The 54,145-nt window shown below is 71.6% G+C and carries 58 protein-coding genes, 1 tRNA gene and 1 pseudogene (2 of these 60 running past the window's edge); 25 read left to right on the plus strand and 35 right to left on the minus strand.

Going from position 1 to position 54,145, the window contains the following annotated elements:
* Window positions 1-680: the 3' portion of an aldo/keto reductase gene (locus FHX82_RS17480; protein ID WP_145932954.1), read on the plus strand. It extends 403 nt beyond the left edge of the window; the window shows 680 of its 1,083 coding nt (coding positions 404-1,083); its start codon lies beyond the left edge, outside the window; its stop codon occupies window positions 678-680.
* Window positions 681-748: 68 nt separating this feature from the next.
* The gene (locus FHX82_RS17485; protein ID WP_145932953.1) at window positions 749-1,561 is read left to right on the plus strand and encodes an alpha/beta hydrolase family protein; all 813 of its coding nucleotides are present in this window, start codon (window positions 749-751) and stop codon (window positions 1,559-1,561) included.
* 32 nt (window positions 1,562-1,593) lie between these two features.
* Here the strand turns inward: FHX82_RS17485 and FHX82_RS17490 are convergent, their stop codons facing one another.
* The 4 genes from FHX82_RS17490 to FHX82_RS17505 form a co-directional block, all read right to left on the minus strand.
* Complete coding sequence (locus FHX82_RS17490) at window positions 1,594-3,534, minus strand: NPCBM/NEW2 domain-containing protein (RefSeq protein WP_145932952.1); 1,941 nt, start codon at window positions 3,532-3,534, stop codon at window positions 1,594-1,596.
* Between the two features lie 9 nt (window positions 3,535-3,543).
* On the minus strand, window positions 3,544-3,909 hold the full coding sequence (locus FHX82_RS17495; protein WP_145933037.1) for a GntR family transcriptional regulator: 366 nt from the start codon (window positions 3,907-3,909) through the stop codon (window positions 3,544-3,546).
* A gap of 5 nt (window positions 3,910-3,914) precedes the next feature.
* Window positions 3,915-4,625: a hypothetical protein gene (locus FHX82_RS17500; protein ID WP_145932951.1), complete on the minus strand. Its 711-nt coding sequence runs from the start codon at window positions 4,623-4,625 to the stop codon at window positions 3,915-3,917.
* A gap of 68 nt (window positions 4,626-4,693) precedes the next feature.
* Window positions 4,694-5,710 carry an alpha/beta hydrolase family protein gene (locus FHX82_RS17505; RefSeq protein ID WP_221216138.1) on the minus strand — a complete coding sequence of 339 codons (1,017 nt, stop codon included), beginning with the start codon at window positions 5,708-5,710 and terminating at the stop codon, window positions 4,694-4,696.
* 136 nt (window positions 5,711-5,846) lie between these two features.
* Here FHX82_RS17505 and FHX82_RS17510 point away from each other — a divergent pair, with 136 nt between their 5' ends.
* A complete protein-coding gene (locus tag FHX82_RS17510) occupies window positions 5,847-6,701 on the plus strand; it encodes an LLM class flavin-dependent oxidoreductase (protein ID WP_145932949.1) in 855 nt (284 codons plus the stop codon).
* Window positions 6,702-6,737: 36 nt separating this feature from the next.
* Here FHX82_RS17510 and FHX82_RS17515 read toward each other — a convergent pair whose 3' ends face one another.
* Window positions 6,738-7,934: a trans-sulfuration enzyme family protein gene (locus FHX82_RS17515; protein ID WP_145932948.1), complete on the minus strand. Its 1,197-nt coding sequence runs from the start codon at window positions 7,932-7,934 to the stop codon at window positions 6,738-6,740.
* A complete protein-coding gene (locus FHX82_RS17520; protein WP_145932947.1) occupies window positions 7,931-8,536 on the minus strand; it encodes a TetR/AcrR family transcriptional regulator in 606 nt (201 codons plus the stop codon). Before FHX82_RS17520 ends, FHX82_RS17515 begins: the two co-directional genes overlap by 4 nt.
* 97 nt (window positions 8,537-8,633) lie before the next feature.
* Between FHX82_RS17520 and FHX82_RS17525 the strand changes: the two genes are divergently transcribed.
* Entirely contained in the window at window positions 8,634-10,157 is a 1,524-nt protein-coding gene (locus FHX82_RS17525; RefSeq protein WP_145932946.1) for an MFS transporter, read from the plus strand.
* A 2-nt stretch (window positions 10,158-10,159) separates the two neighbouring features.
* Here FHX82_RS17525 and FHX82_RS17530 read toward each other — a convergent pair whose 3' ends face one another.
* Window positions 10,160-10,777 carry a TetR/AcrR family transcriptional regulator gene (locus FHX82_RS17530; RefSeq protein ID WP_145932945.1) on the minus strand — a complete coding sequence of 206 codons (618 nt, stop codon included), beginning with the start codon at window positions 10,775-10,777 and terminating at the stop codon, window positions 10,160-10,162.
* 76 nt (window positions 10,778-10,853) lie between these two features.
* Here FHX82_RS17530 and FHX82_RS17535 point away from each other — a divergent pair, with 76 nt between their 5' ends.
* Window positions 10,854-11,747: an MBL fold metallo-hydrolase gene (locus tag FHX82_RS17535; protein ID WP_229881083.1), complete on the plus strand. Its 894-nt coding sequence runs from the start codon at window positions 10,854-10,856 to the stop codon at window positions 11,745-11,747.
* A 12-nt stretch (window positions 11,748-11,759) separates the two neighbouring features.
* Complete coding sequence (locus FHX82_RS17540) at window positions 11,760-12,125, plus strand: Hsp15 family ribosome-associated heat shock protein (RefSeq protein WP_145932944.1); 366 nt, start codon at window positions 11,760-11,762, stop codon at window positions 12,123-12,125.
* 2 nt (window positions 12,126-12,127) lie between these two features.
* Here FHX82_RS17540 and FHX82_RS17545 read toward each other — a convergent pair whose 3' ends face one another.
* The 3 genes from FHX82_RS17545 to FHX82_RS17555 form a co-directional block, all read right to left on the minus strand.
* Window positions 12,128-13,024 carry a LysR family transcriptional regulator gene (locus FHX82_RS17545; RefSeq protein WP_145932943.1) on the minus strand — a complete coding sequence of 299 codons (897 nt, stop codon included), beginning with the start codon at window positions 13,022-13,024 and terminating at the stop codon, window positions 12,128-12,130.
* A 56-nt stretch (window positions 13,025-13,080) separates the two neighbouring features.
* Window positions 13,081-13,746, minus strand: a complete 666-nt coding sequence (locus FHX82_RS17550) for a response regulator (RefSeq protein WP_145932942.1) — start codon at window positions 13,744-13,746, stop codon at window positions 13,081-13,083.
* 153 nt (window positions 13,747-13,899) lie between these two features.
* On the minus strand, window positions 13,900-15,153 hold the full coding sequence (locus FHX82_RS17555; RefSeq protein WP_145932941.1) for an MFS transporter: 1,254 nt from the start codon (window positions 15,151-15,153) through the stop codon (window positions 13,900-13,902).
* Between the two features lie 91 nt (window positions 15,154-15,244).
* On the opposite strand from FHX82_RS17555, the gene FHX82_RS17560 reads away from it, so the two are divergent.
* Both FHX82_RS17560 and FHX82_RS17565 read left to right on the plus strand, forming a co-directional pair.
* Window positions 15,245-16,171 carry a LysR family transcriptional regulator gene (locus FHX82_RS17560; protein WP_145932940.1) on the plus strand — a complete coding sequence of 309 codons (927 nt, stop codon included), beginning with the start codon at window positions 15,245-15,247 and terminating at the stop codon, window positions 16,169-16,171.
* A gap of 68 nt (window positions 16,172-16,239) precedes the next feature.
* Window positions 16,240-17,076 carry an SDR family oxidoreductase gene (locus FHX82_RS17565; protein WP_145932939.1) on the plus strand — a complete coding sequence of 279 codons (837 nt, stop codon included), beginning with the start codon at window positions 16,240-16,242 and terminating at the stop codon, window positions 17,074-17,076.
* Window positions 17,077-17,180: 104 nt separating this feature from the next.
* Here the strand turns inward: FHX82_RS17565 and FHX82_RS17570 are convergent, their stop codons facing one another.
* Complete coding sequence (locus FHX82_RS17570) at window positions 17,181-17,519, minus strand: hypothetical protein (RefSeq protein WP_221216140.1); 339 nt, start codon at window positions 17,517-17,519, stop codon at window positions 17,181-17,183.
* Window positions 17,520-17,824: 305 nt separating this feature from the next.
* Window positions 17,825-18,055 (minus strand): annotated as a pseudogene (locus FHX82_RS17575) (IMP dehydrogenase); the annotation flags it as partial.
* 179 nt (window positions 18,056-18,234) lie between these two features.
* Between FHX82_RS17575 and FHX82_RS17580 the strand changes: the two are divergent.
* A complete protein-coding gene (locus FHX82_RS17580) occupies window positions 18,235-18,759 on the plus strand; it encodes a hypothetical protein (RefSeq protein ID WP_145932938.1) in 525 nt (174 codons plus the stop codon).
* Here the strand turns inward: FHX82_RS17580 and FHX82_RS17585 are convergent.
* Window positions 18,744-20,510 (minus strand): pectate lyase, encoded by a 1,767-nt coding sequence (locus FHX82_RS17585; protein WP_145932937.1) that lies wholly within the window; start codon window positions 20,508-20,510, stop codon window positions 18,744-18,746. The genes FHX82_RS17580 and FHX82_RS17585 overlap by 16 nt on opposite strands.
* A gap of 117 nt (window positions 20,511-20,627) precedes the next feature.
* On the opposite strand from FHX82_RS17585, the gene FHX82_RS17590 reads away from it, so the two are divergent.
* From FHX82_RS17590 to FHX82_RS17600, 3 genes are read left to right on the plus strand one after another with little or no spacing between them, the layout of a single operon-like run.
* Complete coding sequence (locus tag FHX82_RS17590) at window positions 20,628-21,431, plus strand: acyl-CoA dehydrogenase family protein (protein ID WP_145932936.1); 804 nt, start codon at window positions 20,628-20,630, stop codon at window positions 21,429-21,431.
* 3 nt (window positions 21,432-21,434) lie between these two features.
* Complete coding sequence (locus tag FHX82_RS17595) at window positions 21,435-22,250, plus strand: phosphate/phosphite/phosphonate ABC transporter substrate-binding protein (protein WP_145932935.1); 816 nt, start codon at window positions 21,435-21,437, stop codon at window positions 22,248-22,250.
* A complete protein-coding gene (locus FHX82_RS17600) occupies window positions 22,228-23,394 on the plus strand; it encodes a ferritin-like domain-containing protein (RefSeq protein WP_145932934.1) in 1,167 nt (388 codons plus the stop codon). The genes FHX82_RS17595 and FHX82_RS17600 overlap by 23 nt, the downstream gene beginning before the upstream one ends.
* Window positions 23,395-23,401: 7 nt before the next feature.
* Here FHX82_RS17600 and FHX82_RS17605 read toward each other — a convergent pair.
* The 5 genes from FHX82_RS17605 to FHX82_RS17625 form a co-directional block, all read right to left on the minus strand.
* Window positions 23,402-23,496, minus strand: a tRNA-Sec gene (locus FHX82_RS17605).
* Between the two features lie 46 nt (window positions 23,497-23,542).
* Window positions 23,543-24,349, minus strand: a complete 807-nt coding sequence (locus FHX82_RS17610; protein WP_145932933.1) for an ABC transporter permease — start codon at window positions 24,347-24,349, stop codon at window positions 23,543-23,545.
* Window positions 24,346-25,287 carry an ATP-binding cassette domain-containing protein gene (locus FHX82_RS17615; RefSeq protein WP_145932932.1) on the minus strand — a complete coding sequence of 314 codons (942 nt, stop codon included), beginning with the start codon at window positions 25,285-25,287 and terminating at the stop codon, window positions 24,346-24,348. Before FHX82_RS17615 ends, FHX82_RS17610 begins: the two co-directional genes overlap by 4 nt.
* Window positions 25,288-25,306: 19 nt before the next feature.
* Window positions 25,307-26,152 carry a DUF4097 family beta strand repeat-containing protein gene (locus FHX82_RS17620; RefSeq protein ID WP_145932931.1) on the minus strand — a complete coding sequence of 282 codons (846 nt, stop codon included), beginning with the start codon at window positions 26,150-26,152 and terminating at the stop codon, window positions 25,307-25,309.
* A gap of 61 nt (window positions 26,153-26,213) precedes the next feature.
* Window positions 26,214-26,720 carry a YlcI/YnfO family protein gene (locus FHX82_RS17625; protein WP_145932930.1) on the minus strand — a complete coding sequence of 169 codons (507 nt, stop codon included), beginning with the start codon at window positions 26,718-26,720 and terminating at the stop codon, window positions 26,214-26,216.
* 154 nt (window positions 26,721-26,874) lie between these two features.
* Here FHX82_RS17625 and FHX82_RS17630 point away from each other — a divergent pair, with 154 nt between their 5' ends.
* The 8 genes from FHX82_RS17630 (at window position 26,875) to FHX82_RS17665 (ending at window position 32,923) form a co-directional block, all read left to right on the plus strand.
* Window positions 26,875-27,243, plus strand: a complete 369-nt coding sequence (locus tag FHX82_RS17630; RefSeq protein ID WP_145932929.1) for a hypothetical protein — start codon at window positions 26,875-26,877, stop codon at window positions 27,241-27,243.
* Between the two features lie 79 nt (window positions 27,244-27,322).
* Window positions 27,323-28,222, plus strand: coding sequence for a DMT family transporter (locus FHX82_RS17635; RefSeq protein WP_229881081.1), 900 nt, complete (start codon window positions 27,323-27,325; stop codon window positions 28,220-28,222).
* 198 nt (window positions 28,223-28,420) lie between these two features.
* Entirely contained in the window at window positions 28,421-28,777 is a 357-nt protein-coding gene (locus tag FHX82_RS17640) for a twin-arginine translocase TatA/TatE family subunit (protein WP_506265855.1), read from the plus strand.
* 135 nt (window positions 28,778-28,912) lie between these two features.
* Window positions 28,913-30,190, plus strand: coding sequence for a phosphodiester glycosidase family protein (locus FHX82_RS17645; protein WP_145932928.1), 1,278 nt, complete (start codon window positions 28,913-28,915; stop codon window positions 30,188-30,190).
* A gap of 39 nt (window positions 30,191-30,229) precedes the next feature.
* Window positions 30,230-30,799: a dihydrofolate reductase family protein gene (locus FHX82_RS17650; RefSeq protein WP_145933032.1), complete on the plus strand. Its 570-nt coding sequence runs from the start codon at window positions 30,230-30,232 to the stop codon at window positions 30,797-30,799.
* Complete coding sequence (locus tag FHX82_RS17655; RefSeq protein ID WP_221216143.1) at window positions 30,796-31,749, plus strand: serine hydrolase domain-containing protein; 954 nt, start codon at window positions 30,796-30,798, stop codon at window positions 31,747-31,749. The genes FHX82_RS17650 and FHX82_RS17655 overlap by 4 nt, the downstream gene beginning before the upstream one ends.
* Before the next feature lie 89 nt (window positions 31,750-31,838).
* Window positions 31,839-32,054 (plus strand): pyridoxamine 5'-phosphate oxidase family protein, encoded by a 216-nt coding sequence (locus FHX82_RS17660; RefSeq protein ID WP_145932927.1) that lies wholly within the window; start codon window positions 31,839-31,841, stop codon window positions 32,052-32,054.
* Between the two features lie 38 nt (window positions 32,055-32,092).
* Window positions 32,093-32,923 carry an LLM class flavin-dependent oxidoreductase gene (locus FHX82_RS17665; protein ID WP_145932926.1) on the plus strand — a complete coding sequence of 277 codons (831 nt, stop codon included), beginning with the start codon at window positions 32,093-32,095 and terminating at the stop codon, window positions 32,921-32,923.
* A gap of 104 nt (window positions 32,924-33,027) precedes the next feature.
* Here FHX82_RS17665 and FHX82_RS17670 read toward each other — a convergent pair whose 3' ends face one another.
* The 8 genes from FHX82_RS17670 to FHX82_RS17705 all read right to left on the minus strand — a co-directional run bounded on the left by FHX82_RS17670 (window position 33,028) and on the right by FHX82_RS17705 (window position 40,708).
* A complete protein-coding gene (locus FHX82_RS17670; RefSeq protein ID WP_145932925.1) occupies window positions 33,028-34,092 on the minus strand; it encodes a maleylacetate reductase in 1,065 nt (354 codons plus the stop codon).
* Window positions 34,089-34,994 (minus strand): dioxygenase family protein, encoded by a 906-nt coding sequence (locus FHX82_RS17675; protein ID WP_145932924.1) that lies wholly within the window; start codon window positions 34,992-34,994, stop codon window positions 34,089-34,091. Before FHX82_RS17675 ends, FHX82_RS17670 begins: the two co-directional genes overlap by 4 nt.
* The gene (locus FHX82_RS17680) at window positions 34,991-35,821 is read right to left on the minus strand and encodes a sugar phosphate isomerase/epimerase family protein (protein WP_183176685.1); all 831 of its coding nucleotides are present in this window, start codon (window positions 35,819-35,821) and stop codon (window positions 34,991-34,993) included. The genes FHX82_RS17675 and FHX82_RS17680 overlap by 4 nt, the downstream gene beginning before the upstream one ends.
* Window positions 35,822-35,829: 8 nt before the next feature.
* Window positions 35,830-36,462, minus strand: a complete 633-nt coding sequence (locus FHX82_RS17685) for a nuclear transport factor 2 family protein (protein ID WP_145932922.1) — start codon at window positions 36,460-36,462, stop codon at window positions 35,830-35,832.
* On the minus strand, window positions 36,462-37,316 hold the full coding sequence (locus FHX82_RS17690; RefSeq protein WP_145932921.1) for an alpha/beta fold hydrolase: 855 nt from the start codon (window positions 37,314-37,316) through the stop codon (window positions 36,462-36,464). The genes FHX82_RS17685 and FHX82_RS17690 overlap by 1 nt, the downstream gene beginning before the upstream one ends.
* Window positions 37,317-37,320: 4 nt before the next feature.
* A complete protein-coding gene (locus FHX82_RS17695) occupies window positions 37,321-38,691 on the minus strand; it encodes an MFS transporter (RefSeq protein ID WP_145932920.1) in 1,371 nt (456 codons plus the stop codon).
* Window positions 38,692-38,844: 153 nt separating this feature from the next.
* The gene (locus FHX82_RS17700; protein ID WP_145932919.1) at window positions 38,845-39,597 is read right to left on the minus strand and encodes an IclR family transcriptional regulator; all 753 of its coding nucleotides are present in this window, start codon (window positions 39,595-39,597) and stop codon (window positions 38,845-38,847) included.
* 70 nt (window positions 39,598-39,667) lie between these two features.
* Complete coding sequence (locus FHX82_RS17705; RefSeq protein WP_145932918.1) at window positions 39,668-40,708, minus strand: Gfo/Idh/MocA family protein; 1,041 nt, start codon at window positions 40,706-40,708, stop codon at window positions 39,668-39,670.
* Between the two features lie 171 nt (window positions 40,709-40,879).
* Here FHX82_RS17705 and FHX82_RS17710 point away from each other — a divergent pair, with 171 nt between their 5' ends.
* Both FHX82_RS17710 and FHX82_RS17715 read left to right on the plus strand, forming a co-directional pair.
* Window positions 40,880-41,758, plus strand: coding sequence for a helix-turn-helix transcriptional regulator (locus FHX82_RS17710; RefSeq protein WP_145932917.1), 879 nt, complete (start codon window positions 40,880-40,882; stop codon window positions 41,756-41,758).
* Between the two features lie 135 nt (window positions 41,759-41,893).
* Window positions 41,894-42,727 (plus strand): SDR family NAD(P)-dependent oxidoreductase, encoded by an 834-nt coding sequence (locus tag FHX82_RS17715; protein ID WP_145932916.1) that lies wholly within the window; start codon window positions 41,894-41,896, stop codon window positions 42,725-42,727.
* Between the two features lie 66 nt (window positions 42,728-42,793).
* On the opposite strand, the gene FHX82_RS17720 is transcribed toward FHX82_RS17715, so the two are convergent.
* Window positions 42,794-43,114, minus strand: a complete 321-nt coding sequence (locus tag FHX82_RS17720) for an NIPSNAP family protein (protein ID WP_145932915.1) — start codon at window positions 43,112-43,114, stop codon at window positions 42,794-42,796.
* 30 nt (window positions 43,115-43,144) lie between these two features.
* Window positions 43,145-44,098, minus strand: a complete 954-nt coding sequence (locus tag FHX82_RS17725; RefSeq protein ID WP_145933031.1) for an NADP-dependent oxidoreductase — start codon at window positions 44,096-44,098, stop codon at window positions 43,145-43,147.
* 134 nt (window positions 44,099-44,232) lie between these two features.
* Between FHX82_RS17725 and FHX82_RS17730 the strand changes: the two genes are divergently transcribed.
* Window positions 44,233-44,631: a winged helix-turn-helix transcriptional regulator gene (locus FHX82_RS17730; protein ID WP_145932914.1), complete on the plus strand. Its 399-nt coding sequence runs from the start codon at window positions 44,233-44,235 to the stop codon at window positions 44,629-44,631.
* Between the two features lie 105 nt (window positions 44,632-44,736).
* Here the strand turns inward: FHX82_RS17730 and FHX82_RS17735 are convergent, their stop codons facing one another.
* Window positions 44,737-45,768 carry a ketopantoate reductase family protein gene (locus FHX82_RS17735; RefSeq protein ID WP_145932913.1) on the minus strand — a complete coding sequence of 344 codons (1,032 nt, stop codon included), beginning with the start codon at window positions 45,766-45,768 and terminating at the stop codon, window positions 44,737-44,739.
* Between the two features lie 143 nt (window positions 45,769-45,911).
* On the opposite strand from FHX82_RS17735, the gene FHX82_RS17740 reads away from it, so the two are divergent.
* Window positions 45,912-46,520 (plus strand): TetR/AcrR family transcriptional regulator, encoded by a 609-nt coding sequence (locus tag FHX82_RS17740; RefSeq protein ID WP_145932912.1) that lies wholly within the window; start codon window positions 45,912-45,914, stop codon window positions 46,518-46,520.
* 150 nt (window positions 46,521-46,670) lie between these two features.
* Here the strand turns inward: FHX82_RS17740 and FHX82_RS17745 are convergent, their stop codons facing one another.
* The 6 genes from FHX82_RS17745 to FHX82_RS17770 form a co-directional block, all read right to left on the minus strand.
* A complete protein-coding gene (locus tag FHX82_RS17745; RefSeq protein ID WP_145932911.1) occupies window positions 46,671-47,414 on the minus strand; it encodes an SDR family NAD(P)-dependent oxidoreductase in 744 nt (247 codons plus the stop codon).
* A complete protein-coding gene (locus FHX82_RS17750; protein WP_145932910.1) occupies window positions 47,408-48,187 on the minus strand; it encodes an alpha/beta fold hydrolase in 780 nt (259 codons plus the stop codon). Before FHX82_RS17750 ends, FHX82_RS17745 begins: the two co-directional genes overlap by 7 nt.
* Window positions 48,174-49,589 carry an MFS transporter gene (locus FHX82_RS17755; protein WP_145932909.1) on the minus strand — a complete coding sequence of 472 codons (1,416 nt, stop codon included), beginning with the start codon at window positions 49,587-49,589 and terminating at the stop codon, window positions 48,174-48,176. The genes FHX82_RS17750 and FHX82_RS17755 overlap by 14 nt, the downstream gene beginning before the upstream one ends.
* A 62-nt stretch (window positions 49,590-49,651) precedes the next feature.
* Window positions 49,652-50,947 (minus strand): MFS transporter, encoded by a 1,296-nt coding sequence (locus tag FHX82_RS17760; RefSeq protein WP_145932908.1) that lies wholly within the window; start codon window positions 50,945-50,947, stop codon window positions 49,652-49,654.
* Window positions 50,948-51,007: 60 nt separating this feature from the next.
* A complete protein-coding gene (locus tag FHX82_RS17765; RefSeq protein WP_145932907.1) occupies window positions 51,008-52,123 on the minus strand; it encodes an NDMA-dependent alcohol dehydrogenase in 1,116 nt (371 codons plus the stop codon).
* Between the two features lie 28 nt (window positions 52,124-52,151).
* On the minus strand, window positions 52,152-53,648 hold the full coding sequence (locus FHX82_RS17770; RefSeq protein WP_145932906.1) for an aldehyde dehydrogenase family protein: 1,497 nt from the start codon (window positions 53,646-53,648) through the stop codon (window positions 52,152-52,154).
* Between the two features lie 195 nt (window positions 53,649-53,843).
* Here FHX82_RS17770 and FHX82_RS17775 point away from each other — a divergent pair, with 195 nt between their 5' ends.
* Window positions 53,844-54,145 carry the 5' portion of a Zn-ribbon domain-containing OB-fold protein gene (locus FHX82_RS17775; protein WP_145932905.1) on the plus strand. Its footprint extends 115 nt past the window's final position, so 302 of the gene's 417 nt are visible here — the first part of the coding sequence; its start codon is at window positions 53,844-53,846; its stop codon lies off the right edge, out of view.

Below are 54,145 nucleotides of genomic sequence, written 5' to 3' on the forward strand. Positions count from 1 at the left end.
GGCACACCCCGATCGAGGAAACCCTGCGCACCCTCGACGACCTGGTGCGCGCCGGCAAGATCCGGTACCTCGGCTTCTCCAACACCCCGGCGTGGGTGACCGCGCAGGCCCAGACCCTGACGCTGCTGCGGGGCTGGACGCCGCTGATCGCGTTGCAGGTCGAGTACTCGCTGCTCGCCCGCACGGTCGAGGGCGAGCTGGCGCCGCTCGCGCGGGACCAGGGGATGGCGCTGGTGCCGTGGAGCCCGCTCAAAAACGGCTTCCTGTCGGGGAAGTACCGCCGTGGCGGGGAAGTCACCGACTCCGCGCGCGCGGCGTTCGTCGGCGGGCCGAGCGAGAAGGAGTTCGACGTCATCGAGGCGGTCGCGGCGATCGCAGGGGAACTCGGCACGACTCCGGCGGCCGTGTCGATGGCGTGGTTGCGCGCCCGCGAGGGCACGGTGGTACCGATCGTCGGCGCGCGGCGCCTGGAACACCTGGAAGGCAACCTCGCGGGCCTGGACGTGCAGCTCACCGCCGAGCACCTGCGGACGCTGGACGAGATTTCCGCGCCGGAGCTGAACTACCCCGCGAACATGCACGGCGCGCTGGCCGCGATGCTCCAGTTCGCAGGCGCCACTGTGGACGGTTATGAGTCCACTGTGTACCCGCCGCTTACGCAGAGTACTGTGCGGTACTGAGTTACGCCCTCGGCGAAAGCGTTTCCGCGGCACCGGCAGGCCGTCTACGGTGAGGCTGAGGAGGGGCCATGGAAACGATCACCGGCACCGCGGCCGGAGTGCCGTTCACGGCGCTGCCCCCGGCCGGAGGCGGCCGGGCGCCGCTCGTCGTGACGTGGCACATGCTCGACGCGCCACGCACGGACGCGGCTTTCGCGGCGGCGTTGCCCATGGCCGGGGTGCCCGCGTGGCGGGTCCACCTGGGCATGCCGATGTGCGGCGCGCGGATGGTCGACGGTCGCCTCGACGCCGCCGTCGAGCTCGCCAGAAAGGACGCCTTGAGGGCGTTCCTCGCGCCGTTCGTCCACCAGGCCGCCGAGGAGTTCCCCGCCGCGCTCGCGTCGGTGCGCGAGCAGCTGCCGGTCGACGACGAGCCGATCGGCATCCTCGGTGCGTCCCTCGGCGGCGCCGTCGCGCTGCAAGTCCTCACGGCACAACGGATTCCGGTACGCGCGGTCGCGCTGGTCAACCCGGCCGTGCGGATCCGGCCCGTCGTCGGGCTCGTCGAGGGCCTCGCCGGGCACCCGTACCGGTGGACTCCCGAGGCCGACGAGGTCGCCGCGGACCTGGACTTCGTTGCCCGGGCCGGAAACCTCACCGCACCACCGCCGCTGCTGCTCGTCATCGGGGAGAAGGACCACCCGGAACTCCGCGCGGACGCGGTCACCCTGGTCGAGGCGCTGCGGGAGAACTCCCCACGCCCCAGCGAAATCGAGCTGGTCGCCGTACCGGAGCTGGCCCATCCGCTGGCCGCGGAACCGGGCCTGGAACCGGCTCCGCAGCTGCCGACGACCAAAGCGGTTGACGAAATCCTGACGGAATGGTTCTCCCGCAGGCTCTAGAACCGTAGGTGAGCCAACCGGCGCCGCGAGCCTCAGCACCTCGCCTGCATCCCGGCCCAGTCGGCGTGGTCCGCGAAGTTGCCGTCGCCTCCGCTGGTGGTCACCAGCTTCAGCTCCCGCGCCCCGCGCACGTTCAGCACCGCCCGCGGCGGGTGGTCGCCCGCGTGCAGCAGGCCGCTGTCGAACAGGAGGTGGCCGTCGGCGTAGACCTGGAAGCGCGCGGTGCCCTTGATGTTGTGCGGGCCGGGCCACGTCATGCCCAGCACCTCGTCGTCGACGCCCGCCGTGAACCCGAAAGTGCGGCAGCGGCCCCCGAGGTAGTACGCGACCTGCGCCGACGCGTAGGTGCCCAGCCCGGTCCCGAACCGCTGTCCGGCGAGGGTCAGGGTGCCGCCCGTGCAGTCGCCGCAGAAGTCGTCCGGGCCGAACGAGTGGTCCACCTTCATCGGCAGGTACCACCCGTTGTCCGTCTGCAACCGCGGATGGTCCGACAGCGCGACGACGCCACTCGGCGGCGCGGGCGGCACCACGACCTGCGCGGTCGAACGGTAGGTCACCCCGCCCACCGTCGCGCTCAGCCCCAGCGTCGCGTTCGCGGGACCGGTCACCTCGAACCGCGCGGTCACCGGCTTCCCGGCGAGCGACACCACGCCGTCCTGCCGCAGCAACCGCACCCGCCAGCCCGGCGGAGCATCCACCGTGACACGATCAACCCGAAGCGGCACGACGCTTTCGTTGCGCACCGACACCGTCACCGGCTGCCCGGCCACGAACCCGGTGTCCGTCGACAAAGTGACCTGCGGTGGAGTCCACTGTGGACGTGAAGAAACCCGGTACAACACCACCCCGTGCGGCGGAACCTCCGCCGAAATCCCGCCGAGCGTCGACGTCTCCGTGTGCTGCCACAGATCCCGCAGCACGTAGCCGGACGAAAACGGCAGTCCTGCGGAGCGCGCGTCGGTGCGGATCTCCGTGCTCGTCGCGCCCCGGTTGAACAGGGCCACGGCCACGTCCCCGTTCGCGAGCCGCCTGGTCCAGACCTCCCGGTCGCCGTCGCTGCTCAGCCGGTCTCCCGGCGCCCCCAGCGGATCCTGGTCGACCGCGATCACCTCCCGGTTGCCGAGCAGGTCCAGCGTCGACTGGTCCGCCGTGCGCACGTCGTCGCCCAGCAGCAGTGGCGCGGCCAGGACGGACCACAGACTCAGGTGCGCGCGGTACTCCTCCGTGCTCATCCCGCCGTTGCCGACCTGCAGCATGTCGGGATCGTTCCAGCCCGCGCCGGGCCCCGCCCGCGACGACAGTCCGGCCTCCTCCTCGGCGTTGCGCAGCATCGAGGACCACTGGTCGTCGATGTCGGCGGAGGTGCGCCACAGGTCGGCCGGGTGCGAGGGCCACGTCCACGGGTTGCCGTGCCGGGACACGCCCAGCACCACGCTGCGCCCCGTCGCGTCGAGGGCCGCGCGGAACTGCGAGGTCAGCTGGTACGGGTCGCCCTGCGCGCCGCACCAGTCGAGCTTGACGTAGTCGGCGCCCCAGGCCGCGAAGTCGCGCGCGTCCTGCTCGTAGTGCCCGCCGCTGGCGGGACGGCCCTCGCAGGTCTTGTCACCGGCCGCGGTGTAGATGCCGAACAGCAGGCCGCGCGCGTGCACGTAGTCCGCCAGCGCCGCCATGCCGGACGGAAACGCGACGGGATCGGCCTGCAGGTGACCGCCGGTGTCACGGCCGGCGGCCCAGCAGTCGTCGACGTTGACGTACCGGTAGCCCGCGTCCCGCAGCCCGGTCCGGACCAGCGCGTCGGCGGTCTCCCGCACGATCGTTTCCGTTATCCCGCAACGGAAACTGTTCCAGTCGTTCCAGCCCATCGGCGGGGTGGCGAGCCGCACGGGCGTCGCCGAAACCGGGGCGGCGGGCACCAGCACGAGCGTGACCCCGCTCAGGACGACCATGCTCCAGCGCACGAGACGAGCGAACATGGCTCGACTCTATTGCTCCTGGTAGGCCGCGCGCACCGCTTCGGCCGCGGCGTCGGCGTCAGCGCCGAGTTCACGGGCGAAAGCGGCGTAGCGCGAGGCGGCTTCCCGCAGCAGCGCGGTCTGGTCGGGCGGGCTCGCGGGCTCGGCGATCACCGTGCCCCGGGCACCGCCGGTGCTCACCCAGCCCTCGGTCTCCAGTTCGCGGTACGCGCGCGCCACCGTGCCCGCCGCGAGGCCGAGGTCCCGCGCGAGCTGCCGGATCGGCGGCAGGCGCGTGCCGGGCCGCAGGGTCCCGGCCTGGGCGAGCCGGACGATCTGGTCGCGTACCTGCCGCCAGGGGGCCACCCCGCTCGCGGTGTCGACGACGACGCGCAGTCCGCTCACCGCGCCGTCTCGGCCACCCGGGGTGAGGGGCTCGCGATGGCTATCGCCGCGACCAGGCTCGCCACGAGGACGAGTGCGAGACCGGCGCTCATCCCCATGTCCCGCGAGGGAAGGGTGGCGGGCGCGATGATGGCCAGCCCGGTGGCCACCCGCGCGCTGCGGACCCGCAGCACGAGGTCCACCTTGACGTCCCCGACGGCCGGACGGCGCAGTGCCAGCGCGATGATCACCCCGGCGGCCAGCGCGGCGGCGATCGTCACGCCGAGCACGAGCCAGTCCAGGGTCACGACGGCGTGCACCGTCTGGCCGGCGGTCGAGATCGCCAGCAGCACGAGCGCCCACGCAGGCACGAGGTCGACCACGCGCCGGGTGACCAGGCTCGCCTCGCGCCGCCGTTCCCGCGACGGCCGCAACGCCAGCAGCTCACCGAGGAGACCGCCGGGCAGCAGGGTCCACGCGATCACCCACAGCGACCCGCCGCCGCGGCCGATCGCCAGCGGCAGCACGAAGAACAGCAACGGGTACCAGAACCGGCGGCGCCGCAGGTACCGCACCGTCTCGGCCACGTCGCGTTCGCCGGGGTCCTCGACGCCCCACTTCTTCAGCAGCCGCCGGCCCTGGCGCTCACCCGGCCACAGCACGATGAGCAGCACCAGACCGAACAGGCCCAGCACCACCGCGGTCACGAGCACGTTGTCCCAGGGCATCGGCGCGCCTCCTCTTGTATCAAGTTAATGATACAAGATGGGCGGCCAGTCCGTCGAGGTGCGGGCTGCTACAGCGACGCGGTCACCACTTCCGCGTGCGGCGGTGTGTCCAAACAGGACTGTGGTTCGCCCCGCAGGTGCTGGTCGAAGAAGGCCCGGACGTAGCAGCGGGTGAGTTCCGAGACGCGGGCGGCGGGCAGGGTGGCGGGCCCGAGACCCAGACCGGCCTGTTCGGCGAGCAGTGCGAGGTCGGTGAAGGAGGCGTGGGCGGCGCCGGCGACCGTGAACCAGCGTTTCCAGCCGGTCAGCTGGTGCCACGCGTCCTCCCACGTGGCCGCGGCGGGTCCACTGCCCGGGGTGTACTGGGATTCGCGGCCCAGGAACAGGAACGGCCGGGACAGGCCGGGCGGCACGCTGTGTACGGTGCCGTCGATGCCGATCGCGGCCTGGAGCCGGAGTTCGACGGCGAGGGCGGTGAGCGCGCTCGCCCCACCGGCGGAGTGGCCCGCCATGCCGATGCCGGACGGGGCGAGCGTGCGGGTCAGCTCGTCGAGGACGAAAGAGACGTCGGCGGCGCGGCCGGTCGCCAGCTTGTCCCAGAACGCCTCGTCCCGCCGGAAGTTCCGGGCCTGGCAGGTTGCCACGCGGCCATCCGGGAAGGTGGTCGCGACGCTCTCGTGGGTGTGCTCGATCGCGGCGACGACGTACCCGTGGCTCGCGAGGTCCTCGGCCAGACCGGTGAGGGTGGCGCGGGGTTTCGTGAAGCCGGGGGAGAGCAGGACGAGGGGCCGCTCGCGGTCGGCGAGCGGTGGCGCGTCGGCGAAGGCGTGGGTGCGCGTCGTGCTCAGGATGTCGCGGGGCACGTCCGGGATGCCGGTCAGCAGGTGCTCCGACTCCACCGGGGTGAGGTACGCGGTCCGCCGTTCTCCGGCCGCGGGCGCCGGGTACCAGAGGGTGACCATGAGCTCCCGTGGGCGTTCCGGCACCCACGGATCGGGGCGCGCGGAGTCCACCAGGTGCAGCGGCGTGGCCCCGACCGGATGGGGGCCGGTCGGCTCGGGCAGGCGGAGCGCTGTGGGGTGCATGGTCGTCGAGTGTGGGCGCGCTGCGCCGGGCCTGCATCGGGGAAGAACCCTGAGTTCTGCGGTGATACGCGAAGCGCATCGCTCCTTGCGGAACATTCATTGGACTCCGCGTGGTGCCCGGCCCGAGGGTGGTGTCATGAGCACACTAGGAACGACCGGGGTTTTCCTGCCGGTCCCGTTCACCGGCGCGGTACCCCTCGCGCGGCAGCGGGAGGCCGCCGTCCGGCTGGAACGGGCGGGGTACGGCACGATCTGGACCAACGAGACCGTCGGCGGCAAGGACGCGCTGGTGCAGCTGGCGGTGCTGCTGGCCGCGACCGAGCGGGTGGCGTTCGCGACCGGTATCGCCAACATCTGGGCCCGCGAACCCGAGATCGCGCACGGCGGCGCGGCACTGCTCGCCGACGCCTTCCCGGGCAGGTTCGCGCTCGGGCTGGGCGTCGGCTACGCGCAGCAGGCGGAGGCCACCGGGCGTGAGTACGGCAGTCCGGTCGAGACGATGCGAAACTATTTGTCGCGAATGGACGGTCCGATGATGCCGCCCGCCGCGGACGCCCAGTACCCGAGAATTCTCGGCGCGAACGGCCCCAAGATGCTGGCGCTGGCGGCGGAGCGGGCCGACGGCGTGCTGCCCGCCGGGCTGCCGCCGGAGTTCACCGCGGAGGTGCGGAAGCTGCTCGGCCCGGACAAGCTCGTGGTCGTCGCCCTCACCGCGGTGCCGGGCGACCGGGAACACGCCAAGGCGGCGGTGTCGATGCGGCTCGGCATGCCCTGGTTCACGAAAGCGATGGCACGACTGGGATATTCGACCGACGACGTCGACGGGGTGGTCGACGCGACCGTCGCGTACGGCGGACCGGAGTCGATCGGCGCCAAGGTGCGAGAGCACCTCGCGGCGGGCGCCGACCACGTCACCCTGATGCCGGTGCTGGAGGGCGAGTTCCTCGACGCGGTCACCCAGCTGGAACACCTCGCCCCGGCGCTGCCCTGACCCCCTCGTCCGCCTGTACCGGACGGTTCTTCGGCGTCAGCCGAACGTCTCGTCCAGTGCCGTGGCCAGGTCCGTGAGCAGGTCGTCCGTGTCCTCCAGCCCGACGGAGAACCGCAGGTGCCCGAAGCGGCGGAACTGCTCGGGATAGCGCGCCACGCGCGGGCCTTCGGTGCCGACGTGCACGATCAGCGACTCGTCGTGGCCCAGCGACACCGCGGACGTGATCACCCGCAGGTTCGCGACGAACCGGTTCTGCACGTCCGGGCCGCCGTCGACCGCGAACGCCAGCATCGCGCCGTAGCCGGTGAACTGGCGCGTGGCCAGCTCGTGCTGGGGATGAGACGGGAGGCCGGGATACGCCACGTACGCGACGCGCGGGTCGGCCTCCAGCATCGGCGCGATGCGGGCGGCCGAGGTCACCTGCTGCCGCAGCCGCAGCGGCAGGGTGACCGAACCGCGCGTGATCAGCCACGCGTTGAAGGGCGAAATCACGCCGCCGACGTCGACCATCGCCTCCGCCTTGACCGGCGCCAGCAGCTCGCGCGAGCCGATGACCGCGCCGCCCATCGCGTCGCCGTGCCCGTTGATGTACTTCGTGAGCGAGTGGACCACAAGGTCGGCGCCGTCGGCGAGCGGCCGGTACAGCGGCGGCGGGGTGAACGTGGAGTCCACGACGAGCAGCGCACCCGCGTCGTGGGCCAGCTCCGCGACCGCCGCGATGTCGGCGACCTTGGTGGTGGGGTTGGCGATCGTCTCGGTGTGCACCAGCCGGGTGTTCGGGCGCAGCGCGGCCTTCACGGCGTCGGGGTCGGTGATGTCCACGAAGGTCGCCTCGATGCCGTAGCGGGCCGGGAGCAGCTCGGCGAACAGGCGCCACGTGGCCTCGTACGTCACGTCGGACACGACGATGTGGTCGCCGGTGCGCAGGTACGTGAAGAACACCGCGTGCAGCGCGGCCACCCCGGACGCGAACACCACGGCGTCCTCGCCGCCCTCCAGCGCGGCCAGCTTCCGCTGCAGCCCCAGCTGGTTCGTGCCGGAGTTGCGTGTGTAGAGCGGGACGTCGGTGCCCGACCAGCTGAGCGCGGACGGGTCCTCGGGCAGGCCGTAGGAGTTGGCCATCACGATCGGCGTGCGGATCGGGCCGGTGCCGGAGGTCTCGTTGCCGGCGTGCACGGCCTGCGTGCCGAACGCGAGGGTGGCGGGCTCGTGGCGGTCGGGTCGGGGAGTCACGCCGTCATTGGATCACGTCCCGCGAGGAAGTCGTCCACGATGCGGACGCAGAACTCGCGGTCGCTCGGCCTGCCGGTGATCAGCGCGTTGAACATCAGCGGGCCGACCAGCTGCGCGGCGGCGACGTCGATGTCGCGTCCGGACGGCGGCAGGCAGTCGGCGAGCACCGCCTCGAACGGGCCGCGGTAGCGCTCGATGATGTGCTCGCGCAGCGCGGTGAGCCGCGACTGGTCGTCGGCGCCGGACGGCACCCCCGACAGCCCGAGCGTGGACAGCCAGACCACCGCGGCGACGGTGGGCGCCTGGTCGATCTGGTCGGCCTGGGCGAGCACGAGCTGCAGCAGCCGGTCGCGCGGGGAGGCGTCCGGATCGGGCAGCCGCAGCGGCGGCAGCAGCTCCTGGAACGCGGCGGCCAGCAGCTCGGCGCTGGTGGGGAAGTGCCGGTAGAGCGTGGACCGCGCCACGCCGCTGCGCGCGGTGACCGCGTCGATCGTGACCTGCCGGACGCCGCCTTCGGACAGCAGGGCGACGGCCGCGGACAGGATCGCCGAACGGGACCGGTCGAGCCGGGGGTCGCGCCGGTCGAAGTGCTGGGCGGTCACGTCCGGATTCTCCCTCCTCCGCCGCGAAACCGAGAAACGAGACTACCAGTCCTGCTACGCTACCGATGGTTTCGTTTCCCCGTCGGAACGAGGTGGCATGAGGGCAGGGCCCAGTACCGGCTCCGTCGAGGTGCCCGCGCTCTCCCCGGCCCGCCGGGCCTGGACGGTCGGCGTCATGTGCACCGCGGTGGCGCTGGTGATCGCGATGGTCACGATCGTCAACACCGCGCTGCCCGCGCTGGCCGCCGACACCGGCGCGAGCCAGGCGCAGCAGACCTGGATCGTCGACGGGTACACGCTCGTGCTGGCCGCGCTCGTGCTGCCGATGGGCGCGCTCGGGGACCGCTACGGCCGCCGCGGTGTGCTCGTCATCGGGCTGGTCGTCTTCGCGCTGAGCTGCGCGGCGCCGCTGTTCGCCGTGTCGTCGGCCTGGCTGGTCGCGGCGCGGGCGCTCACCGGGCTGGGCGCGGCGATGATCATGCCCGCCACGCTGTCGATCATCAACGCGAGCTTCCCGCCGGAACGGCGCGGCCGCGCGATCGGCATCTGGGCCGCGGTGGCCGGCGTCGGCGGCCTGGGCGGGCTGGTGTTCGCCGGGCTGCTCCTGCAGCACTTCACGTGGCACTCGGTGTTCGTCGGGCCCGCCGTGCTGTCGGTCGTGCTGGCGGTCGCCTGCGCCACGGTGCCGACCTCGAAGGAGGCCGAGCGGCGGCGGTTCGACGTCGCCGGCGCCGTGCTCAGCGCGCTCGCGGTCGGGTCGCTGGTGTTCGGCATCCTGCGCGTCGCGGACCTGGGCTGGGGCAACGCGACGGTCCTGGGCACGATCGCCGCCGGACTCGTGCTGGGCGGGGTCTTCGCGTGGTTCGAGTCGCGCCACGACGCGCCGTTGCTGGACGTGCGGCTGTTCACCAACGCCGCGTTCGCGACCGGTTCGGTGTCGGTCACCGTGCAGTTCACGGCCGCGTTCGGGTCGCTGTTCGCGCTGGCGCAGTACCTCCAGCTGGTGCAGGGGTACTCGCCGCTGAAGTCCGGGCTGGTGCTGTGGCCGATCGCGGTGTCGTTGTTCCCGCTGTCGCTGGCATCGGCATACTTCGCCCGCAAGCTGGGGCTGCGCACGCTGACGTGCGCCGGGCTGCTGATCGTGATCGCCGGGGTGCTGCTGCTGGGGCGGCTCACGGCGGAAAGCGGTTACCCGGAGCTGGCGGTCGCGGTGTGCGTGCTGGGCGGCGGCCTCGGGCTGACCGCGCCTCCGGCCACCAGTGCGATCCTCGACAACGTGCCGCCGGGCAAGTACGGCGTCGCGTCCGCGGTCAACGACGCGACGCGGGAAGTCGGTGCGGCACTGGGGATCGCGCTCGCGGGCAGCGTGCTTTCGGCCAGCTACACCGGTTCCATGCACGCCTCGGCGGCGGCGCTCGCGCCCGGCGCGCGGGAGGCCGCGGAGGGTTCGCTGGCCGGTGCGCTGGCCGTCGCGGAACGGTCCGGTCCGGCGGGCGGGGCGCTGGCGGAGGCCGCGCGGGCCGCGTTCGCGGACGGCATGTGGTACAGCCTGCTGGCGCTGGCGGGCATCGTGGCCGCGGGTGCGGTGGCGGCGGTGGTCCTCGGCAGGCGGGCGGGCTGAACTCAGCCGGTGCGGTCGGTGTGCGCGCTGCTGGGCGTGGGCCAGTCACCGGTGGTGTCGTATGTCAGTCCATTGAGGACGGTGTGGACCACGCGTTCGGTCTGGCGGCCGGCGTCGTCGAGGTGCACGAGCCCGTCGGCGAGCAGCACGGCCAGCCCGTGCACCGCGGGCCAGTACACGAAGTCCGCGCCCTCGCGGGCTTTCGCCGGGAGCCCGCCGCTCTCGACGAGCCGGTCGAGTCCGGCGATCAGGACGTCGTGCGGGTGCACCGCGTCGCTCGACCACTCCGGGCGCGTGCCGAACGCGAGCCGCGCCACGGCGGGGTCTTCGACGGCCCAGCGCACGTAGGCGCGGCCGAGCGCCACCAGTCCTTCGCGGGGATCGGACGCGTTCTCGCACGCGTGCGCCAGGCGTTCGCCGAGCCGGGCGAGCACCCGGCCGGACAGGGCGCGCACCAGCGCGTCCCGGGACGCGAAGTGGTGGTAGGCGGCGCTGGGGCTGACGCCCACGCGTGCCGACGCCTCCCGCAGTGACCAGCCGTCGGCGCCGCGTTCGCGCACGAGCTCCTCCGCCGCGTCGAGCAGGGCCTCGCGGAGGTCTCCGTGGTGGTACTTCGTCACCGGGCGATCTTAACGCTGCTCAGATCGGTGCTAGGCTGACAGCGAATCTCAACACTGTTCAGATCGGAGTCGTGTCGTGAGTGAAACCCCTGAGCTGCCCGACGGCCCGGCGCCGGTCGTGAGCGGGGAGCCGGTCGAGGTGGCCGAAGGCGTCTTCGTCATCCCCGACGGCCGCGTGGAGCTGGTGCCGAACGTCGGCATCGTCGTGGGGCGCGACGCCGCGCTGGTCGTCGACACCGGGCTGGGGCCCCGCAACGGCGCCACCGTGCTGTCGCAGGCGCGGCGGCTCGCGGGCGACCGGCGGCTGTACCTGACCGTGACGCACTTCCACCCCGAGCACGGCTTCGGCGCGCAGGTGTTCAAGGGTGCCGCGACGATCGTCTACAACGCCGCCCAGCGCGAGGAACTGCGCCGGAAAGGCGCGGGGTACGTGCAGATGTTCTCGGGGCTGAACCCGGCCGTCGCGGCGGAGCTGCGGGACGTCGAGCTCGTGGCGCCGGACGTCGTCTTCGACCGGGAGGCGGAGCTGGACCTGGGCGGCCGGAAGGTGGTGCTGCGCCACGTCGGCCCGGCACACACCGCGTCCGACCAGGTGGTGCTCGTCGACGACCGGGTCCTGTTCGGCGGTGACCTGCTGGAGAACGGCATCTTCCCCATCGCGCCGTACTTCCCGCCGCACGACGTCGAGGTGGACGTCGCGGGGTGGATCGCCGTGCTCGGCGAGCTGCTCGCGCTGGCGCCGGAGGTCGTCGTGCCCGGCCACGGCGAGGTCACCGGGCCCGCGTTGATCCGGGAGGTGCGGGACTACCTGGCGCACGTGCGCGGGGAGGCGGTCCGGTTGCGCGAGGCCGGAGTGGCTGTGGACGAAGCGGCTGCCGCGGTGGAGAAGGACGCGCTGGAGCGGTGGGGCACCTGGGAGCGGCCGGAGTGGGTCGGGCTCGCCGTGCGGGCCTGTTACGCCGCGGAGTGACAGAATGCGACCGTGGACTCGACTCGGGTGGACCGCTGGCTGTGGGCGGTGCGGCTGACCAAGACCCGGCCGGACGCGGCGGCCGCCTGCCGGGGCGGGCACGTGCGCGTCAATGACCGCCCGGCGAAGCCCGCGACGATGGTGTCGCCCGGTGACGAGATCCGGGCGCGCGTGGGGGACCGGACGCGGATCGTCGAGGTGGTGCGGGTGATCCAGAAGCGGGTGGGCGCGGCCGACGCGGCCACGTGCTACCTCGACCGCACCCCGGCGCCGCCACCCGAGGTGGTGGTGCCGGTCGCGCGCCGGGAGCGTGGCGCGGGCCGTCCGACGAAGCGGGACCGCCGGGTGCTGGACCGGTTCCGCTCCGGGCGGTTGTGACCTCAGTAGGGCGCCAGGTGTTGTCCGGCGTACTCGCGGAAGGCGCTGACCAGCCCGTTGTGGTCGTCTGACCGGGTGGCGAGGACGACGTGGGCGGGCTCGACGTCCTCGATCGGGACCGAGGTGAGGTCCGGGCGCAGCCCGGCGGTGAAGGAGCCCGCCGCGATCGAGATCGCCTCGCCCGTCGCGACGATCTCGAACTTGTCCTCGATCGCGTCGATGAGCGGCCCGTCCGGGGCGAGGCTCCCGTCCGGCCGCGGTTCGAGGCGCCAGTAGGCGCTCCAGTCCGGATCGGAGTCGCGCAACCGGGGGAGCGGCTCGTCCGCGATGTCGTCGAGGGTGACCGACTCCTTGCCCGCCAGGCGGTGGTCGAGGGGCAGCACCGCGACGCGGGGCTCGTCGTAGAGGACCGTCACCTCCAGCCCGCTCGCCGGCAGCGGCCACCGGGTCACCGCCGCGTCGACCCGGTGGCCGAGCAGCGCCTCCCGCACCTCCTGCCAGTGCACGTGCACGACCTGGACCTCGGCGCCGGGGTGGCGGCGGCGTAGCTCCCGCACGGCCGGGGTGACGATGAGGCCGGGGGTGTAGCCGATGGTGACGCGCCTGGGCTGCGCGGCGGCGCGCGTGCGGGCCATGGCCTGGGTGGCGGAGCGCAGCAGCGTCCGGGCGAGGGGGAGGAAGACGTCCCCGGCCTCGGTGAGCCGGGTGCCGCGCGGGGTGCGGTCGAGCAGGCGCGCGCCGAGCTGCTGTTCGAGACGGCGGATCTGCCTGCTCAGCGACGGCTGGGTGGTGTGCAGCGCCTCCGCGGCGCGCCCGAAGTGCCGGTGCTCCGCGACGACGGTGAAGCACTGCACCAGCCGCAGGTCGAGGTCGACCGGAGGCACGGACGGGTCGGACATGTCTCCAGCGTACGTGCGCGGGGGAGTGTCCACACAGGACGGCGAGCGGGCACCCCTCAGGGAGCGGGCAGCCGCGGGGTGAGGTCCGCCTGGAGCGCGAACACCACCAGCTGCGCCCGGTCGCGCGCGCCCAGCTTGAGCTTCGCGCGGCTGACGTGCGTGCGGACGGTCTCGCTGCTCACCCCGAGGCGCCGGGCGATCTCGGCGTTCGACCTGCCCGTCGCGACCCAGCCCACCACCTCGCGCTCACGTTCGGTGAGCGACCGGACCGCACCGGGCGCCACGGCGGGCTCCGCGGGACGGGCGAAGCGGCTGATGACGGTCCCCGTCACCGACGGCGACAGCAGCGACTCCCCGGCGGCGACCACCCGGACCGCACGCAGCAGCTCGCCCGGCTCCGCGTCCTTCACCACGAAACCTCGCGCCCCCGACCGCAGCGCCTCGAACACGTACTCCTCCCGCGCGAACGCCGTCAGCATCACCACGTGGACCCGGTGCAGCGCCGGATCACCGGTGATCTCACGCAAGGCGGTCAGCCCGTCCCCACCGGGCATGCGGATGTCCAGCAGCACGACGTCGGGCACGGTGGCCCGGACCACCTCGGCCCCGCGCCGCCCGTCCGCCGCCTCGCCGACCACCTCGATGCCGGGCTCCCCGCCCAGCAACGCCCGCACCCCGGCGCGGATCAGCGCCTGGTCGTCGACGACCACGACCCGGATCACGGGCCGGCCCCGCGCGAGGGAAACCCGCCCGCGACGACGAGCGGCAGGCACGGCCACCGGACCAACCCCCCAGGAAGGACCACGCCTCCACCGTAGTCCTCGCGAACGGGGCGTGAGACCGATTCGCCGGATACGCGGTTTCGCGTGGGCGGCCTAAGTGGGCTTCGGTACCCGCTTCCGGCGGGCAGGAGATCCTTCCGTCCGAAATGGACCCAGGGGTCCCCGCGGCAGCAGGAACGGCGTGGCGAGGAGCAGCACCCCGGCCGCGGCCAGTGCCGCGCGAGGGCCGGTGAGCTGCGCCAGCAGCCCCCACAGCAGCGTCAGCACGGCGATGCTGGTGCTGCTGGTGATCGACCACGCGGTGAGCACCCTCGCGTGGTGGCCGGGTTCGACGGCGTTCAGCCGGTAGGCCGCGAAGACGGAGTTGAACAGGCTGATGCAGGTGATCAGCCCCAGCTCGGTGATCATCACCACCGCCAGCCCCGCGGGTCCGGGCCGCACGAACGCGAGCCCCACGGGCCAGCACGCGCGCAGCGTGCCGAAGACCCGCAGCACCTTCCGTTCGCCGAGGCGGGCGGTGACGCGGGGAGCGAGCCGTGACCCGACCAGGCCGCCGAGGCACGGCACGGCGAACGCGAGCCCGTACTGCCACACCGGAAACCCGAGGTGGGCGAGCATCAGCACCGACAGCACCGGCTCACCGGCCATGAGCAGCCCGTTGACCAGCACGAGGTTGAAGAAGAGCCGCCGCAGCGCGGGGTGGGCGAGGATGTGGCGCCACCCCTCGGCGACGTCACGCAGGCGGCGGGCCGCCGGAGTCTTCGGGGCCGGGCGCCGCTCGGGTTCCCGGATCGCGGTGATGCCGAGCGCCGACAGGAGGTAGCTCACCGCGTCGAGGACGACGGTGGTCACCGGCCCGAGCAGGCCGATCGCGGCGCCGCCCAGCGGCGGTCCGACGACCGTGGCCGACCAGGTGGTGGACTCGAACCGGCTGGTGGCCACCAGCAGCTTCCCGGCCGGGACGAGGGTCTTGAGGTAGGCGCCACTGGCGGCGGTGAACGCGATCTTCGCCACCGCGGCGACGACGGACACCACCAGGAGCTGCCCGAACGACAACAGGTTCAGCCAGTAGGCGAGCGGGACGGTGGCCAGCGCGGCGAAGCGGACCAGGTCCATGGCGATCATGACCGGCCGCTTGGCGCGGAACTCCAGCCATGGCCCGAGCGGGACCGCCAGCAGCGCGCCGATCGCGAGCCCTGCCGACGACAGGGCCGCGACCTCGGCCGACCCGGCATGCAGGACCTCGATGGCCACCACCGAGAACGCCCCGAACCCGAGGCCCGTGCCGTAGGCGCTGACCGCGTAGGCGGCCCACAACCACCCGAAAGACCGCCCCAAGTTCCGCATGGGCACAGGAAATCCCCTCGGCGGCCGCCGCCACCAACAACGGGTCCGGGGGCGTGTCACAACTTCCGGTTGTACCAGTAGGTTCGGCGGCGTGGATCTCGATGCGGTGCGCACCTTCGTCGCCGTCGCCGAGGCCGGGCAGTTCCAGGCCGCCGCCGACGAGCTGGACATCACGCAGCAGGCCGCGTCGAAACGGGTGGCCGGCCTGGAGCGGGAGCTCGGCGTGCGGCTCTTCGCGCGGATCGCCCGTGGCGTACGGCTCACCGTCGACGGGCAGGCGCTGCTGCCGCACGCCCGGGAGCTCCTGCGTGCCGCCGACCGCGCCACGGCGGCGGTGACGCCGGGACGGCGGGCGCTGCGGGTCGACGTGGTCAACCGCAGGATCGCGCCGTCGAACCTCCTGCAGGCGTTCTACCAGCAGCATCCCGGCATCGAGCTCGACGTCGTGGTGCTGCCGGACGCCCCGTCGGCGCTGGCCGAGCTGAGCGCCGGCACGCTCGACGCCACCTTCCGGTCCCTGCGGGGTTCCGGCGGGAAGGTGCCGGACGGCCTGCGGGCGGAGCGGGTGATCGACGAGCGGCACGAGGTCCTGGTCGGGCCGCGGCACCCGCTGGCGAACGCGGGCTCGGTGACCCCGGCGGAGCTGGCCGGGCATCCGCTGTGGATGCCCGGGCTGTCCGACGCCGAGCCGCTGGGCTACTACCGCGACCTGGCGAAGGCGTTCGGGCTCACCATCGACACGATCGGGCCGGTGTTCGGCAACGAGGCGCTCCTCGCCGAGATCGCCGACTCGGCCCGGCTCGCCACCCTCGTCGGCGAGGGTTCGCGGTACCTCTGGCCGGAGAGCTACGACCTGCGCCGGGTCCCCGTCGTCGATCCGGCCCCGCTCTACCCGCTGCTGGTGCTGTGGCGAGCGGACAACACGCACCCGGTGCTCATGAGTTTTCTCGAGTACCTCCGGGCCGGGTACCGGACGCCGGCCGGGGACGTGTGGACGCCGGAGTGGGCGTACCGCTGAAAATCGTTGGCGCGCCGGGGGGAATCACCGGGATACTGCCCGTCTGCCGAAGACGTGGGGGGACGGCGATGATCCTGGTGACGGGCGCGAGCGGGAACGTCGGGCGGGCGCTGGTCGAGCTCCTGCCGGGAGACGTGCGCGCCGCCTACCGCGATCCGCTGAAGACCGCGCGGGCGGCCGAGTCGGGGCGGCAGGCGGTGACGCTGGACCTGGACGTGCCGGAAACGCTGGCCCCGGCGCTGGCGGGGGTGGACGCGGTGTTCCTGATGGGCGCGACGGGTCCGGGTCAGACCGCGCAGGAACTGAACCTGCTGCGGGCCGCCCGTGCGGTGGGGGCGCGGGTTGTGAAGCTGTCGGTGTGGCGGGCGGGCGAGCGGCTGACGCCGATCGCCCGGCTGCACCAGCCGGTCGAGGCCGCGCTGGCCGCGTCCGGGCTGCCGTGGACCGTGCTGCGGCCCAACTTCTACCTGCAGAACTTCCTGCGTCAGCCGGGAATCCGCGCGGCGGGCGAGTTCGGTTTCCCGCTGATCACCGCGCCGGTGAGCTTCGTCGACGCCGAGGACGTGGCGCGGGTGGCCGCGCACGTGCTCACGACGGACGGCCACGACGGGCGGACGTACGACCTCACCGGCCCGGAAGCGCTCACGTATGGGGACGCCGCGAAGGTGTTCTCGAAGGTCCTGGGCAAACCGGTGCGCTACGTGGCCTCCCCGGACGCCGAAGCCCGCGCGGCGATGCTCGCCCGGGGCATACCGGCCTTCCACGCCGATCTCCTCATCGAGGTCGCCCAGGCCTACCGGGAAGGCGGCGCCGATACGGTGACCTCGACGGTGCCCGAGCTGACCGGCCGCAAGGCTTCCGGCCTCGCCAGCTTCATCTCCCGGCACCGGGACGTGTTCGGCTAGGGGCGGCGTGAACGGAATGCTGTCGGTCGCGGTCCGCCACCACCTGCCGCGCCGCGATCCTCCACCGGGTTCCCGAACCGGCCGCGACAGTCCACAGGAGACACTCAGTCATCGGGCTCCCCGCGTTCCCCCTCTCCCTGCGGCCGCAGCGCGTACGCCGGCACCAGTTGGTCGCGGACCCGCAGGGGTTCGCGCCGGGGATCGGCGTAGGGCACCTCGAAGTCGACGACCCCGAGCCACTCGCCCTTGACTGTCGGGAACCAGCCGTGCAACCGGCCCGGCACCTCGCCCGTGAAGTCGAGGCCCGTGACGATCGTGTGGACCGGCACGCCGCGGACGCGGATGTAGAGCGAGTCGAGCCGCACCCACACCGGCGTGACGACCGGGTGGCGGTTGTGCAGGCCGTCCCCGGTCCAGCGGGTGAACGGGCTGTCGAGCACCATCCCGCCCGCCTAGTGCCCGGACGCGCCGCGGCGGCCCCGCTCCCGTTTTCGGTGTGCTACCTCGTGTGCCATCTGCCCTCCCCGCTGCTGGTGGTGCTGGTTCGAGTGCTTCCCCCACCCGAACCAGCACCACGACCGATAGTAGAACACATGTTCGACCGGTGCCAAGCGGGGTCGCCATGGTCACCTCCGGTTCCGCCGCGGTGACCGCGCATCGGCCGAGGGCGGTCTGAAATGGACAGTCGCCCGCTTCGGCTCTCTGACCGGACAACCCGCGACCGGCGCGGTCGGCACCACCCGGCGGATCACGGGCGGATGAGCACCTTCAGCGCCTCGCGGTCGGCCATCGCCCGATAACCGGACGGGACCTCCTCCAACCCGATCGTGCGGTCGAAGACCCGCCCGGGTTGGATGCGGCCGTCGAGGATGTCGGGCAGCAGCTCCTCGATGTAGGCGCGGGCGGGGGCGACACCACCGGTCAGGGTGATGTTGCGCAGGAACGACCGGACGTCGGCCGGGACCTCGGCGTACTGCGGGGCGGTGGGTTCGTGCAGCTTCGGGTCCGGCACCGTCTCCACCCGCACGTCCCCGGCCCCGTAGATCAGTGTTGCCCGCATCACTTCCTTCCGCTCGCCTTTCGGGCAGGGTCTTTCCCGCGGCGAGAGGGGGCAAACCTGGGACCGCGTCACAGGGGACAGGTCAAGATGGATGGGTGATGCGACGGGCTTGGGTACGGGGAGTGGTGGCCGGAGTCGTCTTCGGGATCGCGCTGGCGGCCTTGCTGCCGTGGGTTCTGCCCGGCGACGGCTGGTGGGTCGGGGTGGTGACCGGTGCGGTCGCCGGTGTCTTCTTCGGCGCGGTTATGGGCCCGGCGGCGGCGCGGCTGGAGCGGCGGCTGTGGCGTGTGGCGGGCGAAGACCTCACGTGGCAGCAGTTCCGGGAAGCCTCCCGCGCCAGCCGGTCCGGACGAGTTCCGGCGGACCCGCGAGTGCACAACGGGGCGGTCCGCCTCGCGGTCTACCAGCTGGCGCAACACCGCAGGCAGCGAACTCCCCTGGTCGTGATCTTCGGGCTGGGGGCGGCGCTCAACCTGTTCAGCGGTGTGACGGACGGGGATTGGTTCAACCTCGCCGCGGCAGTGTACTTCGTCGCGGCGATCGTCGTGGTCCTGCTCCAGCCCCAGCGGCTCGGCAGGGCGCTCATCCGCCTGCGCGGCGAGGACAATCAGCCCGAGACGTAGGAGACCAGCTTCCCCAGGTTGGCCACGTACGTGGCCGAGCTGATGACCAGCGGCCGTTCCCGTGGCACGTACGGCGGTTCCGCCGGGGGTGTGCGCGGGTCGTACGGCGAGGTGTCGTAGACGTCGCCCACGTTCTTGCTCATGTACGCCCTCCCGTCGTACGGCGTCGCCGGGCCGGGGCCGTGATACGGGTTGGTCACGGCGTCGACCGGGGTGAGCCAGTGGTCCTTCGCGCCCAGGTCGGTCACCAGCGCGGCGGCCTCCGCTGCCGTGACCGGCGGCAGCGGCTGTGTGGCGCCGCGGAACAAGTCGGTCAGCTCCAGGTCCCGCAGCGAGAAGTACCGTGGCAGCGGGATCGGCGTGCCCGGCGTCAACGGTGAGCGCGCCCGCAGGTCGGCCACCTCCGCGGGAGTCAGCGCACGCAGCTGCTCGTACGTCGTCCGCAGTGCGGCGGTGTCGATGGCGCGCCCCGCCGAGTAGTGGCTGAGCGTGTCGTGGTGATCGTGGTCGAAGTAGTAGGCGCCGTTGTCGATGTTGGAGCCGAACCGGTGCACGAACCGCGCCCGGTTGGTGCCCAGCTCCACGTACGTCGGGTGCGTGCGCCCCGCCAGCAGCGGGTTCTCCGCGAGCTGCTGGGCGGTCAGCGGGCAGCTCTCCAGCCACGCGATCGCCTCCGGCACCCGGTCGAGGTACTTCGCCTCACCCGTCAGGCGGAAGTAGGCGAACAGCTGGCGCACGTTCGTCTGCGTGGTGTGCGTGGTCAGGGCACGCGGCTCGTAGGACCGGGCACCGGCCGGCGCACCCGCGGGACGGCCGCCGGCGCTACGGGACAGGTGCTGCAGACCCCAGCCCGCCTGCGGCGCGGGCTGCTGCAGGCGGCGCAGGCACTCCATCGCCCGCACGACCGGCTCCACGAGGTCCCGCCGCTGCAACGTCGAGACGCACATGAGCAGGAACTTGATGTTCTCGCCCAGCACGTCGTCGTTGAACGTGACGTGCCGGGTGTAGTCGCCGTCCTCCATGCCGTGCTGGACGTCGGCCGGCAGCCACGACGGGAGCGTGTCGGGCCAACGCATCCGGCTGACCGAGCCCGCGAACGCGGGAAAGCGCTGCGGCCACCCGCCGTCGGCCACGCCGCCGCGGAACTGTGCCTTGAGCACGAACCGGATGGCCCGCTCCAGCGCGGCCTCGAACCGCGGGTGCCGCCGCTCCAGGTACAGCCGCAGGATGAGCTGCGCGGCGGTGGACGTGCCGGCGTCGTCGAAGGTCGCGTTGCCGTAGTAGTGCTGGAACTCCTCCAGCCGCCACCCGTTCGCGCCGATGGTGTCGTACCACCGCCGCAGCGAGTGCTCACCGGCGAAGTCGTGGACGTAGTTCCACCCGCCGACGGGCAGCTGGGCCTCCACCAGGGCGAATCCCGTCCGCTCCGCCGCGCGGTAGAAGACCTCGTCGCCGGTCGCGTGGTAGGCGTCGAGCATGCTGTGCCCGACCGACGGGGTGCCGGGCGGCTGGACCCAGCACATCGTCCGCTTCGCCTCCATCTCGCCCCACGTCACCGAGAGGTCCGGCAGGTAGTTCCACACGTACCCGCCCCGGTAGGAGACGTGCTGGTCGAGGAACACCGCGGCGCGGCGCATCGCGCCGGCCACGTCGACCGTGGCCGCTCCCGCCGTGCCGAGCCGGGCCCCGCCCAGCGTGGCGAGCACGGGCGTGACCGCGAGCTGACCGAACCTGCGACGGCTCAGAGGCATCCGCCCAGATTAGGAGCGCCGTCCGGTTCGTCCTACCGCCGGTTGGAGTCACGTCCGGTGGCGAGCGGGTTCCGTGGCGGACAGACTGCTGGAGCCGGCCACTGCAGAAGGGTGCTCATGACCTACGAGAAGGACCTCGCCCGCATCGTCGAGGACGTCGTCGCTCCGCAGGCGGCCCGCGTCGACGCCAAGGGCGTCTTCTCGTGCGCCGCGCTCGGCGAGCTCGCGGCCGCCGGGATCCTCGGGCTCACCGTGCCGGCGGAGCTCGGCGGCGGTGGGCGTGGCCTGGACGCCGCCACCGACGTCGTGCGGACCCTGTCGCAGGCGTGCGGCTCCACCGCGATGGTCGTGACGATGCACTACGCCGCGACGGCCGTGCTCGCCGCGACCGGCCGCGAGGACGTGCTGCGTGAGATCGCGCAGGGGCGGCACCTGAGCACGCTCGCCTTCTCGGAAACCGGTTCACGCAGCCATTTCTGGGCTCCGCTGAGCACCGCGACCGCCGAAGGCGACGAGGTCGTGCTCGACGCCGCCAAGAGCTGGGTCACCTCGGCACACCACGCCGACAGCTACGTGTGGTCCTCGCGCCCGCTCGCCGCGGACGGCCCGATGTCGCTGTGGTTCGTGCGCACCGGCGTTCCCGGGCTCGGCCCGGGAGCCGGGTTCGACCTCGCGCTGACCGCCGCCCTGCCGTGGTTCCTGCTGCTGAACGCCGCCGCCGGGGCCGGGCTGATGGAGTCCGTCACCGCCGCGACCGCCGGGCACCTCACCGGCACGCGCCTGCGCCACCTCGGCCAGTCGCTCGCGCACCAGGTGCCCGCGCGCGCCGGGCTCGCCCGGATGCGGATCGAGACCGACCGCACCCGCGCGCTCGACTTCGTCGGCCGGGCGCTGTGCGGCCTGCCCCTGCTGGAGGCGTGAGGAATGACTGTGCTGGGTGCCGTGGCGTACGACCCCAAGGTCGTCACGATCTGGGAGGGGTTCCGCCGCTGGCTGCGGGCCCGCGACTGTGAGTTCGACTTCGTGCTGTACTCGAACTACGAACGGCTGGTGGACGACCTGGTCGCCGGGCGGCTGGACGTCGCGTGGAACTCGCCGCTGGCCTGGGTCCGGTCGCGGCGCCTCTCCCCGGAGGTCCGCGCCGTCGCGATGCGCGACACCGACCGCGACCTCACCACGGCGATCGTGGTCCGCGCGGACTCGGGGCTGACCGCGCTGGCGGACCTGCGTGGCCGCACGGTCGCGACCGGCGCCGTCGACTCTCCACAAGCGACACTGCTGCCGCTGTCGTTGTTGCGTGGCGCCGGTGTGGACGTGAAGGTGCGGCGGTTCGACGTCGGGGTCGGCCTGCACGGCGACCACATCGGCGGCGAGCGGGAGGCCGCGGCCGCGCTGCGGGACGGGCTCGTCGACGCTGCCTGCGTCACCGACACCAACCTGCTGCTGTTCGGCCAGGAGGGCACCCTCCCGCCGGGCTCGGCGAGGGTGCTCGCGCACACCGAGCCGTACGACCACTGCGTGCTGACCTCCGCGCCCGGCGCCGACGCGGACCAGCTCGTCGACCTGCTGCTCGGCATGTCCTACGCCGATCCGGAGGCGCGCCCGCTGCTCGACCTCGAAGGCCTCACGCGGTGGTTGCCCGGCCGCACGAGCGGGCACGCCGTCCTCGAAAAGGCGGTCGACGAAAGCGCTTTCTACGACGCGGAGGGGAACGTCGTTGCCCGCGACTACCGACCTTGACTCCCTCGGTCTCGACACCGGCGGCCACCTGCTCGTCGAACGCGCGCTGGCCGCGATCCGCCCCGGTGACCGGCTGACCGTCACCGGCACGCACCCGGAGCTGAACCTGCACCTGCGGGCCTGGTGCCGCGGGCGGGGCCACCGGTTCGAGGGCGACGGCACGATCGTCAAGGGGCACGCGGCGCAGCAGCGGTGGGCCGGCGCGGAACGGGCGGGCAGCGCCACGCGGGTGAGCGCGCGGGCCGACCCGCGCTGGGGCCTGGCCGCGCGCGGCGCGCTGGTCGAGGCCGGTGGCCCGGCGCTGGACGTGGCCTGGGTGGACCGCGACCTGGTGTGGGCCGACATCGCCCCGCGGCTCTACGCCCGCGCGGCGGCGGCGCAGTGGGACCCGGCGACGGCGGTCGACTGGGCGACGCCGGTCGAGGTGCCGCCCGAGATCGAGGACGCCGTCGTGCAGATCATGACCTACCTCGTGGAGAACGAGCATGCCGCGCTGATGATCCCGGCGCGGCTGCTCGCGAGCCTGCACCCGCACTTCCGCGAGGTCATGCAGCTGCTGGCCGCGCAGATCGCCGACGAGGCCCGGCACGTGGAGATCTTCACGCGGCGGGCGCTGCTGCACCGCGACGAGCTGGGCGTGTCGGGCGCGGGCGGGCGCGCGTCGCTGCAGTCCCTTTTGGACGAACCGGACTTCACGCTGGCGTCGTTCCTGCTCTCGGTGCTCGGCGAAGGCACGTTCGTGGACCTGCTGAGCTTCCTCAACGAGCACGCGCCGGACCCGGTCACCGCGAGCGTCACCCGGCTCGCGGGGCGGGACGAGGCGCGCCACGTCGCGTTCGGCACCGCCCACACGGCCCACCTCGTCGCCCGGGATCCCGCGTTCCTGGGCCGGTTGCGCGGGGCGGTCGAGCGGCGGCACGAGGCGCTGCGCGACACCGCGGGGCTGAACCAGGACGTGTACGACTCGCTCGTGCTGCTGGCCGCCGGGTCGTGGGAACCGTCCGCGATCCGCCGCGGCTGGGACGCCGTGCAGGGGCTGCAGCACCGGATGGACGACGGCCGCCGCAGGCGCCTGGCGTACCTCGGTTTTCCCGACGACGAGGCGGCCGAGCTGTCCGCCCTGCACACGAAGAACTTCATGTGAAGGGAAGTGGCGGAGGTGAACGGGAATCGAACCCGCCAGGCCGAGCTGCTCGGCCTCGTCGGTTTTGAAGACCGCGGCGCCCACCAGGACGCGGACACCTCCCTCGCCGTCAGAGGGTAGCCGACGCCGCAGCCTCTCGCCCCCGCGGTCAGCGCGCGTACTCGCGGTTGAACAGCCTCTTCGACCACAGGTAGCCGCCCAGTGCGATGACGGCGCACCAGGCCAGTGCGAGCCACCCGTTGTGCCCGAGTGGCCGGTCCATCAGCAGCCCGCGCAGGGTTTCGATGATCGGCGTGAACGGCTGGTACTCGGCGAACCAGCGCAGCCCGGCCGGCATGGAGTCGGTGGGTGCGAACCCGCTGCCGAGGAACGGCAGCAGCATCAGCGGCATCCCCACGTTGCTCGCGCCCTCGACGGTCTTGCTCGCCTGGCCGAGCGCCACGGCCAGCCAGACGAGTGCGAAGCTCACCACCACCAGGAAACCGGCCGTCGCCAGCCAGCCGGCGAGCCCCGCGGTGGGCCGGAAACCGGTCAGCAGCGCCACGCCGGTCACGACCGCCACGCTGAACACCGCCTGGAGCACGCTGCCCAGCACGTGCCCGGTCAGCACCGAGACGCGCGCGATGTGCATGGTGCGGAACCGCGCGATGATGCCCTCGGTCAGGTCCATGGCGACCGAGATCGACGTGCCCTGCACCGTGGACGTCACGGTCATCAGGAGGAACGCGGGCGCCACGTAGTTGGCGTACTCGGCGCGCCCGCCCGCCGGGCCGCCGAGCCCGGCGCCCAGTGTGCCGCCGAGCACGTAGACGAACAGCAGCAGCAGGACGACGGGCATCCCGACGAGCGTCACGGTCATCGACGGGTACCGCAGCATCCGCTTGAGGTTGCGGCGCAACATGGTCGCGGAGTCCCGCAGCGGGTGGAACCGCAGGGGCAGGGCGGGAGCGGTCATCGGGGGGTCACCTTCTCGGTCAGGGCGAGGAAGACGTCGTCGAGATCGGGCGTGTGCACGGACAGCTCGTCGACCTCGACGGCGTGGGCGTCGAGGCGGTCGATCAGCGTCTTCAGCGAGCGCAGGCTGCCGTCGCCGGGCACCCGGAGGGCGAGCGCGTCGTTGTCCGGCGCGGTCTGGTCCAGGACGCGCCGGGCCACGTCGAGGCCCTGCGCGTCGGCGAAGCGCAGGCGCACGTGCCCGCCGGGGATGCGGCGTTTCAGCTCGTCCGGGGTGCCCTCGGCGACCAGCCTGCCGGAGTCGAGCACCGCGATCCGGTCGGCCAGCTCGTCGGCCTCCTCCAGGTACTGCGTGGTCAGGAAGATCGTGACCCCGCCGGCCACCAGGTCCCGGATCAGCTGCCACACGCTCCGGCGGCTGCGCGGATCCAGCCCGGTGGTCGGCTCGTCGAGGAAGATCACCCGCGGGTCGCCGATCAGGGTCATCGCCAGGTCGAGCCGCCGCCGCATCCCGCCGGAGTAGGTGGCGGCCGGTTTGCGCCGGGCCTCCGCGAGGTCGAACTGTTCGAGGAGCCGGGCGGCGCGGCGGCGGCCTTCGCCGCGGGGCAGGTGGTGCAGGTCCGCCATCAGGAGGAGGTTCTCCTCGCCGGTCAGCAGGTTGTCCACCGCCGAGAACTGGCCGGTGACCCCGATCGCGGCCCGCACCGCGTCCGGTTCGCGCGCGACGTCGTGCCCGTCCACCCGGGCACTGCCGTCGTCGGCACTGATCAAAGTGGACAGTATCCGGACGGTGGTGGTCTTCCCGGCGCCGTTCGCGCCGAGCAGGGAGAAGACCGTTCCGCGTGGGACGGTCAGGTCGAGACCGTCGAGTACGACGTGGTCGCCGAACGACTTGCGCAGCCCGGTGACCGCGATCGCCGGCTGGGAGCTCGCAGGCATGGTTTTCCCCTTCGCAAGGTCAGGAACGGCGGATGGTGATGTCGCCGTAGGAGGTCCGCGCGCGCACCTCGGCGGTCTCGTCGGACTCCCCGGGCCGGGCGGTGTTCTCCAGCAGGTTGCGCACGTGCCCGAATCCGGTGTTCACCTCCAGCCAGGCCGCGGTGCCCTCGGCGATGCCGACCTCGATGTCGCCCATGGCGGTGCCGAGCGTGACCGAGCCGCGCGCCACCTCACCGACGCGGAGGGAGCCGTTGGAGCTCTTCGCGTCGACCCCCGCGCCGGCGCGGCCTATCGTGATGTCGCCGTTGGCCGCGCGCACCCGCACGTCGCCCGCGGCCGCGGCGATTTCGGTGTCCCCGTTGGAGTTCTTGACGACCACGGAGCCGTCGACCTCGCCGAGGCGGACCTCTCCCGAGCTCGTGTGGACATCGGCCTCACCCGCGACGCCCTCCACGGTGAGGTGACCGGTCGAGGTGTGCACCCGCAGCGGGCCGGTCCGCTCCAGCCGGACGTTGCCGACGGAGGTCTTGAACCGGACCTCGCCGAGCGTGCCGGTGCCGTGCAGGTCGCCCACCTGCACGTCGCCGGAGACCTGCGAACCGGTGGGCAGGTCGATGGTCACGTCGACCGACCTGGTCTTGCGGGAGAAGTCGAACGCACGCGCCTTCGGCCCGGTGACCTGGAGCGCGCCGTTCGCGTAGTCGACGCGAACCCGTTGGGCCGCCTGGACGTCCGACTCGTCGGCGGGGTCGCTCGGACGCACCTCGACGACGGTGTCGGTGCGGTCGCTCGCGGTGATCCGGAAGTGGCCGACGCCGAGTTCGAGCGTGACGGCGATGGCTTCGGGGGTGTCGAATTCGGGCATGGCTGTCCCCTCATGATGGGTGGGTGGAGCGTCCTCGCAGGTCGAGGACGTGTGGTGCGGGCTAGCGGACCCAGCCGCTGAGGCGCTGCTGGGATCGTTTGCCGGCCGGGCGCTGGTCCCGGTCGGTGCGTTGCAGGGCGGCGGAGGCCGCGCGGACCAGCCAGGCGTTGACCGAGCGCCCCTCCTTCGCGGCGGCCTCCTCGACCGCCGCCTTGAGCTGCTCGGGGAGGCGCACGTTGATCCGCGAGGTGGGCCCGTCCTCGGCGATGGGCTGGTCGTCGTCCGGTGCGTCCTCCGCGGGAGGGGTTTCCCCGGCGGGTTCGGCCGACGGCGGGGTGACGACGAACTGCGGGTCGCGTCCGCGCAGGCGCAGCTCCACCGAGCCCGGCGCGAGCTCGCGGGTGATCTCGTCCGCGGCCGCGGAAAGCGCTTCCAGCAGCGCCATCCGGATCGCGGACTCCAGCGACCCGGTCAGGCGCTCGACCAGCGCCCGTGCGTCCTCCCCGCCGACTTCGGCGAGGGTGGCGATTTCACGGCCGAGGTTGCTCACATACGTCGTCATGTCCACGGTGCCACTTTGGCACACGAGTGGCACCACTGGCAAGAGAGGTGGCTCAGATTGCTGCCAGCGATGGCACCCGAGGTTCGTTTCGTCGAGCGCCGCGGGCCGGACGGCGCTAGCGTTTGGGGCCGCGGTGGTGGTGGCGACGGGAGGACCGGACGTGCTGAGCAGGGGGACCGTGCGCCTCACGGTGGTCTTCGCGGTGGTCGCGGTGTTGTGCCTGGTGGGCGCGATCTGGGCGGGGAGCGCCTCGGTGTCGGTGCCGGGCCCGGTCGCCGGACGGCCGATCGCGTGCGGAACGGCTCTGACGCCGTCGACCGAGCTGGACGAGCTGTCGAGCGGCGGCACCGCCGGCGGGCTGCAGCAGCGGACGTTCTCCGAACCGGTGAACGAAGCGATCGAGGCGTGCCAGGGAAGCCGGGCGAGGCAGCAGATCCTCGAAGGCGCCGGCGCGGCGGTGGCGGTGTTCCTGGGAGCGGTGGTGGTGCTCCGGCTGCGCCGCCGCACCCCGCGGAGCCGGGTGGGCTGATCGTCCACTGTGGACATCCTTGCCGCTGTCCTGGCAGGGACGGGTTTGGCGGGACCGGCCTCGGGGGAACTTCCCGGGCGTGCACACCCCACACCTGGCCGGGGTCGGTGGCTTCACGACCGGCACCGTGCTCGCGATCGTCGCCGCGGTGCTGTTCGCGGTGGGCTCCGTCCTGCAGCACCAGGCACTGTCCGGCGACGGTCCGGGCGGAGGCGTCGACCTGCGGGTGCTGGTGCGGCAGCCGGTGTGGATCGTGGGACAGGCGACGACGGTGTCGGGGAGCCTGGTGCAGGTCGCCGCGCTGGCACTGGCGCCGGTGTCCATCGTCCAGCCGATGCTCGCCGGAGCGCTGGTGATCGCACTGGGCATCCGCGCGGTGCGGGAACGCTGCCTCCCCAGTGGCGGCGAGGTGCTCGGCGCCGCGTGCACCATCGGCGGACTGACCGTGTTCCTGCTGGCGGCGCGGCCGGCGCAGGGGCGGCCCGACCACCTGCCCGCTCCGGTCGTGGTGCTGTGCGTGGTCGCCGGGGTGGTGCTCCTGGTCGGGCTCGCCGCGCGGGCCCGCCACGGGACGGCGGGCGCCGTGGTGTGCGGGGTGTGCGGCGGGATCGCGGCGGGCTGTGCCGCCGTGCTCATCTCGGCCGCGTTCAAGGCGGCCGCCCGCGCCGCGCACGTGGTGTCCAGCGGCCTGTTCTGGCTGCTCCTCGTGGCGGCGGTCGTCGTCGCGGTGACGTCGCAGCTGGGCAGTCAGCAGGCGTACTCGCGCGGGGCACTGGCCTGGTCGTTGCCCGCGCTGACCGTGGTGGACCCCCTCGCCGCGATCCCCGCGGCCCGGCTGCTGCTCGGCGAACGACTCGAACCCGGTCACGCCGCGGTATGGGCACCGGCGGGGCTGCTCGCCGTCGTCGGAGTCGTGCTTCTGGCCCGCACGGACTCCAGCTGCCGCCGCCCGGTCCTCCTGCGACCGGGACGGCGCTGAAAGCACGACGTCGCTCGTGTCCCTTTCGCCCACTGTCCGTTGTGGAGGGCCGGAGTGCGTTGCGTTCGGCACGCCGCACTGATCGCGGCGGTCCTGCCGGGGCCGGCTCTCAGCGTCCACACAGCGAGGGAGGAGCAACCTGGCCCCGGAGGACCGGATGACGACCGGTGGCCGCGGTGTCGCGAATGGAGACAACCGGTGTTCGGACTGAGCTGGATGCATCTGCTGGTCCTGCTGGCGGCCGGGTTGTTCGTCCTGGGGCCGGAACGGTTGCCGGAGGCGGCCGCGTGGCTCGGCAGGTCGGCGCGTCAGGTGCGGCAGTTCGCCCGGACCGCCCAGCGGCAGCTGGAGGACGAACTCGGGCCGGAGTTCGAGGAGTACCGCCGGCCATGGGAAGACCTGCGCCGGCTGCGCGACTTCGACCCGCGGCACGCCATCGTCCAGCACCTGTTCGACGGCGACCCCGACCCGCTCGGCTCGAACGGCACCGCGGCGCCGAGCGACGGCCGGCGCACGCCCTCACCCGCGCGCGAGCGGCCGCCGCTCGACCCGTAGGCGCTCCGCATGGGACCACTGGAGAAATCCGGTTCGTCCCCTGCTGTCCCTTCCGTGCCCCGCGCTCAGCGTCCTTTCAGCGGAGCGTTCGTACGCTCCGGTCCTGTTCCTGGCGGTCGACTCCTGTGCGGTTCGGTGACAAGACAAGTTCGTGGTGAAGAGTCCGGGGGGCTCGTCGAGGACCGTGGTGACGCGGGAAGCTTCTCGGGCTCGCTGGCGACGGCCTCGCCGGAGGTCTCCGGGGACGACACCGCGGAAACCCGGCCGATCACGCCGCCCGGACGGCGGCGGCCCTGGGTGCGGTGGCTGCGTCGCTCGTTCCTGGCCGCCGTGCTGGTGTTCCTCGTCGTGGTGGGCTGGTCGGTCACCGGCGCGCTGACCGCGCCCGGCACGGACAGCACCGCCGCGCGCCTGGCCGAGTGGGGCCGCGACCACGGCCTCGGCGGGCTCGTGACCTGGCTGGAAAAGCAGCAGTACGACCACAACCAGCCCCCCGTCGGCGGACTGCCGCCCGGCGGTATCCCGATCGCGCCGGGCGTGGTGCCCACCGCTCCCGCGCCGCGCGGCGGCCCGCACGGGTTGCCCGCCCCGGCGCCGATCACCTCGCTGGCCGGAACGGCGCTGCTGCCCGGTGAGGGGCAGTGGCAGACCGTCGTCACCGACCACGGGCAGCCGGCGGCCCGGGTCGCCGAACTGCGCCCCGACCCGCAGCACACGTCGTTCGTGGCCGGTGTGCTGTGGCTCGACCCGACGTTCGTGCGCGGGCAGCTGCAGCCCGGGTTCCAGGACCCCGGCGGCTCCTGGCACGCGGCCACGTCGATCACCCCCGCGCTCGAACACAGCGTGGTGGCGGCGTTCAACGCCGGGTTCCGGCTCAACGGAGCCAGCAACGGCGGCTACTACAGCGAAGGCCGCACGGCGGTGCCCCTCGTCGACGGCGCGGCGAGCCTCGTCCTGCGCACCGACGGCACCGCCACCGTCGGCTCCTGGAACCACGAGGTCGCGATGAGCCCGCAGGTCGCCAGCGTGCGCCAGAACCTCGTCATGCTCGTCGACAACGGCCAGGTGAACCCGACCTGCGCCACCGGCGGCACGAAGGAATGGGGCAGCACCATCGGCCAAGCCGCGTACATCCACCGCTCCGCCTTCGGGGTCACCGCCGACGGCGCCGAGGTCTACGTCGGCGGTCCCGCGCTCTCGGTGTGCACGCTCGGGAACATCCTGAAAGCGGCCGGCGTGGTGCGCGGAATGGAGCTCGACATCAACCCGGCCTGGGTCAGCGGCACCTACTTCCACGACTCCCCGGCGGGCCCGCCCAAGGGTTTCCCGCTCTTCCCCGCGGAGCAGGTCCCGCCGGCGCACTACCTGCACCCCGCGAGCCGGGACTGGTTCGGCTGGTACCTCCGGAACTGAGCACCGATGAGTTTTCCGCACGGCGCCGGTCTCCACACCGTGCGGAAACTGATCTACGGCATGAACCTGACCCTGGACGGCTACATCGCCGCCCCCGGCGACGACATCGGCTGGAGCGGGCCGCCGAGTGACGAGCTGTTCCGGTGGTGGCTCGGCCAGGAGCGGGCGAGCGGCCTGACCCTGTACGGGCGCAAGCTGTGGCAGACGATGAGCTCCTACTGGCCGACCGGCGACCAGCAGCCGAACGCCACGCCGTGGGAGATCGAGTTCGCGCGGAACTGGCGGGACACGCCGAAGGTGGTGTTCTCCTCGACGATCGCCGAGGTCGGCTGGAACACTCGCCTGGTCACCGGTGACGCGGTCGCCGAGATCACCCGGCTCAAGGCCGGGGACGGCGGGCCCCTGCGCATCGGCGGCGCGACGCTCGCCGGGGCGGCCATGCGGGCCGGGCTGATCGACGAGTACGCGCTGGTCACCCATCCGGTCCTGACGGGCGGCGGCACGCCGTTCTTCACCGCGCTGGAGGGCTGGGTGGACCTGAACCTGGTGGAGACGCGGACGTTTCCCGGCGGCGTGGTCCTGACCCGGTACGAGACGAGGCGGCGATGAGCGGGATCCAGGAGCGGATCCAGCGCCGGCTCGAAACGCTGGTAAGCACCGGCGCGGAGACCGGCGTGCAGGTCGCGGTCTACCAGGACGGCGCCCTGATCGTCGACGCGGTAGCCGGGCGGCTCACCTCCACCACACCGATCTTCAGCTTCTCCACCGGCAAGAACGTGTCGGCCACGCTCGCGCACCTGCTCGTCGCGCGTGGTTTCCTCGGCTACGACACCCCGGTCGCGGACCTCTGGCCGGAGTTCGCCGCGCACGGCAAGGCCGCGGCCACCCTGCGGCACGTGCTGACCCACACGGTCGGTCTTCCCGCCATGCCACGCGAGATCACTCCCCGCGAGCTTCCTGCCTGGTCCAGGGTGTGCGAGTCGCTCGCCGCCGCCGAGCCGCGCTGGCCGCCGGGCACGGCGATGGGCTACCACTCCTACACCTTCGGCTACCTCGTCGGAGAGCTGGCCCGCCGCGCGACCGGGCGGCCCGTGTCCGAGCTGCTGCGCGAGTGGATCACCGCGCCACTCGGCATCGAAGGGCAGCTGTACTTCGGCGTTCCCGAGGAGTCCCTGCCGGAGCTGGCGCCCCTGGAACAACAGCAGGCGCCTGCCGACGCGCCGTGGGAAAACCAGCCGAGTGCGGACTTCGGCAACGACGCCGGGATCCTGCGGGCCGACATCCCGTCGGTCGGCACCGTCACCGCCCACGGCCTCGCCGCCATGTACGACGCGGTGCTGCAGGGCAAACTCGTGGACTCCGCACAGTTGGCGCACCTGTCCGCGCCCGCGTTCGAAGGGGTGGACCAGGTTTTCGGCACTCCGGCGCGGATGGCGCTGGGTTTTCCGCTCGGCAGGATCGGCGCCCCCGCCGAGGAGAACTCGGTCGCGTTCGGCTGGCCGGGCGGGGGCGGGAGCTACGCCTACGCCGACCCCCGCGGGGCATCGCCTTCGCGCTGACGAAAACCCGCCTCACCCCGGACTTCGGCACCGCACTGTCGGTCATGACGATTCTCGCCGAAACCCGTTGAGCACAAGGAGAGTGGGCGTTGCGGCGGATCCAGAAGTTCCAGCTGTGCACGGTGCGCCGGGACGGCCGGCCGCACGTGACCCCGTTGCTGGCGATCTGGGCGCTCGGCGCGATGTGGTTCACCACCGGCGACGGCGAGCAGAAGGCCAAGAACCTCGCCGCCAACCAGCACTGCGTGCTGACCGCCGGCACCGGCACCCTGACCGGCGTGGACCGCTACCGGTGGAACGCCTGACCGAAATCCCATTCCTACCACTGATGAGGACGGAAAAGATGACCGATTCGACGGCAACCGGCGGCACCAGGCCCTTCCGGTTCGGGGTCGTCGCCCCGCTCACGACCGACCTGCCGACGTGGCGGGAGCGGGTGCGCCGCATCGCCGACAGCGGTTACTCGACGCTGCTGATGCCCGACGTCCCGCAGTGGCAGCCGGCGCCGGGCCCCACGCTGGCCGCCGCGGCCGGCCTCGGTGATCTGCGGGTCGGCACCTGGGTGTATGCCTCGCCGCTGCGCCAGGCTTGGAGCACCGCGTGGGAAGCGCACTCGCTGTCGGTGCTCACCGAGGGGCGCTTCGAGATGGGTATCGGCACCGGCAGGCCCGGCATCGAAGACGAACTGCGCGAACGGGGACTGCCCGTGGCGTCCCCGGGCGAGCGGCTGGCCCAGGTGCGGGAGACCGTGACGGCGCTGCGTGAACTCGACGGCCCCGATCTGCACACGCCGGTGGTGATGGCCGTGCGCGGTCCGAAGGCCCAGGCGCTGGCGGCCGAGGTCGCGGACACGGTCACCTTCGCCCTGATGCCGGGGGACAACCGGGCCGAGATCACCCGCCTGGTGCGCGGTTTCCATTCCGTCCGGGACGTCGAATTCGCCCAGCACGTGGCCGTGGTCGGGGACAGGGTCGCGCCGTTCATGGCTCCCCCCGACACCGACACCGCCGCGCTGCACGCGGTCGGCTCGCTGGAAGCGCTCCCGGCCGACCCCGTCGCAGCCGCCGAGGAAATCCAGCGGCGCCGGGAGGAAATCGGCTTCACCTACTTCGTCTTCGGCGCCGACTTCGCCGACACGTTCGCCCCGGTGGTGGCCAAGCTGGCCGGAAAGTAGGCGGTACCTCGGGGTTTCCTCGAAGATCCCACGCCCCGCCGCGCATCGGTCTACAATGGACCGATTGACACTCCTAGGTTTTCCTTTCCACAGCAACGAATTCGTCAGGCGAGCGGCGGGGTGCCCGCCGTCGCGGCGGTGAGCAGCCGGCGCAACGTCGTCTCGGTGACCGGAACCGGGTTGGCGTAAGGGGCCGCCAGCACCCGGGAGACGACAGTGTCGACCCCCGTCTCCGGCAGGCCCAGCCGGGCGAGTGACATCTCGGCACCGAGGTCCCGGGAGAGGGCGAACAGGTGCGCCGCGGGGTCCTCGGCGTCGAGTGCCTGCCGCAGGGCGGCGAGCGCCTGCGGCGCGGCGGGGAGGTTCACGGCCAGCACGTGCGGCAGGACCGCGGTGTGCACCTCGGCATGCGGCAGGTCGAACGCGCCGCCGAGAACGTGGCACAGCTTGTGGTGCAACGACATCGTGGTCGCCCCGAGGGCCGTCCCGGCGAGCCACGCGCCGTAGAGGGCGTCCGCGCGGGCTTCGAGGTCGCCGGGGGAAGCGACAACCCGCGGCAGGGCGCTCACCAGCGCCCGGACGGATTCCGCCGCGATGAGCGAGATGACCGGGGAGACGTCCGGGGCGTAGAGGGCTTCCGCGGAGTGCGCCAGCGCGTTGACGCCGCTGGTCAACGACAGCGCCGCAGGCAACGTGACCGTGAGACCCGGGTCGTAGACCACCAGCGCCGGCAGCACCCGGGGGTCCCGGCCCGTGGTTTTGCCCGTGGCGTCGGTCAGGCCCCACACGGGAGTCATTTCGGAGCCGGCGTAGGTGGTGGGGACGGCGACGATCGGCAGGCCGGTCTCCTTCGCGACGGCCTTGGCGAGCCCCACCGCGGACCCGCCGCCGACCGCCAGGCAGCCGTCCGCGCCGATCTCGCGGGCCCGGTCGACGGCCACGGCGGCCGCCGCGACCGGCACGTGCATCTCGGCGTGCGGATGGAGCCCGGCGACACGCTCGCCGAGCGGTTTCGTGAGTGCTGCCGCGAGGTCGGCCTGCGGCGGTGTGCACACGACCAGCAGCCGCCGCAAACCCAGCCGTTCGACCTCCTCGGCCAGCCGGTCCCGCGCGCCGACGCCGAAGACCACGCGTCCGGGCCTGCTCTCGTGGACGAAGTCCCGCATCATCGCCCGGCCCCCTCGACCGGGTCGAGGACGACGTCGAATTCGAGCAGCCGGAACGGGTTCCCTACGCCGTAGTGCTCGGCCCGGACCGGGTCGTCGACGACCGTGACCGGGCGGATCAGCGACTTCTTCACCCCGAAGACGGTGTCCGAGTCCAAGTAGGGGCTGCCCTCGACGAAAACGTGCGTGGTCAGCGAGGCGTGCCCGGCGGCTTCGGCGATCACGTGGATGTGCGCGGGCCGGTTCGGGTGCCGTCGGGTGGCCGCCAGCAGTGCGCCGACGGGCCCGTCGTCCGGGATGGGGTAGTAGCGGGGCACGACCGTGCGCAGCCAGAACCGCCCACGCTCGTCCGTGGTGAACAGCCCGCGGAGGTTGCGCTCGGGCTGCACGTCCGGCTGCTGGACGTCGTAGAACCCGGCACCGTTGGCCTGCCACACGTCAACCAGCGCCCCGGCCAGCGGCGTCCCGTCGCTGGAGGTGACCTGCCCGGCGAACACGCACGGCGTGCCGTTCCCGTCGAGGGAGATGGTCGCCCCCAGTTCGCGGGGCGGGGACTCCACCAGGTGGAAGGGCCCGAGGACGGTGGTGTCCGTGGCCGCGGCCGACCTTCGGTTGTTGATGGCGTCGACCAGCATCGAAACCCCGAGCACGTCCGAGAGCAGCACGAACTCCTGCCTGGTGTCGTCGCACGTGTGGCCGACCGCGGTGAGGAAGTCGATCCCGGCCTGCCACTCGGCGTGGGAGGGTTCGACGTCCTTGACGAACGCGTGCAGGTGCCGCACCAGGCTGGTGAGCACCTGCTTGAGGCGCTCGTCCGGGGTGTCGCGCAGGCTCTGGACGACGATCTCGGCGGAGTCCTCCTCGCTGAACCCGGTCGCCTGCGCCGTTGACGCGCCGGCCGTCATCGCACGTCCTCCCTTGTCGTGGCCCAGCCGGGCGCGTCCAGGTCCGCCTCCCGCAGCACGGCCGCGGCGGCGTCGTAGGCCAGCCGCGCCGACTCGGTGGCGGGCCGGGCGTCGAGGTCGTCGGAGAAGACCTCCACCGACACCGGCACGGTGATCCCGCGCTCCCGCAACGCCCGCAGCAGCCCCTGGGTGTCCCCGGCACCTTGGCCGGGCAGAAGACGCGCGTGACGGGACTCCTCGGCCATCCGCGGGCCGGGTTCGGCCGCGACGTCGCACAGCTGCAGCGAGGTGAACGCGGGGGCGGGGATGTCCGCGAGGTCATCGACGCGGGCCCCGGAACGGAACCAGTGCCAGAGGTCGATGATCACTCCGCCGTTCCGGCGGCCCGCGGCGGCCACGATCTGCCAAACCTCGCCGAGGGTCCGGACCCCGCTGTAGGGCAGGAACTCGAACCCGACCAGCAGGCCGTGGTCGGCCGCCCGGTCGCAGAGCGCACCGAAGGGCTCCACCAGGTCCGCCAGCGGGTACTCGCCGAACATCGGCACGTTGAGCTGGCGCGCCCCGATCCGGTCGGCGAACCGGAAGATCGTCTCCTCCATGGGGTCCGGGCCCGGCGCCCAGTCCCACAGGTGTTCGAGTTCGAGCACCCGCAGACCGTGCCGGTCCAGCAGGCCGCGGATCTCCTCGTCGGACAGCCCGGAGCCCAGGTAGTCGGACATGCGCACGCCGATCCCCGCGAAGCCCGCCGCGGCCGCGGCCGAAACGCGCGTGGGGAAGTCGGCCTCCCGCAGCGTGCTCGCGCTGCAGGTCAGGTGTAGTTCTGTCATCGGATTCCTCATTCCTCGGCGTGGGGGTCACCGGCGGTCGCCGAGCCCGCGAGCCAGCGCGCGCCCTCGTCGTAGAGCCGTCGCACCACGGGCCCGGTGAGCCCGGGGAGCCCGGCCTTCACCGTGAAACCCGCCTTCGTCTGCAGGTAGGCGAGATGGCGGTAGCCGGCCGGGAAGCGGCCGAGCAGCTCCGGATCGAGCGTGAGCGAAGCGCCCGGGTCCACGACGTCGAGCCGGTCCTTCTCGTAGATCGGCTGCCTGCGCACGATCGTCCAGTCGCCGTCGTGCCGGGCGCAGAAGTCGTAGAACCGCCCGGTGCACACCACGTCGACCAGCACCCCGTCGACCTCGGCGCGCTGGTTGATCGTCATCTTCGTCTGCGTGATGGCCCGGTCGCCCACCACGTCGGCGCTGTGCCCGCCGAGGAAGTGCAGGATCGAGACGCCGCGGTCGAAACCCTCGCGCGAAACGGCGATGAAGTCCGCGGCCGGGCCTTGGAACCACGTCGCGGTCATCCACCCGTCGACCGGGTGCCAGACGGTGGCGAAACGGTCCCAGTCACCGGCGTCCCGCCAGATCGCCCAGTTCTCGACCAGCTGGCGGAGGGCGGCCCGGTCCTCGGCCGGAGTCGGCGCGGCCATCACGCGGCGAGGAAGGTGTCGAGGGCGGCGAGGACCGCGGCGGGGCGTTCCTCGGCGACCCAGTGCCCGCAGTCCGGAATGGACCCTCCGGTGACGTCCGTGGCGAACTCCCGGAGCATGTCCACGATGCGGGGTCCCCAGCGGTCCTCGCCGCCGAGGGCGAGCACGGGGACGGTGAGCGGTTCCCGGGCCAGCCGGCGGTTGTCCTCGGCGTCCTGCGGGAAGGCGCGATACCACTCCAGCGAGCCGCGCGTGGCGCCCGGCTGAGCCAGCGCGCGGGCGTAGTGCCCGATCTCCTCGTCGGTGAACGCCGCGTGGTTGGTGCCACGGTCACGGAAGAACGCCTCGACGTAGCCGTATTCCCGGCCCTGGATCAGGAACTCCGGCATGTCCCGGTGCATGTGGAACGGGAAGTGCCACACCTTCGGGTCCGCGAAGATCCCCTCCCAGACCGAAGCCCCGGGCAGCGGCGCGTCGAGGAATCCGAGGTGGGTGACGGTGTCGCGGTGCGTGGCGGCCCACGCGTAGGCCACCATCGCCCCGATGTCGTGACCCACGACCCGCACCCGGTCGAACCCCAGCAGCTCGCGCAGCCGGTCGAGTTCGTGCGCCATGGTGACCTTGTCGTAGCCGGTCAAGGGCTTCGACGACTGCCCCGCGCCCTTGAGGTCCACCGCGATCACGGTGTGGGTTCGGGCCAGTCCGGGGATGACGTGCCGCCATTCGTACCAGGTCTGCGGCCAGCCGTGCAGCAGCACGACCGCGGGTCCGGAACCCGCGACCACGGCGTGCAGCCGTACGCCGTCGGCCACCTCCTTCGTCACGTGGTGGAGCTCCACGGGAGTGTCCGGCATCTGATCATCCTTCCTTCGTGGTGGTGAGCGGGGCGGCGGAAGCCGGAACCGGAAGCCGGTCCCGGTAGGCGCGTCCCTTGACGACCATGCACAGCGCGCCGATCGTGATCGGGACGAGGAGCAACAGGAAGACCTGCTGGAAGCCGAGTCCGATGCTGGCCAGTGCGGTGCCGACCCCGCCACCCGCGACTGCCCCGGCCCGCGACATCCCCGCCGTCCAGCTGGTGCCGGTCGAGCGGATGTCGGTGGGGTAGAAGGTCGCCGAGATGACGGTGTACCCGGTCGAGATCGAGTTGGTGCACATCCCCAGCACGAAGATCAGTGTGGCGAGCAGCAGGGTCGACCGGGGCGACACGGCGATGAGCAGCGCCATCCCCGCGCCGAGGACCGAGGTGAGCACGAGCGTCCGGTGCGGCCCGACCCGTTCCTGCAGCAGGCCGATCACCGCGCAGCCGATCACCCCGCCGACCTGGAGCAGGGTCGTGAGCAGGGAGATCTCGCCGGTGCCGAAACCGGCCGCGGTGAACAGGTACGGCAGCCAGGTGTTGGTGAGGTACACCGTGAACATCACGGCCATGTAGCCCAGCCAGAGCGTCAGCGTCCCGGTCCGCATCGGCCGCTTGAGCAGCAGCGCGATCGGGTAGGTGCGGATCCGCGCCGCGGCCTCGCGGGCGAAGACGGTGCCGGGTCCCGCGCTGCCGGGCTCGACGTGGTTGCAGAAGCGGAGGAGCCGGTCGTGGTGACGCCCCGAGTTGGCCAGGAAGCGCGGCGACTCGGGGAGCCGCACCAGCACGACGAGCAGGATCGCCACCCCCACCAGTCCACACAGGACGATCGCGGTCCGCCAGCCCGCCCCGGCGACGACGAACGGGATCGCGAGCGCGCCGATCGCCGCTCCGGCGGGGAAACCCGCCCAGATGATCGCGACGGTGATCCGCCTGCTGCGGGTGGGGACCGTCTCGGTGACCAGCGCCGCGACGTTCGGCATGGAGGCGCCGAGACCCAGCCCGGTCACCAGGCGCAGCAGGCTGAAGGTGAGGACGCCGGTGGTCAGGGCGGTGAGCAGGGTCGCGGCGGCGAACACCGCGATCGACCACGCGATCACGGTTCTGCGGCCGAACCGGTCCCCGAGCGGGCCGGCCACGAACGAGCCGACGCCCAGCCCGGCCAGGCCACTGGTCACCGCTGGGGCGAGCTGGGCGGTGGTGACTCCCCAGTCGGCCTTGAGCTGCGTCGCGAGGAAGCCCGCGACCGTGACTTCGAGGCCGTCGACGACGATGCAGAGCAGGCAGGCGAACAGGGCGCCGAGCTGGAACCTGCCCAGCGGATTTCGATCGATGACGGTGCGGACGTCGACTGTGCCAGTCGCAGACATTGAGACCTCGGCATCTGTTGGGAACTCGGAAGGGTGCCCCGTTCGGCACGGCAGAGGGATGATCACCGCTCGCGAGCGGCGGCCGCCAGCCTCGACTGCCATCCAGTGGCAGCCACCGCTGAGCGGCACCGCCGGACCGAGGGCGCCCGGTCCTCAGGCGAGCCGTCGGGAGATCCCGAGGGCCGCCGTCCGCACGGCGGGCCCGAGCTGGTCCACCCGCAGGTGTGAGTGCGTCACGATGCCCAGGGCGCCCTGCACCGTGCCCGAGGCGTCGCGGATGGGCGCGGCCACCGACACCGCGCCCAGCGTCATCTCCTCGTACGAGTAGGCGATGCCCTGCTCCACCACGGCTTCGAGCGCCGAGGCCAGCCGTCCCGGTTGGACGATCGTGTTGCGGGTGAGCGCGGGCAGCCCGGCCGTGGCGAGGTCGCGCCACACCTGCGGCGGGGAGAAGGCGAGCAGCACCTTGCCGACGGCGGTGGCGTGCAGCGGCAGGCGCCCGCCGACGAGGGTGGCGGTCGGCACCGCCTGCCGGCTCGAGATCTTCTCGACGCACAGCGCCTCACCGTCGTCGAGCACCGCGAGCTGGACGTTCTCCCGCGTGGCCTCGCAGAGGTCCTGCATGAACGGGAAGGCTGCCTCGCTGAGCACCCGCTGCCGGGGCGCCAGCGACCCGATGCGCCACAACCGGATCCCGATCCGGAAGTGCCGCCCGTCCGGCAGGCGTTCGAGCCCGCCCCACGCCACCAGCTCGGCGATCAGCCGCCGGGCCGTCGAGAGCGGCAGACCGGCCCTGTCGGCGATTTCGGTGAGGGTGAGCGTGGGGTGCGCCACGTCGAAGCAGTCCAGCACCGCGAGCAACCGCCCGGAGACGCTCTGCCCCGGACTGGCGGAATTACCGGCCACCACTCCCACCTCCGGCCGGACTTCTCCACGTTCAGCAAGCAACGTTACCCGCACGGCTCGCCGGAAAGGATCAACCGGCCAGCGACTGGGACGCGGCGCGCACCACTTCGAGACTGCGCAACGCGTCCTCGGCCGTGACGAGGGGCTGGGCCCGGCCGGCCGCGACGTCCGCGAAGTGCGCCAGCTGCCGCGCGAACGCGTCGGCGCCCTCGACGGGGAGCCGGGTCTGCGCGACCGGTTCGAGCCAGGACGGCTCCGGCTGCGTGAACACCGTCAGGTCCGGCACCGAGACGGAACCCTGCGAGCCCGCGATCAGCAAGCACGGCTGCCCCGGGTGGTAGGGGAAGGTGGGATCGTCCTCAGTGGCCTGGTCCCAGCCCCACGGCGAGACCGCGGAGTCGGACCCGGCCAGCGTGCCGATCGCCCCGTTCTCGAACCGCAGGACGAGCCCCGCGGTGTCCTCGACCTCCAGTCCGCGTGCCTTGTTCGAGGCGATCGCCTGCACCGAGACGATCTCACCCACCAGATGACGCAGCATGTCCACTTCGTGGATCAGGTTGATCAGCAGCACCCCGCCACCGGGGCGCCGCCGTCGCCACCCGACCTCGAAGTAGGGGTCCGTCTTGTGGGTGGCCCAGATCGCGGCGACGGTGCGGATCTCCCCGAGTCGCCCTTCCGCGATCAGCGCCCGCGCGGCGGCCACCGCGGGATGGTGGCGCCGGTGGTGTCCGACGAGGACCCGCGCCTGCGGGTCTTCGGCGAGCCGGTCGAGCAACGGACCCGCCTGCTCGCGGTCGACGGCCACCGGCTTCTCGACGAGGACCGCGACGCCCGCGTCCAGGCAGTCGAGGGCGTGGGAGACGTGCATCTCGCTCGGACTCGCCACGATGACGCCGTCGAGGTCTCCGCGCGCCAGCATCTCCCGGTGGTCGGTGTAGCGGGCGACGTCCTGCAGTTCGCCCGGCACGGGCCGGTCCGAGCCGAACGCGGGATCGGCCACGGCCACCAGGTCGGCCCGGTCCGACCGGCCGATGAAGCGGCTGTGCCGCAGGCCGAACGTGCCCGCTCCGATCAATCCCAGCCTGCTGCGCTGCCCGTCTTGTCGTGCCATGAACGCAGGACCTCCCACTCTGTACGGATCGTTCCACCGCGATTGTCATCACCTCACCCGCCGAGCCACCACACCCGGCTGCCACTGAGTGGCAGCCGTGCGCAGCGGGGGACAAGATGGGCCACCTTCGGGGCGGTTGCCCGGGGGTGTGGGTGGGCAGACTGGTTCGGTATGAGCGTGAGGGATGGTTCGGGGCTTGCGGAGTTTTTGAGTACGTGCCGGGCGCGGGTGAGCCCGGAGCAGGTGGGTTTGGGGCAGGAGTCGACACGTCGTCGGGTGCCGGGTTTGCGGCGGGAGGAGTTGGCGCGGCTGGCGGGGGTCAGTGTGGACTATTACACGCGGCTGGAGCAGGGTCGTAGTCGTAGCGCGTCGGCTGAGGTGCTGGATGCTTTGGCGGTGGCGTTGCGGCTGGATGAGGCCGAGCGGCAGCACCTGTTCGACCTGGCCCGTTCCGAACCGGCGCGGCGCCAGCGCCGTGCGCGTCCGCAGCGGGTGGATCCGGCGACTCTGCGGTTGATCGAGACGTTGGAGGAGGTGTGTTGCCCGGCTTTTGTGCTGGGCCGGCGGCTGGATGTGCTGGCGCACAACCGGTTGGCCGGGGCGTTGATCACGGAGTTCCGTGCGTTGCCCGCGTCGCGGCGTAACCAGGCCCGGTTTGTGTTCCTCGATCCGCACGCGCGGGAGTTGTATGCCGATTGGGCGGCGGTGGCGTCGGACACGGTGGCGATGCTGCGGTTGGATGCCGGGCGGTACCCGCATGATCCGCAGTTGTCGGCTCTGGTCGGGGAGCTGTCCATCCATTCGGAGGAGTTCCGCAGGTGGTGGCCGGACCACAAGGTGCATCGGCGCACCACTGGGACGAAGGCCTATCGCCATCCGCTGGTTGGTGAGCTGACCGTGGAGTACCAGGCCCTGCACCCCGCCGGCGACCGGGATCAGACCTTGTTCGTCTACACCACGGAACCGGGTTCGGCGTCGGATACCTCGTTGCGGTTGCTGGCCCACTGGCATGACCAGGAACAGCGCGACGTCTCGGTCGACACCCGCTGAGATCTTCCTGGGTGGCCCGGTTTGTCCCCGGATGGCCAGGGCCTTGTCCGGGCCCCATTTCGTGGTCCTGGGTTGGTTGAGTGGCAGGGGTGAGCGGTGGAAACAGTTTCACCCGGAAATCCTGAAAGGACACTCATGTCGACGTGGTTCATTACTGGTGCGGGGCGTGGTCTCGGTGCGGACATCGCTCGCGCGGCTCTGGCGGGCGGTGACAACGTTGCGGTTGCGGTGCGTGACCCGGCCCGGCTGCCGGCCGATCTCCGGAACTCCGATCGTGTGTTCGCCGTCGCGCTGGATGTGACTCGGACCGGGGATATTCCGGCTGCGGTGCGGTCGGTGGTTGAGCGTTTCGGGGGTATTGATGTGCTGGTGAACAACGCGGGCCGGGGTCTGCTGGGGGCGTTGGAGGAGGTCACCGACGCGGAGGCGCGGTCGTTGTTCGATCTCAACGTGTTCGGTCTGATCAACGTCACTCGCGCGGTGCTGCCGGTCATGCGGGCCCGGGGTGGTGGCAAGCTGGTGCACATCGGTTCCCGCTCCGGTTTCGAGGGCGAGCCCGGGGTGAGCGTGTACAGTGCGTCGAAGTTCGCCGTGGCCGGGATCAGCGAGGCCCTGTCGGTGGAGTTGGCGCCGTTCGGTGTGCAGAGCATGGTGGTCGAGCCCGGGGTGTTCCGTACCGACTTCCTCGACCGGTCCTCGCTGTCGGTGGCGGGTCACCGGATCGCCGCCTATGACGGCACTCCCGCGCACGCCACGCTGGAGTGGGCCGGGGAGGCCAACCACACCCAGCTCGGCGACCCGGTCAAGGGTGCCGCCCTGATCTACGAGGTCGCCTGTCAGGACACGCTGCCCACGCACCTGCCACTGGGTCGCGATGCCCTCGACCGCCTGGAAGTCAAGATCGCGCAACGGCGCGACGAGGTGGCGAGGTGGCGGGAGAAGTCCGCGGCCACCGCGCACAACGGGTAGCCAGGTCGCCGGATTCTCGTGCGGGTGTGTCCGCGTCTTCTGCCGCGGACACACCCGCGCGCGCGGCTACTGCAGCCCGGATGTCGGCGTGGGCACGACCCTGGTCACCTTGATCTGGTCGACGAGCAGGAAGCTCTTCACCTTCGGGTCGATCTCGTTCCGCCAGCGGTCACTGCCGTAGACGTTGGCGTACAGGGCCGCTCGTTCCTGTTCGTCCTGGAAGCGGCGGATCCAGACGTAGCCGTCCGGGTCTTCCTCGTCCACGAACGACGCCGTGACGGACATTCCCTGGGCGAGCTGGAACGGGATGACGACGTCCTCCATGTAGCGGACCCATTCGTCGCGGCGTCCCGGCTGGACCTGGTAGCGGCGGATCTCATAGAACATCGGACACTCCCCGGTTCTCGTGGTGGCGGTTCAGGCAGCGACCCGCAGGACGAGTTTGCCGCGGGTGCGGTTGGACTCGCCGCGGGTGTGGGCGGCGGCGGCTTGTTCGAGCGGGAACATGTCTTCGACTTCCACGACGACCTTGCCGGAGTCGATCAGGTCCCCGATGGTGGCGAGTGCCGGCCCGTCCGGCTCGACCAGGAACGCCGTGACTCGCTTTTCCTTCGCCTGCGCCGCGGCGGCCAGTTCGGGCGACACGCCCGCGGGAACGGCGACGAGCAGCCCGCCGGGGCGTAGCACTGCCAACGACCGCGTGCTGGTGTTTTCGTGGTGGTCGCCGACCAGGTCGAGCACGACGTCGACGTCCGCGACCGCGTCCTCGAACCGGACGGCGGTGTAGTCGATGAGTTCGTTCGCGCCGAGCTTGGTGAGCCAGCCGTGGCTGCCGCTGCGGGCGGTGCCGATCACGTGGGCGCCGAGGTGCCGGGCGAACTGGACCGCCAGGTGACCGACCCCGCCGGCGGCGGCGTGGATCAGCACGCGCTGCCCGGGCTGGACGTGCGCGGTGTCGGTCAGGGCCTGCCACGCGGTGAGCGCGGCGAGCGGAACGGCCGCGGCTTCCTCGTGGCTGAGGGTCGAGGGCTTGCGGGTGAAGTGCCGTGACGGGGCGGTGACGTATTCGGCGTAGGCCCCCGCGGCCCGCGGGAACCAGGGCATGCCGTAGACCTCGTCGCCCTCCTTCAAGGTCGTGACGCCGAAGCCGACCTTGTCCACGACTCCGGAGATGTCCCAGCCGAGGATGAACGGAGGCTCGCCGAGCACCCCCGCCATTCCGTCGCCTGCGCGGGTCTTCCAGTCCACCGGGTTGACGCCGGCTGCGTGCACTTTCACCCGGACCTCGGTCGGCAGCGGCTCGGGGCGGGGAACTTGCTGCACCGACAGCACGTCGGGACCGCCGAGGGCGTGCTGGACGACGGCGCGCATCGATGAGTCGGACACGGGTTTTCTCCCTGGGTTCGTGGTCTGCACCTTGACGTCCCGAACATATCCGCAGGGCTATAGTTACCCGCAAGGGCTAGAACTTCCCCATGGGAAGCATCCAGGTGAGAGGCTTGCGGATGACGACATCGTGCCTGACGGGGCAGCACTCCGACCACGACGTCTACGCGTCGCAGTGCCCGTGCCGGGCGCTGCTGGACCTGCTGGCGAACAAGTGGTCCGCCCTGGCCATCGGTGCGCTCGAGGACGGCCCGCAGCGGTTCGGGCAGCTGCAACGGCTCCTGCAGGGAGTCAGCCCGAAAGTGCTGACCCAGACCCTGCGCCGCCTGGAGGAGTTCGGCCTGGTCGACCGCACGGTCTACCCGGTCGTGCCCCTGCACGTCGAGTACTCGCTCACCGGGCTCGGGCGCAATGCCGCCGTACCGTTGCGGATGCTGCGCACCTGGGTCGAGGACAACATCGACAACACCGCCGCCCCGGCCGCTGCCTGCGCGAGCGAGACGACAGCGGCCCCGTGACGTCGCCACGGAACGCCACTGTCCACTGTGGATGTCCACCCTTGACACCTTCGTAGCCACGGACGAGATCGGGCAGGCTCATGGCTGGGCCAGGGGGTGTGGTTGTCAGGCGGCCTGCTGGCGAAACGCTGTCAGTTCGGCAATGAGCTGCCTGAGCGCCACCATGGGCTTGCCCTCGCGCTCTCCGGCGGAGACGTGGTCCTGCAGCAGTTCCAGGTCCTGCTGGGCGACCTTGCCGCCGTGGTGGAAGGCGTTGAACGCGTTCACGTCCAGCGGCAGGGCCTGCTCCTCGGCGGCGGCCATCATGTGCGTCAGGAACTCGCTGCCCGTGGGCTGACCCGCGGGGCGGTACTCGTCGAGGGAAACGACTTCCCGGACTGCGTCGACGGCGAGGTTCCAGGTGTCCTTGTGGTCGTTGAACTGTGCCGCAGGGGGCCAGCCCATCAGCTCGCACGCTGCGAAGACCGGAAAGACGATGGCCACTTGGGCCGGGAACTGGCGGTGGTCGACGATGTCGCAGTGCGACACGCTGCAGGCGTCGTAGAGGGCCTTGAAGCGAGTGGCGACGGCGGGGAACCTGTCCTCGACCGTGAAGCTTCCCGTGGGCAGGGTGCGGTAGGCCAGGTCGGCCTGAGCCAGAAGCGCGGGGTCGGTGGGCGGGTGGATGGGAAGGTTCGCGGAGGCGACCTGGTGGGCCAGGAGTGAGAGCGCTCCACTGATGACGCGTTCCTCGTCGATGCCGAGTGTGTCGAGGCAGTGCCGGCGCAGACCGAGGCCGATGCCGCCGATGATGACGACGGCAGAGGTGTCGCGGACGGCGTTGCCCAGGTCGCTCAGCATGGCAGTGCCCTCGGCGGACCGTGCGGAGGCGCCGTCGAGGGTGACGATGATGTAGTCGTAGGCGCGGTCGCCGACCTCGGTGACATCCGAGAGAACCCGGTAGCCGGAGAAGGGCTGCACGCTCACGTCGTCGTAGGAGTACAGCAGCTGGGGCCGTGACAGCTTCTCCGCGCGCTGGGGACGCACCAGGAACGTCACCTCCGCGCCGGCCAGCTGCAGGTGGTAGCCGGACATGATGCCCATCGCCCCGGCTCCGACGATCAAGACGGTGGGGATCGGCGATGTGCTGCTGGGCATAAGTGCTCCTGTTGTCGAGTGCGGGGGCACGACCGCGGGGTGCTGCGCGGACGCAGCCACGCTCCAGCTGACCGATTCGGTCAGAATACTACCGATGTGGTCAGGTGAGGTTGGGGGTGGTCAGCTCGCGCTAGGTTGACCGCATGAGAATCCGGCCCTCCAAGGAGGAGATCGACGACCAGCTACTCGACATCGCCGCTGGGCTGCTGGCCCGTCGAGGGGTGAAAGGCACCTCGATCCAGGCTGTCGCCGATGCCACGGGGTATTCCAAGGCCGGGATCCTCAACCGTTTCACCAGCAAGGACGCTCTGATCGAGCGGGCAATCCAGCAATGCGAAAGCCAGACCCGCGTCGTCCTGCACTCGGTCAGCGACCTCTCCTGCGGACCGGCGCGAGACGCGGCTGCCCTCACCGCGCTGACCGATCTGGCGCTGCGCCGGCCGGGCTACATCACCCTCGTGTCCGCGTTCACGACACCTCTTGAGGAGCCGCACCTGCAACGCGGGCTTGACCGGCTCGGGGAGGACGTCTGTCGCACGTTCTGCCTGCCAGGACCCGGGCTGGGAGACCTCGAACGCTGGTGCCGGGTGATCGGATCACTGGGGGCCCTGTGCACGCTCGCCGTCGCCACGCCGGACCACGCCCCCGCAGCCACCCCGCTACAGGCTCAGCCTCACATCCTCGCCACGGCGTGGAGCGCTCTTGGGTACGACATGGCACTGGGCGACGCTCAGGTAACCGCCGCCACCTGAGCGCGCGGGCGCGGTAACCGAGTTGCCGCGCGGACGGCCACCAGAGCACGTAACCGGTTCGGCTGAACAGCCGGGAGCGTGCTGGACGGCCGGGTGCCCGGGCTCCGCGAGACCGGCCTCCAGCGCGGAAGATGCCCCCGCGCCACTTCACTAAGACGCCAGACCACCGTCCACAACGAACTCGGCACCCGTGATGAATCCACCCGCGGGCGAAACCAGGAACAGCACGGTCGCCGCCACCTCCTCGGCCAGACCTCGGCGTCCCAGCGGAGTGGCGGCGATGACTTGCGCGTTCCACTCGTCGGTGATGGCGTCGAGCATGGTGGTGTCGATGAAGCCCGGGTGTACCGAGTTGACCCGGATGTTGTGGGCGCCGAGTTCGACCGCCGCGCATTTCGTCATGCCCCGGACCGCCCACTTGGTCGTGGAGTAGGCGATCTGGTTGGGGTACGGGCGGTGCGACGCGATCGACGAGATGTTCACGATCACCCCGCCGCCGGAGTCCTTCATCGCCGCTGCGGCGGTCCGCATGCCCAGGAACGTGCCGCGTTGGTTGACGCGGTAGTGCTCGTCGAAGTTCTCCGGCGTCGTGTCCGTGACGTCGGCGCCCGGGCGGTAGATCCCGGCGTTGTTGACCAGGATCGTGGGCGGACCGAATTGTTCGGTCGTGCGCTCCAGGAGCGTGTCCCAGGACTGTTCGCAACCGACGTCGTGGCGTTCGTAGGCCGCACGGTCCCCGAGTTCGCCGGCGAGGGCCTTTCCGTCGGTGTCGCGTCCACCGGCGATCACCGCCGTAGCGCCGGCGCCGGTCAGTGCGCGCACGATCGCGGCACCGATCCCGCGTGCGCCGCCGGTCACGATCGCGACCTGCCCGTCCAGTTCGTGGTTCACCATGGTGCCATCCCTTCTACGAAGTGCCGCAGTGCCTGATTGACAGCGCCGGGTTGTTCCTCGGTGACGAGGTGCCCGCTGCCGGGGACGCGCACGAACGTTGAGTGCGGCAGGCGGGCGTGCATGGCCTCGGCGCGGGCGATCGGGATGCCGCCGTCGTCCTCGGCGTGGATGATCAGGGTGGGCACCGTGATTTCGCCGAGCCTGGCGAGCCGGTCCTCGCGGTCGATCCAGGATCGGTATTCGCCCCAGACGGACCGGGACGGGCGAGCGCGCCACTTGGTCACCCAGCGCTGAACGTGGGCCGGGTTCTCTTCGATCGTGCGCGGGCCGAAGATCACCGGGACGAACGCCGCGGCGAACTCCGCGGAGATCGGCTCCTCGGTGTTCATCGGTTCGAGCAATTCCCCGAACTGTGCACGCTCTTCGGCGGTGTACGCGTCCGCCATGGACGAGACGAGTACGAGGCCCGCGAGCCGGTGGGGATGTTTGAGCGCGAGTTCGATGCCCATGAACCCGCCCACCGACATGCCCACGAGCACGAACCTCTCGACGCCCGCGCCGTCGGCGACGTCGAGACAGTCGGAAACCAGATCGTCCAGGCACCGTTCGGTTCCGTACCGGGACGTGCCCGCCCTGCTGGTGTAGGCGATGGTCCGGTAGCGGTCGCTCAATGCCGCGATCTGCGGGTCGAACATGGTGCGGTCCAGCAGCGTGCCGTGGCTGAACACCAGGGCTGGACCGGCACCGCGATCGAGGATGTCACTGTCCTGCATGGACTTCTCCTGTCCGGGAGGGCGCGGGGCCGGAGGTGGTTTCGTCGGCGAAGACCTGTTCGAGGGTCTTGCCGGTGACACGCGGGCCGAGTACGCGGATCACGATCGCGCCGGCCGCGAGCAATGCCGCCATGGCCGCGAAGACCCCGCCGAAACCGATGGTGCCGAAGGCGAACCCGATGACGACCGGTGCGACGAGGCCACCGGCATTGCCCGCCGTGGAGGCCAACCCGGCACCGGTCGCGCGGATCGCGGTGGGGTAGACCTCGGAGCAGTAGGGGTACACGATGCCGGAGATGCACGTGATGCAGATGGACAACGTCATGCCGATGAACAGCAGGGCGACGCTGTCCCGCGGCACCATGGCGAGGGCGAGCGACGCCACGGTCGCGAAGCCGAAGAACGTCACCAGCAGGGTGCGCCGTTCGAAGCGGTCGCTGACGAAGATCGCGGCCAGGTACCCGATGGGCTGGGCGACGAACAACAGGAAGCTGTAGGTGGCGGCGATGCCGGGATCGATGCCGATCTCGAGGAACAGCGAGGGCATCCAGGTGAAGAACCCGAAGAACGCGAACAGGAACACGAACGAGCCGAGCCAGGTGGCCACCGAGACGCGGGCGAGTCCGTTGCGCCAGACCTCGAGCGGCGACCTGGACAACGGCGGTGCGGCCGGCGCGACAGCGGCGTCCGGCGGAACGGGCGGCAGCGCGGTACCGTGCCGCGCCGCGATCACGCGCTCCTCCAGGCGGCTGACGACGGCGTCCGCGTCGGCGACGCGACCCTGGGCGAGCAGCCAGCGCGGCGACTCCGGGAGGGACCGTCGCCACCACAAGAGGACCAGAACGGGCAGTCCGCAGGCCACGGCGGTGATGCGCCAGCCGTCGTGGAGCGGCACGACGAACGAGCCCAGTACCGCGGCGACGACGTTGCCGAGTGAGAAGAACAGCGTGACGCCGCTGACGAACCGGCCGCGGTTGTGCCCCGTGGCGAACTCGGAGATGTACGGCGAAACGATCGCCGCCTCGGCACCCGCCCCGAGGCCGCCGATGATCCGCACGGCGATGACGAACGCGAACCCGTTCGCGAACGCCAGCCCGATCGATGCGGCACAGAACAGCAGGAGCGCGTAGAGCATGACCTTCTTGCGTCCGAAACGGTCGCCGACCAGGCCGGCGAACAGGGCGCCGACGATCATGCCGACCGGTGCGGCGCCGCCGATCAGGCCGACCTGGCCGTTGCTCAGGCCGAACTCCGTTTTCAGGTGCGGGAGCATGAAGCCGATGATCACGATGTCGAGAGCTTCGAAGAGGTGGCCGAGGCCACCCGCGAGGAGGATGCCCAGCTGCGGACGGCCGATCGGGAGCCGTTCGAGGCGGGTGAGGATGTGGGCGTCGGTGGACATGGTGAACCTCCAGGAGCGCAGGAGGGAATGCCCGGCAGCGCCGGGTCGCGCGGGCGAACGGGTCAGCGGGTGACTGCCGCGGTGGGGTGGCTCGCGGATTCGGCCAGCGATCGGCCAGCCGTCTCGGGCAGTCGCCAGGCCAGCACGAGCCCGACGATGAGGGCGATGGCGGCGAGATAGAGGGCCGGTGCGACAGGCGTGCGCGTGACAGCCGCCAGTGCGGCGGCGACCAGCGGCGCGGTGCCCGCGATCGGACCGACGCCCAGGCTGTAAGCCAGCGCCGAGCCACTGGAACGGGTGCGGGCGGGGAAGAGTTCCACGAGCACGATCGACGACATGACGTTCAGGCCGGCCTGCGGAATGGCGAACAGGCACATGCCCAGGAGGGCCAGCCCCGGTTGACCCGAGCCGACCAGCAGCAGCACCGGGACGGCGAGCACGGCATGGGCGAGCGCCCCGCCGACGTAGACCCGGCGCCGCCCGATCCGGTCGGACAGTGCGCCGGCCAGCGGGCAGATCGCAGCGTAGAACAGCAGGGCGACCGAACTGACCGTCAAGGCGGCCTTCTGCTGGCCTCCAGCCGACATCGCGGTCGTGAAATATGTCGCCAGGTAATAGAAGCCGACGCCGGTGACCGAGGCGCACGCGAAAGCCAGGACCAGCGTCGAACGCTCGGTTCTGAGTGCCGTCCGCACCGGTGTGGCCGCGATTTGGTCGCGTTCCCGCAGTTGCCGGTACACCGGGGTCTCGTCGAGCCGCAACCGCAGGTAGAGGCCGATCAGTCCGAGCGGTGCGGCGAGCAGGAACGGCAGTCGCCAGCCCCACGACTGCATCTCCGCCGGGGTGAGCAGGCTTTGCAGCAGCAGCACTGATCCCGTACCGGCCACAATGGCCAGTCCACCGGACGCGGAGATCAGGCTGGCCCGGAAACCGCGCCGGCCCGGGGGTGCGTACTCGGCGAGGAACGCGGACGCGCCGGTCCACTCGCCACCCGCGGACAGGCCCTGGACGCAGCGGAGCAGGACGAGCAGCAGTGGCGCCCAGAAGCCGATCGCCGCGTAGGCGGGCAGCACGCCGATCAGGGTGGTGGCGCCACTGATCCCGACGACCGCCACGGACAGGGCGGCCCGGCGGCCCCTCCGGTCGCCGAACGAGCCGAGCAGGGCGCCGCCGAGGGGGCGGAACACGAACGCGATCCCGAACACGGCCAGGGAGGCCAGCAGGGAGGCGACCGCGTCGCCGCCTGGGAAGAACACGCGGCCGAGGGTGACGGCGAGTGCGCCGTAGACGGCGAAGTCGAACCATTCGGTGAAGTTGCCGATGAGGGTGGCCACGACAATGGTGGCTGGAGAGCGCATCGATGGGCTCCAGTGCAGAAGTGTCGTGGTGTCGCCGGCCCCCTCCGGCCACACCGGGGGTTACTTGGAGTAGTCGATGATGCCGCGGATGATCTTGCCGTCGCGCAGGTCCTGGTAACCCTCGTTGATCTCGTCCAGGGAGTAGCGCGCGGTGATCAGCTCGTCGAGCTTCAGCTGCCCGGCGTCGTACATGCGCAGCATCTTGACGATGTCGTACTGCGGGTTCGACGAGCCGAACAGCGTGCCCTTGATGGTTTTCTGGTTGAACACGAGGTCCGAACCGGACACGTGCACGGTCAGGTTCTCCGGGTTCGCCACACCGGTCACCACCACGGTGCTGCCCTTGCCGATGACGGCGAAGGCGTCGGCGATGACCTGCTCGGTCATCACGCCGACCACGCAGATGGCCTGGTCCGCACCCTCGCCCCAGGTCAGCTCGCGCACCGCGGCCGCGGCCTCGTCGGCGGTGGCGAAGGCATGGGTGGCACCGAACTCGAGTGCGGTGTCCCGTTTGAACGCGACCGGGTCGACGACGACGACGTTCTTGGCGCCCGCGTGCACCGCGCCTTGCACGGCGTTGATGCCGACTCCACCGATGCCGTAGATCACCGTCGTGTCGCCCGGCCGTACTTCGCCGGCGTTGACCGCGCTGCCGTAGCCGGTCGGGACCCCGCAACCGACGAGTACCGCCTTGTCCAGCGGCAGCCAGTCGTCGACCTTGACACAGGACAGCTCGGAGACGGTCGCGTATTCGGAAAAGGCACCGAGCATGCAGAACGCACCGATGTCGCCGAGTTCGGCGTCGTGCATCCGGAAGGTCCCGTCCGGCATGCTGCCTTCGAGGATCGTGGCACCCATGTTGCACAGGTTCTGTTTCCCCGTCGAGCAGTAGCGGCACTTGCCACAACTGGGAATGAAGCTGCAGACGACGTGGTCGCCTTCGGCCACCCGGGTGACGCCCGGGCCGACGCGCTCCACGATTCCGGCGGCCTCGTGGCCGCCGACGATCGGGAACCGCACGACGTTGTCGCCGTCGATCATGTGCAGGTCGGAGTGGCAGAGTCCGGCGGCCGAGACCTTCAGCAGGACTTCGTTCGGGCCGGGTTCGTCGAGTTCGATCTCCCTGACATCGAAGGGTGTGTGGTAGCCGGTCAGGACAGCGGCGCGGGTCTTCATCGTTGTTTCTCCGTTGGTCGTCGGGGGATCAGCCGTGGAAGGTCCACACGGACTTGGTCTCGAGGTAGCCGTCGAGGCTGTCGGGGCCGAGGTCCCGGCCGTAGCCGGACTGGGCGAAGCCGCCGAACGGCGCGGCCGGGTCGGTGAGCCCCCAACCGTTGACGTACACGGTTCCGGCGCGCAGGGCGCGGGTCATGGCGTGCTCGGTGGCGACGCTGCCGGTCCACACGCCGGCCGCGAGGCCGTAGTCGCTCGCGTTGGCGCGGCGGGCGACCTCGTCGGCGTCGTCGAACGGCAGCACGACCACGACCGGGCCGAAGATCTCCTCCCGCACGCATTCCATCTCGTCGGTAACGCCCGCGATCACCGTCGGCGGGAAGAAGAACCCGCCGCCGGGCGGGAGTTCGCCGGCCTGGTGCACCTTCGCGCCGTCCGCGGCGGCGCGCTCGACGTAGCCGCGCACCCGCTCCAGCTGGCGTTGGCTGACCAGCGGCCCGAAATCGACGCCCTCGTCCAGGCCGTGCCCGATGGTGAGCGCGGCGGCCTCGGACAGCAGTTTTTCGACGACCTCGTCGTGGATGTCGCGGTGGACGAACAGCCGGGACGGGGCGCTGCACGTCTGCCCGGAGTGCCAGAAGATGCCGCCCGCCGACCCCGCGACGGCGGCGTCGAGGTCGGCATCCGGGAAGATGATGTTCGCGCTCTTGCCGCCCAGTTCGAGGGTGACCCGTTTGACGAGATCCGCGGCGCTCCGGGCGATCTGCCGCCCGACCGCGGTCGAGCCGGTGAACGACAGCTTGCGCACGTCCGGATGCGACACCAGGGCGGCCCCGGCTTCGGCGCCGTGACCAGGGACCACGTTGAGCACGCCGTCCGGCAGCCCGGCCTCACTGGCCAGTTCGGCCAGCCACAGCGCGGACAGCGGGGTTTCTTCCGACGCCTTGAACACCACGGGACAACCGGCCGCCAGCGCCGGCGCCATCTTCCAGCCGCACAGCAGCAGCGGGAAGTTCCACGCGGTGATCATCCCGGCCACCCCGACCGGTTCCCGCTCGGTCCGCACGTGGATCCCGGGGTGGGAGACGGGCACCGTCGTCCCCTGGATCTTGCTCGGCCAGCCCGCGAAGTAGAGGAAGGTGCGCGCGGCGAACTCGACGTCGATCGCGCGGGCCGCGCCCCGGACCTTGCCCCCGTCGAGCACTTCGAGTTCGGCGAATTGGTCTGCGTGCGCATAGATGGCTTCGCCGATGCGGGACAGGATCCGTCCGCGCTCCAGGGGAGTCATCCGCCGCCACTCCGAGGCGGGGTCCAGGTTCCGTACGGCGGCGGCGACCGCCGCGTCGATGTCGGCCGGTCCGGCACAGGCTGTGGTCGCGATCTGTGTTCCGGTGCCTGGATCGATGACCGGTTGCGTCCGGCTGCTCAGAGCCTCGCGGCGCTCCCCGTCGATGAACAGGTGCGGTGCCGCGGCGAGGCGGGAGGCCACGACGGGAGCAAGGCCGTGGGCACGTGTCGTCGTTGACATCTGCGTCTCATCCTCTTCAATATTTGATACAACTTGCTGTGACGGAGGCTACGTTAGCCCCACGTCTGATGTCCAGTAGAAGTTCATAATTCGCTGTTATCGCTGGTAGAAGTATTTCTTCGTTCGCACGGCTTGTCTGATCATGTATCAAACCTGTACGGTCTGCCTATCTACCGATGACTGCTGGAGGTTCTGATGCCCGCCGTCGCCGCGGCCCGTCCGTTCCGGGAGGGCCTGCTGAAGCTGGCGCCGCCACGCCTGCTCGGGTCCCGTTGTGATCGCTGTGCCACGGTCTCGTTCCCGGCGCGGGAGTTCTGTCCCGGCTGCCGCGCCGCGGGCGCCACCACGGAGACCGAACTCTCGCCCGCCGGGTCCGTGTACAGCTTCACTGTCGTCCGGCAAGCACCGCCCGGAATCGCCGTGCCGTATGTACTGGCGTACGTCGATCTCCCGGAAGGTGTTCGCATCCTCGCGCAGATCAGCGGGGTGGCACCCGA

This window comes from Amycolatopsis bartoniae (genome assembly GCF_014191255.1).
Classification (GTDB): Bacteria; Actinomycetota; Actinomycetes; order Mycobacteriales; family Pseudonocardiaceae; genus Amycolatopsis_E; species Amycolatopsis_E bartoniae.

Excerpts from the sequence above, each read along its gene's own strand:
- FHX82_RS17500 (WP_145932951.1), bottom strand. The coding sequence starts at position 4,625 with ATGCCCTGGGACAACGTGCTCGTGACCGCGGTGGTGCTGGGCCTGTTC.
- FHX82_RS17525 (WP_145932946.1), top strand. The coding sequence starts at position 8,634 with ATGAGGGCAGGGCCCAGTACCGGCTCCGTCGAGGTGCCCGCGCTCTCC.
- FHX82_RS17670 (WP_145932925.1), bottom strand. The coding sequence starts at position 34,092 with ATGATGCGGGACTTCGTCCACGAGAGCAGGCCCGGACGCGTGGTCTTC.
- FHX82_RS17680 (WP_183176685.1), bottom strand. The coding sequence starts at position 35,821 with ATGACAGAACTACACCTGACCTGCAGCGCGAGCACGCTGCGGGAGGCC.
- FHX82_RS17740 (WP_145932912.1), top strand. The coding sequence starts at position 45,912 with ATGAGAATCCGGCCCTCCAAGGAGGAGATCGACGACCAGCTACTCGAC.
- FHX82_RS17620 (WP_145932931.1), bottom strand. The coding sequence starts at position 26,152 with ATGCCCGAATTCGACACCCCCGAAGCCATCGCCGTCACGCTCGAACTC.
- FHX82_RS17675 (WP_145932924.1), bottom strand. The coding sequence starts at position 34,994 with ATGACGGCCGGCGCGTCAACGGCGCAGGCGACCGGGTTCAGCGAGGAG.
- FHX82_RS17755 (WP_145932909.1), bottom strand. The coding sequence starts at position 49,589 with ATGTCCACCGACGCCCACATCCTCACCCGCCTCGAACGGCTCCCGATC.
- FHX82_RS17725 (WP_145933031.1), bottom strand. The coding sequence starts at position 44,098 with ATGCGCGCCGTCGTCCAGCACGCCCTCGGCGGTCCCGACGTGCTGTCG.
- FHX82_RS17580 (WP_145932938.1), top strand. The coding sequence starts at position 18,235 with ATGCGACGGGCTTGGGTACGGGGAGTGGTGGCCGGAGTCGTCTTCGGG.
- FHX82_RS17685 (WP_145932922.1), bottom strand. The coding sequence starts at position 36,462 with ATGGCCGCGCCGACTCCGGCCGAGGACCGGGCCGCCCTCCGCCAGCTG.
- FHX82_RS17485 (WP_145932953.1), top strand. The coding sequence starts at position 749 with ATGGAAACGATCACCGGCACCGCGGCCGGAGTGCCGTTCACGGCGCTG.
- FHX82_RS17570 (WP_221216140.1), bottom strand. The coding sequence starts at position 17,519 with ATGGTGCTCGACAGCCCGTTCACCCGCTGGACCGGGGACGGCCTGCAC.
- FHX82_RS17555 (WP_145932941.1), bottom strand. The coding sequence starts at position 15,153 with ATGCGGAACTTGGGGCGGTCTTTCGGGTGGTTGTGGGCCGCCTACGCG.
- FHX82_RS17765 (WP_145932907.1), bottom strand. The coding sequence starts at position 52,123 with ATGAAGACCCGCGCCGCTGTCCTGACCGGCTACCACACACCCTTCGAT.
- FHX82_RS17705 (WP_145932918.1), bottom strand. The coding sequence starts at position 40,708 with ATGGCACGACAAGACGGGCAGCGCAGCAGGCTGGGATTGATCGGAGCG.
- FHX82_RS17505 (WP_221216138.1), bottom strand. The coding sequence starts at position 5,710 with ATGCACCCCACAGCGCTCCGCCTGCCCGAGCCGACCGGCCCCCATCCG.
- FHX82_RS17610 (WP_145932933.1), bottom strand. The coding sequence starts at position 24,349 with ATGACCGCTCCCGCCCTGCCCCTGCGGTTCCACCCGCTGCGGGACTCC.
- FHX82_RS17565 (WP_145932939.1), top strand. The coding sequence starts at position 16,240 with ATGATCCTGGTGACGGGCGCGAGCGGGAACGTCGGGCGGGCGCTGGTC.
- FHX82_RS17720 (WP_145932915.1), bottom strand. The coding sequence starts at position 43,114 with ATGTTCTATGAGATCCGCCGCTACCAGGTCCAGCCGGGACGCCGCGAC.
- FHX82_RS17690 (WP_145932921.1), bottom strand. The coding sequence starts at position 37,316 with ATGCCGGACACTCCCGTGGAGCTCCACCACGTGACGAAGGAGGTGGCC.
- FHX82_RS17770 (WP_145932906.1), bottom strand. The coding sequence starts at position 53,648 with ATGTCAACGACGACACGTGCCCACGGCCTTGCTCCCGTCGTGGCCTCC.
- FHX82_RS17695 (WP_145932920.1), bottom strand. The coding sequence starts at position 38,691 with ATGTCTGCGACTGGCACAGTCGACGTCCGCACCGTCATCGATCGAAAT.
- FHX82_RS17715 (WP_145932916.1), top strand. The coding sequence starts at position 41,894 with ATGTCGACGTGGTTCATTACTGGTGCGGGGCGTGGTCTCGGTGCGGAC.
- FHX82_RS17655 (WP_221216143.1), top strand. The coding sequence starts at position 30,796 with ATGAGCGGGATCCAGGAGCGGATCCAGCGCCGGCTCGAAACGCTGGTA.
- FHX82_RS17545 (WP_145932943.1), bottom strand. The coding sequence starts at position 13,024 with ATGTCCGACCCGTCCGTGCCTCCGGTCGACCTCGACCTGCGGCTGGTG.
- FHX82_RS17760 (WP_145932908.1), bottom strand. The coding sequence starts at position 50,947 with ATGCGCTCTCCAGCCACCATTGTCGTGGCCACCCTCATCGGCAACTTC.
- FHX82_RS17745 (WP_145932911.1), bottom strand. The coding sequence starts at position 47,414 with ATGGTGAACCACGAACTGGACGGGCAGGTCGCGATCGTGACCGGCGGC.
- FHX82_RS17510 (WP_145932949.1), top strand. The coding sequence starts at position 5,847 with ATGAGCACACTAGGAACGACCGGGGTTTTCCTGCCGGTCCCGTTCACC.
- FHX82_RS17585 (WP_145932937.1), bottom strand. The coding sequence starts at position 20,510 with ATGCCTCTGAGCCGTCGCAGGTTCGGTCAGCTCGCGGTCACGCCCGTG.
- FHX82_RS17665 (WP_145932926.1), top strand. The coding sequence starts at position 32,093 with ATGACCGATTCGACGGCAACCGGCGGCACCAGGCCCTTCCGGTTCGGG.
- FHX82_RS17595 (WP_145932935.1), top strand. The coding sequence starts at position 21,435 with ATGACTGTGCTGGGTGCCGTGGCGTACGACCCCAAGGTCGTCACGATC.
- FHX82_RS17730 (WP_145932914.1), top strand. The coding sequence starts at position 44,233 with ATGACGACATCGTGCCTGACGGGGCAGCACTCCGACCACGACGTCTAC.
- FHX82_RS17490 (WP_145932952.1), bottom strand. The coding sequence starts at position 3,534 with ATGTTCGCTCGTCTCGTGCGCTGGAGCATGGTCGTCCTGAGCGGGGTC.
- FHX82_RS17710 (WP_145932917.1), top strand. The coding sequence starts at position 40,880 with ATGAGCGTGAGGGATGGTTCGGGGCTTGCGGAGTTTTTGAGTACGTGC.
- FHX82_RS17590 (WP_145932936.1), top strand. The coding sequence starts at position 20,628 with ATGACCTACGAGAAGGACCTCGCCCGCATCGTCGAGGACGTCGTCGCT.
- FHX82_RS17735 (WP_145932913.1), bottom strand. The coding sequence starts at position 45,768 with ATGCCCAGCAGCACATCGCCGATCCCCACCGTCTTGATCGTCGGAGCC.
- FHX82_RS17750 (WP_145932910.1), bottom strand. The coding sequence starts at position 48,187 with ATGCAGGACAGTGACATCCTCGATCGCGGTGCCGGTCCAGCCCTGGTG.
- FHX82_RS17615 (WP_145932932.1), bottom strand. The coding sequence starts at position 25,287 with ATGCCTGCGAGCTCCCAGCCGGCGATCGCGGTCACCGGGCTGCGCAAG.